This is a genomic window from Aliivibrio sp. 1S128 (assembly GCF_001691065.1).
Taxonomy (GTDB): Bacteria; Pseudomonadota; Gammaproteobacteria; order Enterobacterales; family Vibrionaceae; genus Aliivibrio.
On record NZ_MAJV01000101.1, the window covers coordinates 57,672 to 115,342 of the forward strand.

56 protein-coding genes (1 of these 56 only partly in view) are annotated in these 57,671 nt (G+C 38.7%); 29 read left to right on the forward strand and 27 right to left on the reverse strand.

Annotation, left to right across the window (positions count from 1 at the left end; genetic code table 11):
• From ribBA to A6E03_RS11580, 7 genes are all read left to right on the forward strand, one after another.
• Positions 1 to 863, forward strand: partial view of a bifunctional 3,4-dihydroxy-2-butanone-4-phosphate synthase/GTP cyclohydrolase II gene (ribBA, locus tag A6E03_RS11550; RefSeq protein ID WP_065592103.1) — the 3' portion only. 247 nt of this gene lie to the left of the window's left edge; only the last 863 of its 1,110 coding nucleotides appear in the window; the start codon falls outside the window, past its left edge; the stop codon is at positions 861 to 863.
• 149 nt (positions 864 to 1,012) lie between these two features.
• Entirely contained in the window at positions 1,013 to 1,483 is a 471-nt protein-coding gene (gene ribE / locus A6E03_RS11555) for a 6,7-dimethyl-8-ribityllumazine synthase (protein WP_065592104.1), read from the forward strand.
• Positions 1,483 to 1,950, forward strand: a complete 468-nt coding sequence (gene nusB / locus A6E03_RS11560) for a transcription antitermination factor NusB (RefSeq protein WP_012549698.1) — start codon at positions 1,483 to 1,485, stop codon at positions 1,948 to 1,950. The genes ribE and nusB overlap by 1 nt, the downstream gene beginning before the upstream one ends.
• Positions 1,951 to 2,033: 83 nt before the next feature.
• Positions 2,034 to 3,032 carry a thiamine-phosphate kinase gene (gene thiL, locus A6E03_RS11565; protein ID WP_065592105.1) on the forward strand — a complete coding sequence of 333 codons (999 nt, stop codon included), beginning with the start codon at positions 2,034 to 2,036 and terminating at the stop codon, positions 3,030 to 3,032.
• Positions 3,029 to 3,532, forward strand: coding sequence for a phosphatidylglycerophosphatase A (pgpA, locus tag A6E03_RS11570; RefSeq protein WP_065600911.1), 504 nt, complete (start codon positions 3,029 to 3,031; stop codon positions 3,530 to 3,532). The genes thiL and pgpA overlap by 4 nt, the downstream gene beginning before the upstream one ends.
• Positions 3,533 to 3,536: 4 nt before the next feature.
• On the forward strand, positions 3,537 to 4,664 hold the full coding sequence (locus A6E03_RS11575) for a substrate-binding domain-containing protein (protein ID WP_065600912.1): 1,128 nt from the start codon (positions 3,537 to 3,539) through the stop codon (positions 4,662 to 4,664).
• Positions 4,657 to 6,915, forward strand: a complete 2,259-nt coding sequence (locus A6E03_RS11580) for a LuxQ periplasmic sensor domain-containing protein (protein WP_065600913.1) — start codon at positions 4,657 to 4,659, stop codon at positions 6,913 to 6,915. The genes A6E03_RS11575 and A6E03_RS11580 overlap by 8 nt, the downstream gene beginning before the upstream one ends.
• 7 nt (positions 6,916 to 6,922) lie before the next feature.
• Here the strand turns inward: A6E03_RS11580 and A6E03_RS11585 are convergent, their stop codons facing one another.
• Complete coding sequence (locus A6E03_RS11585; protein WP_065600914.1) at positions 6,923 to 7,198, reverse strand: hypothetical protein; 276 nt, start codon at positions 7,196 to 7,198, stop codon at positions 6,923 to 6,925.
• An 83-nt stretch (positions 7,199 to 7,281) separates the two neighbouring features.
• Here A6E03_RS11585 and A6E03_RS11590 point away from each other — a divergent pair, with 83 nt between their 5' ends.
• Complete coding sequence (locus tag A6E03_RS11590; protein ID WP_065592110.1) at positions 7,282 to 7,632, forward strand: putative quinol monooxygenase; 351 nt, start codon at positions 7,282 to 7,284, stop codon at positions 7,630 to 7,632.
• Between the two features lie 64 nt (positions 7,633 to 7,696).
• Here A6E03_RS11590 and dxs read toward each other — a convergent pair whose 3' ends face one another.
• From dxs to xseB, 3 genes are read right to left on the reverse strand one after another with little or no spacing between them, the layout of a single operon-like run.
• Positions 7,697 to 9,580 carry a 1-deoxy-D-xylulose-5-phosphate synthase gene (gene dxs / locus A6E03_RS11595; RefSeq protein ID WP_065592111.1) on the reverse strand — a complete coding sequence of 628 codons (1,884 nt, stop codon included), beginning with the start codon at positions 9,578 to 9,580 and terminating at the stop codon, positions 7,697 to 7,699.
• A 20-nt stretch (positions 9,581 to 9,600) separates the two neighbouring features.
• Positions 9,601 to 10,497: a (2E,6E)-farnesyl diphosphate synthase gene (gene ispA, locus A6E03_RS11600; protein WP_065600915.1), complete on the reverse strand. Its 897-nt coding sequence runs from the start codon at positions 10,495 to 10,497 to the stop codon at positions 9,601 to 9,603.
• Entirely contained in the window at positions 10,490 to 10,732 is a 243-nt protein-coding gene (xseB, locus tag A6E03_RS11605; protein ID WP_060993561.1) for an exodeoxyribonuclease VII small subunit, read from the reverse strand. Before xseB ends, ispA begins: the two co-directional genes overlap by 8 nt.
• Positions 10,733 to 11,009: 277 nt before the next feature.
• On the opposite strand from xseB, the gene pomA reads away from it, so the two are divergent.
• The 3 genes from pomA (at position 11,010) to thiI (ending at position 14,316) form a co-directional block, all read left to right on the forward strand.
• Positions 11,010 to 11,774, forward strand: coding sequence for a flagellar motor protein PomA (gene pomA / locus A6E03_RS11610; RefSeq protein ID WP_065592113.1), 765 nt, complete (start codon positions 11,010 to 11,012; stop codon positions 11,772 to 11,774).
• 14 nt (positions 11,775 to 11,788) lie between these two features.
• The gene (locus A6E03_RS11615; RefSeq protein WP_065600916.1) at positions 11,789 to 12,715 is read left to right on the forward strand and encodes a flagellar motor protein MotB; all 927 of its coding nucleotides are present in this window, start codon (positions 11,789 to 11,791) and stop codon (positions 12,713 to 12,715) included.
• Positions 12,716 to 12,867: 152 nt separating this feature from the next.
• Entirely contained in the window at positions 12,868 to 14,316 is a 1,449-nt protein-coding gene (gene thiI / locus A6E03_RS11620) for a tRNA uracil 4-sulfurtransferase ThiI (protein ID WP_065600917.1), read from the forward strand.
• Positions 14,317 to 14,360: 44 nt separating this feature from the next.
• Here thiI and A6E03_RS11625 read toward each other — a convergent pair whose 3' ends face one another.
• Positions 14,361 to 15,302: a LysR family transcriptional regulator gene (locus A6E03_RS11625; RefSeq protein ID WP_065600918.1), complete on the reverse strand. Its 942-nt coding sequence runs from the start codon at positions 15,300 to 15,302 to the stop codon at positions 14,361 to 14,363.
• A 112-nt stretch (positions 15,303 to 15,414) separates the two neighbouring features.
• On the opposite strand from A6E03_RS11625, the gene A6E03_RS11630 reads away from it, so the two are divergent.
• Positions 15,415 to 16,314 (forward strand): DMT family transporter, encoded by a 900-nt coding sequence (locus A6E03_RS11630; protein ID WP_065600919.1) that lies wholly within the window; start codon positions 15,415 to 15,417, stop codon positions 16,312 to 16,314.
• Positions 16,315 to 16,354: 40 nt separating this feature from the next.
• Here A6E03_RS11630 and A6E03_RS11635 read toward each other — a convergent pair whose 3' ends face one another.
• The 7 genes from A6E03_RS11635 to A6E03_RS11665 all read right to left on the reverse strand — a co-directional run bounded on the left by A6E03_RS11635 (position 16,355) and on the right by A6E03_RS11665 (position 22,764).
• Positions 16,355 to 16,945, reverse strand: a complete 591-nt coding sequence (locus tag A6E03_RS11635; protein WP_065592118.1) for a DJ-1 family glyoxalase III — start codon at positions 16,943 to 16,945, stop codon at positions 16,355 to 16,357.
• Positions 16,942 to 17,835 (reverse strand): 2-dehydropantoate 2-reductase, encoded by an 894-nt coding sequence (panE, locus tag A6E03_RS11640; protein ID WP_065592119.1) that lies wholly within the window; start codon positions 17,833 to 17,835, stop codon positions 16,942 to 16,944. Before panE ends, A6E03_RS11635 begins: the two co-directional genes overlap by 4 nt.
• Positions 17,836 to 17,942: 107 nt before the next feature.
• The gene (locus A6E03_RS11645; RefSeq protein WP_065592120.1) at positions 17,943 to 18,767 is read right to left on the reverse strand and encodes an outer membrane protein OmpK; all 825 of its coding nucleotides are present in this window, start codon (positions 18,765 to 18,767) and stop codon (positions 17,943 to 17,945) included.
• Between the two features lie 283 nt (positions 18,768 to 19,050).
• Positions 19,051 to 20,394, reverse strand: coding sequence for an MFS transporter (locus A6E03_RS11650; RefSeq protein WP_065600920.1), 1,344 nt, complete (start codon positions 20,392 to 20,394; stop codon positions 19,051 to 19,053).
• Positions 20,395 to 20,475: 81 nt separating this feature from the next.
• Positions 20,476 to 21,036, reverse strand: coding sequence for a peptidylprolyl isomerase (locus tag A6E03_RS11655; protein WP_083190316.1), 561 nt, complete (start codon positions 21,034 to 21,036; stop codon positions 20,476 to 20,478).
• Positions 21,036 to 21,605 carry a YajG family lipoprotein gene (locus tag A6E03_RS11660; RefSeq protein ID WP_065592123.1) on the reverse strand — a complete coding sequence of 190 codons (570 nt, stop codon included), beginning with the start codon at positions 21,603 to 21,605 and terminating at the stop codon, positions 21,036 to 21,038. The genes A6E03_RS11655 and A6E03_RS11660 overlap by 1 nt, the downstream gene beginning before the upstream one ends.
• A 13-nt stretch (positions 21,606 to 21,618) precedes the next feature.
• Entirely contained in the window at positions 21,619 to 22,764 is a 1,146-nt protein-coding gene (locus A6E03_RS11665; RefSeq protein ID WP_065600921.1) for a methyltransferase, read from the reverse strand.
• Positions 22,765 to 22,856: 92 nt separating this feature from the next.
• Here A6E03_RS11665 and bolA point away from each other — a divergent pair, with 92 nt between their 5' ends.
• The 11 genes from bolA to alr all read left to right on the forward strand — a co-directional run bounded on the left by bolA (position 22,857) and on the right by alr (position 33,510).
• The gene (gene bolA, locus A6E03_RS11670) at positions 22,857 to 23,171 is read left to right on the forward strand and encodes a transcriptional regulator BolA (RefSeq protein ID WP_065600922.1); all 315 of its coding nucleotides are present in this window, start codon (positions 22,857 to 22,859) and stop codon (positions 23,169 to 23,171) included.
• Positions 23,172 to 23,566: 395 nt separating this feature from the next.
• Complete coding sequence (locus tag A6E03_RS11675; RefSeq protein ID WP_065600923.1) at positions 23,567 to 24,907, forward strand: Na(+)-translocating NADH-quinone reductase subunit A; 1,341 nt, start codon at positions 23,567 to 23,569, stop codon at positions 24,905 to 24,907.
• 3 nt (positions 24,908 to 24,910) lie between these two features.
• The gene (locus A6E03_RS11680; protein ID WP_065592127.1) at positions 24,911 to 26,155 is read left to right on the forward strand and encodes an NADH:ubiquinone reductase (Na(+)-transporting) subunit B; all 1,245 of its coding nucleotides are present in this window, start codon (positions 24,911 to 24,913) and stop codon (positions 26,153 to 26,155) included.
• Complete coding sequence (locus A6E03_RS11685; protein ID WP_065592128.1) at positions 26,145 to 26,927, forward strand: Na(+)-translocating NADH-quinone reductase subunit C; 783 nt, start codon at positions 26,145 to 26,147, stop codon at positions 26,925 to 26,927. Before A6E03_RS11680 ends, A6E03_RS11685 begins: the two co-directional genes overlap by 11 nt.
• Positions 26,927 to 27,559 (forward strand): NADH:ubiquinone reductase (Na(+)-transporting) subunit D, encoded by a 633-nt coding sequence (locus tag A6E03_RS11690; RefSeq protein ID WP_065592129.1) that lies wholly within the window; start codon positions 26,927 to 26,929, stop codon positions 27,557 to 27,559. The genes A6E03_RS11685 and A6E03_RS11690 overlap by 1 nt, the downstream gene beginning before the upstream one ends.
• 7 nt (positions 27,560 to 27,566) lie before the next feature.
• Positions 27,567 to 28,163 carry an NADH:ubiquinone reductase (Na(+)-transporting) subunit E gene (gene nqrE / locus A6E03_RS11695; protein ID WP_060993545.1) on the forward strand — a complete coding sequence of 199 codons (597 nt, stop codon included), beginning with the start codon at positions 27,567 to 27,569 and terminating at the stop codon, positions 28,161 to 28,163.
• 29 nt (positions 28,164 to 28,192) lie between these two features.
• Positions 28,193 to 29,419 carry an NADH:ubiquinone reductase (Na(+)-transporting) subunit F gene (gene nqrF, locus A6E03_RS11700; protein ID WP_065592130.1) on the forward strand — a complete coding sequence of 409 codons (1,227 nt, stop codon included), beginning with the start codon at positions 28,193 to 28,195 and terminating at the stop codon, positions 29,417 to 29,419.
• Positions 29,420 to 29,583: 164 nt separating this feature from the next.
• Positions 29,584 to 30,618, forward strand: a complete 1,035-nt coding sequence (locus tag A6E03_RS11705; protein WP_065592131.1) for an FAD:protein FMN transferase — start codon at positions 29,584 to 29,586, stop codon at positions 30,616 to 30,618.
• 11 nt (positions 30,619 to 30,629) lie between these two features.
• Complete coding sequence (gene nqrM, locus A6E03_RS11710) at positions 30,630 to 30,863, forward strand: (Na+)-NQR maturation NqrM (RefSeq protein ID WP_060993542.1); 234 nt, start codon at positions 30,630 to 30,632, stop codon at positions 30,861 to 30,863.
• Positions 30,864 to 30,987: 124 nt separating this feature from the next.
• A complete protein-coding gene (gene dinB, locus A6E03_RS11715) occupies positions 30,988 to 32,085 on the forward strand; it encodes a DNA polymerase IV (protein ID WP_065600924.1) in 1,098 nt (365 codons plus the stop codon).
• A gap of 213 nt (positions 32,086 to 32,298) precedes the next feature.
• Positions 32,299 to 33,510: an alanine racemase gene (gene alr, locus A6E03_RS11720; protein WP_065600925.1), complete on the forward strand. Its 1,212-nt coding sequence runs from the start codon at positions 32,299 to 32,301 to the stop codon at positions 33,508 to 33,510.
• Between the two features lie 66 nt (positions 33,511 to 33,576).
• Here alr and A6E03_RS11725 read toward each other — a convergent pair whose 3' ends face one another.
• Positions 33,577 to 35,031 carry an aminoacyl-histidine dipeptidase gene (locus A6E03_RS11725; RefSeq protein WP_065600926.1) on the reverse strand — a complete coding sequence of 485 codons (1,455 nt, stop codon included), beginning with the start codon at positions 35,029 to 35,031 and terminating at the stop codon, positions 33,577 to 33,579.
• A gap of 830 nt (positions 35,032 to 35,861) precedes the next feature.
• Between A6E03_RS11725 and A6E03_RS11730 the strand changes: the two genes are divergently transcribed.
• The 5 genes from A6E03_RS11730 (at position 35,862) to A6E03_RS11750 (ending at position 41,581) form a co-directional block, all read left to right on the forward strand.
• A complete protein-coding gene (locus tag A6E03_RS11730) occupies positions 35,862 to 37,154 on the forward strand; it encodes an NCS2 family permease (protein WP_065592135.1) in 1,293 nt (430 codons plus the stop codon).
• Between the two features lie 37 nt (positions 37,155 to 37,191).
• On the forward strand, positions 37,192 to 37,650 hold the full coding sequence (gene gpt / locus A6E03_RS11735) for a xanthine phosphoribosyltransferase (RefSeq protein WP_065592136.1): 459 nt from the start codon (positions 37,192 to 37,194) through the stop codon (positions 37,648 to 37,650).
• A gap of 143 nt (positions 37,651 to 37,793) precedes the next feature.
• Positions 37,794 to 39,035, forward strand: a complete 1,242-nt coding sequence (gene frsA / locus A6E03_RS11740) for an esterase FrsA (protein ID WP_065592137.1) — start codon at positions 37,794 to 37,796, stop codon at positions 39,033 to 39,035.
• 164 nt (positions 39,036 to 39,199) lie between these two features.
• Positions 39,200 to 40,309, forward strand: a complete 1,110-nt coding sequence (proB, locus tag A6E03_RS11745) for a glutamate 5-kinase (protein ID WP_083190317.1) — start codon at positions 39,200 to 39,202, stop codon at positions 40,307 to 40,309.
• 15 nt (positions 40,310 to 40,324) lie between these two features.
• Complete coding sequence (locus A6E03_RS11750) at positions 40,325 to 41,581, forward strand: glutamate-5-semialdehyde dehydrogenase (protein ID WP_065592139.1); 1,257 nt, start codon at positions 40,325 to 40,327, stop codon at positions 41,579 to 41,581.
• Between the two features lie 82 nt (positions 41,582 to 41,663).
• Here A6E03_RS11750 and lipA read toward each other — a convergent pair whose 3' ends face one another.
• The 12 genes from lipA to leuS form a co-directional block, all read right to left on the reverse strand.
• Positions 41,664 to 42,629 carry a lipoyl synthase gene (gene lipA / locus A6E03_RS11755; protein WP_065592140.1) on the reverse strand — a complete coding sequence of 322 codons (966 nt, stop codon included), beginning with the start codon at positions 42,627 to 42,629 and terminating at the stop codon, positions 41,664 to 41,666.
• Positions 42,622 to 43,299, reverse strand: a complete 678-nt coding sequence (gene lipB, locus A6E03_RS11760; RefSeq protein WP_141676948.1) for a lipoyl(octanoyl) transferase LipB — start codon at positions 43,297 to 43,299, stop codon at positions 42,622 to 42,624. Before lipB ends, lipA begins: the two co-directional genes overlap by 8 nt.
• 198 nt (positions 43,300 to 43,497) lie before the next feature.
• Positions 43,498 to 43,767, reverse strand: coding sequence for a DUF493 family protein YbeD (gene ybeD / locus A6E03_RS11765; protein WP_065592142.1), 270 nt, complete (start codon positions 43,765 to 43,767; stop codon positions 43,498 to 43,500).
• Between the two features lie 160 nt (positions 43,768 to 43,927).
• Positions 43,928 to 45,103 (reverse strand): serine hydrolase, encoded by a 1,176-nt coding sequence (locus A6E03_RS11770; protein ID WP_065600927.1) that lies wholly within the window; start codon positions 45,101 to 45,103, stop codon positions 43,928 to 43,930.
• Between the two features lie 261 nt (positions 45,104 to 45,364).
• A complete protein-coding gene (locus tag A6E03_RS11775; protein WP_065600928.1) occupies positions 45,365 to 46,171 on the reverse strand; it encodes a septal ring lytic transglycosylase RlpA family protein in 807 nt (268 codons plus the stop codon).
• The gene (gene rodA / locus A6E03_RS11780) at positions 46,171 to 47,292 is read right to left on the reverse strand and encodes a rod shape-determining protein RodA (protein WP_065592145.1); all 1,122 of its coding nucleotides are present in this window, start codon (positions 47,290 to 47,292) and stop codon (positions 46,171 to 46,173) included. The genes A6E03_RS11775 and rodA overlap by 1 nt, the downstream gene beginning before the upstream one ends.
• Entirely contained in the window at positions 47,292 to 49,166 is a 1,875-nt protein-coding gene (mrdA, locus tag A6E03_RS11785; protein WP_176703476.1) for a penicillin-binding protein 2, read from the reverse strand. The genes rodA and mrdA overlap by 1 nt, the downstream gene beginning before the upstream one ends.
• Before the next feature lie 6 nt (positions 49,167 to 49,172).
• The gene (gene rlmH / locus A6E03_RS11790) at positions 49,173 to 49,643 is read right to left on the reverse strand and encodes a 23S rRNA (pseudouridine(1915)-N(3))-methyltransferase RlmH (RefSeq protein WP_016959674.1); all 471 of its coding nucleotides are present in this window, start codon (positions 49,641 to 49,643) and stop codon (positions 49,173 to 49,175) included.
• Between the two features lie 4 nt (positions 49,644 to 49,647).
• Entirely contained in the window at positions 49,648 to 49,965 is a 318-nt protein-coding gene (gene rsfS, locus A6E03_RS11795) for a ribosome silencing factor (RefSeq protein WP_065600930.1), read from the reverse strand.
• Between the two features lie 62 nt (positions 49,966 to 50,027).
• Complete coding sequence (holA, locus tag A6E03_RS11800; RefSeq protein WP_065592148.1) at positions 50,028 to 51,053, reverse strand: DNA polymerase III subunit delta; 1,026 nt, start codon at positions 51,051 to 51,053, stop codon at positions 50,028 to 50,030.
• Between the two features lie 2 nt (positions 51,054 to 51,055).
• A complete protein-coding gene (gene lptE / locus A6E03_RS11805) occupies positions 51,056 to 51,616 on the reverse strand; it encodes an LPS assembly lipoprotein LptE (protein WP_176703477.1) in 561 nt (186 codons plus the stop codon).
• 247 nt (positions 51,617 to 51,863) lie between these two features.
• Positions 51,864 to 54,440 (reverse strand): leucine--tRNA ligase, encoded by a 2,577-nt coding sequence (leuS, locus tag A6E03_RS11810; protein WP_065592150.1) that lies wholly within the window; start codon positions 54,438 to 54,440, stop codon positions 51,864 to 51,866.
• 166 nt (positions 54,441 to 54,606) lie between these two features.
• Between leuS and A6E03_RS11815 the strand changes: the two genes are divergently transcribed.
• A complete protein-coding gene (locus A6E03_RS11815; protein WP_065592151.1) occupies positions 54,607 to 55,089 on the forward strand; it encodes a zinc ribbon-containing protein in 483 nt (160 codons plus the stop codon).
• Positions 55,090 to 55,163: 74 nt separating this feature from the next.
• Here A6E03_RS11815 and lnt read toward each other — a convergent pair whose 3' ends face one another.
• A complete protein-coding gene (gene lnt, locus A6E03_RS11820) occupies positions 55,164 to 56,669 on the reverse strand; it encodes an apolipoprotein N-acyltransferase (RefSeq protein WP_065600931.1) in 1,506 nt (501 codons plus the stop codon).
• A 110-nt stretch (positions 56,670 to 56,779) separates the two neighbouring features.
• Entirely contained in the window at positions 56,780 to 57,655 is an 876-nt protein-coding gene (gene corC / locus A6E03_RS11825; RefSeq protein ID WP_060993520.1) for a CNNM family magnesium/cobalt transport protein CorC, read from the reverse strand.
• Positions 57,656 to 57,671: the final 16 nt, after the last annotated feature.

A 57,671-nucleotide genomic window follows, 5' to 3' on the forward strand; every position in this document is an offset into this window, starting at 1 on the left:
CTAACTTTACGGTTTCTATTGAAGCCGCTGAAGGGGTTACTACAGGTATTTCTGCAGCAGACCGTTCTCGCACTGTTGAAGCTGCCGTTGCTAAAAATGCCGTTGCTGCTGATCTTGTTCAGCCTGGCCACATCTTCCCTCTTGCAGCACAAGAAGGCGGAGTGTTAACTCGTGCAGGACACACTGAAGCGGGTTGTGATCTAGCTCGTTTAGCCGGTTTTGAACCAGCAGGTGTTATCGTTGAAATCCTAAATGATGATGGTTCAATGGCTCGTCGTCCTGATTTGGAAATTTTTGCTGAAAAACACGATGTTAAATTAGGCACGATTGCTGACTTAATTGAATACCGTAATAACAACGAAACAACGATTGAGCGTGTTGCTGAGTGCAAATTACCGACAGAGTTTGGTGATTTTGATTTAGTAACTTACCGTGACACGATCGATAATCAACTTCATTATGCAATGAAAAAAGAAAATACATCAGGTATTGCGCCATTAGTAAGAGTTCACCTTCAAGACACTTTCACTGATATTCTTCATTCAGATCGTTGTGCAGAACGCAGCTGGACATTACCAACAGCAATGCAACGTATTGCAGCCGAAGGTGGTGTACTTATTATTCTTGGCAATGAAGAGTCAACGGACAGTATTGTTCATAAAATCAAAGTATTAGAGCGTCAAGATAACGGAGAATCGCCTACAATGGCGAAGAAACAAGGGACGTCGCGTCGCGTTGGTGTTGGTTCTCAAATCTTAGCTGATATGGGTATTTCTGATATGCGCCTGTTATCATCGTCTTCAAAGCGTTATCATTCATTATCAGGCTTTGGTCTGAATGTAGTTGAATACGTTTCAAAATAAGCGTATTGATGGGCTCTATTGTGTAAATAGAGCCCAAATAATTAGATATTTGTCACAAAGCTGTGATAGAATTCGCCGATTCTCACTATGATATGTAGTTGAAAATAGTTACCCAGTTTAATTGGAATAATATAGATACAGGAAGGCTTATGAACGTAATTGAAGGCGGCGTTGCTGCTCCTAATGCGAAAATTGCAATTGTCATTTCTCGCTTTAATAGCTTTATTAATGAAAGTTTACTTTCAGGCGCTATCGACACTTTAAAGCGTTTTGGTCAAGTATCTGAAGAAAACATCACTGTTGTTCGCTGCCCTGGCGCCGTAGAATTACCATTAGTTGCTCAACGAGTAGCTAAAACAGCAAAATATGATGCAATTGTTTCATTGGGTTCTGTTATCCGTGGTGGTACACCACATTTTGAATACGTATGTAGTGAATGCAATAAGGGTCTAGCACAAGTATCTTTGGAATTCAGTATTCCAGTGGCATTTGGTGTTTTGACTGTTGATACAATCGATCAAGCAATCGAGCGCGCCGGTACCAAGGCTGGTAATAAAGGGGCGGAGGCTGCACTAAGCGCACTCGAAATGATTAATGTTCTGTCTCAAATAGAATCCTAATGGGAGTTAGTGTGAAACCAGCCGCACGTCGTAATGCACGTCAATTTGCGCTTCAAGCAATTTATTCATGGCAAATAAGCAAAGAAAATGTTGCTGCTATTGAAGAACAGTTTTTAACTGCAGATAAGTATGATGAAGAAGAGCATCATGCAAAAGAGCCTAAACTACAAGCTCCAGAGACTGATGTAGCGTACTTCCGCGATCTTTTCTCAGGTGTTGCTCTTAACCACATTAAGTTAGACGGTAAAATGCGTCCATACTTATCTCGTCCACTTCAGGATCTTGATCAGATGGAACTTGCGTTATTACGCATGTCTATCTATGAAATGATGAATCGTGACGATGTACCTTACAAAGTTGTTATCAATGAAGCGATTGAACTTGCAAAAGTGTTCGCAGCAGAAGATAGCCACAAATTTGTAAATGGTGTATTAGATAAAGCGGCTCCAACATTACGTAAAAAGTAAGTTGGATTTAGCATACTAATTAATAGTAAAGGTCAGCCTAATCGCTGGCCTTTTTTATAACTAAAAAACGGTGTTACAGTACAATGAGTAGTGAGTTTAATTTAATTGACCGATTTTTTGTGCAAGGAAATCTATCTAGAAGCGATGTCGATTTAGGGATAGGTGATGATTGTGCACTGGTGAGTGTCCCTGTGGATCACCAAATTGCAGTGACGACAGATAGTTTGGTCGCTGGAACGCATTTTCTGGCTGATGCCGACCCAATCAAAGTAGGTTATAAAGCGTTGGCGTCTAACTTAAGTGATTTGGCTGCAATGGGAGCAAAACCAACATGGGTATCTTTAGCATTAACATTGCCTAAACCTGATGAGGTATGGCTAAAAGGTTTTTGTGAAGGTTTTTTTGGTTTAGCAAAACAGCACAATGTGCAACTTATTGGTGGAGATACAACAAAAGGCCCGTTGAGTATAACGATAACTGTGCAAGGAATAGTACCAAAAGGTGAAGCTATGACCCGTAAAGGGGCTCATGCTGGCGATGATATTTACGTAACTGGTTCATTAGGAGATAGTGCGGCAGGACTTGAAATATTATTAAATAAGCCACACGGGTTACAATCGGAATTAGAAAAAGAGTTAGAAAGTAAACATTATTACTCATCACCAAGAGTAGAATTAGCTCAGAAAATTCGTCATTTATGTCATTCAGCGTTAGATATATCAGATGGACTTATTTCTGATTTAGGCCATATACTCAAACAATCAGATGTTAGCGCTAAGATTGATGTTGAAAGTTTACCGATTTCGAATGAAGTAATTCAATATTATTTGAAAGATAGTGAACGATGCCAAAAGTTAGCATTAACCAGTGGCGAAGAATATGAACTTTGTTTCACAGCTTCGAAGGATAATAGAGTAGCGATCAAGCAAATAGCTACTGCCTTAAATCAAAACGTTAGTATAATTGGTGAAGTTTCAAATGAATCGTTTACTAACTTACAGTCTAGCGTACAATTATATAAGAATAAGACCTTACTAGATTGGCAGTTATCTGGTTATGATCATTTCAGGAGTGAAGTATGACAAACCCCCTCGCATTAATTAATTTAAAAAATCCTTGGCATTTATTAGCAACAGGATTTGGTAGCGGTTTGGCTCCAATTATTCCAGGAACAATGGGGACATTGGCTGCAATTCCATTGTATTTATTGATAGCTCAATTACCTTTTTATTTATTTGTGATTGTTGTTGTCGCCTCAGCTCTTATAGGCATCAAAATTTGTGATATCACTTCATCTGATATGAAAGTGCATGATCATGGCTCAATTGTTTGGGATGAGTTTGTTGGCTTATGGATAACAATGAGCATTGTTCCATTTTTAGATTTACCAGTAACCGATTGGAAATGGTTACTTACAGGGTTTGTTCTATTTCGATTTTTCGATATGGTTAAACCTTGGCCAATTGGATGGCTAGATAAAAAAGTTCATGGCGGCTTTGGCATTATGCTTGATGATATTGTCGCTGGATTTATGGCCCTAATTAGTCTCTGGTTAATTGGACAATATTCTGGTTGGTTATAAAAAAATGGTTAACATCAGAGCGAAAGCACGCTCTTTATTTCTGGTCGTAATTACATGCTTTAGTTATTCAAAAGCGGCTTGTGCTGATTCTGTTTTAGTCGGTTATTGGGGCTATAATGAATTTTTAGCTAAATACCCCGAAGAAAAAAAGTTAACCTCTTCATTCAAAGACATGGTTGAAATGGATCCTATTCCACTTGCTATTAAGCAAGATAAACCAGTTAAAATTTCATTTATATATCCTGGCGAACAAGCTTCTGATTATTGGAAGCGAAACTTAATTACTTTAGAATCTCGCTTAAAATCTCTAAATATTAAATATGAATTAACTCCCGTATCAACTCGCTTAAATGTTGATTTTAAAGAACAAAGCAGCTCTTTATATGATGCTATTGAGAAAAAGTACGATTACTTGATCTTTACTCTTAATACGACACGTCACCGTAAATTTATTGAGCATGTAATTCAAAGTCCTGATACTAAAATTATTGTTCAAAATATAACCACTCCAGTTAAGGCATGGCATGATAACCAGCCATTACTTTATGTTGGATTTGATCATGTGATAGGAACTAAGTTATTAGCTGATTATTATCAAGAAAAATTTCCAAATGGTGCTAAATATGGAATGCTTTACTTTTCTTATGGTTATTTAAGTACTGCTAGAGGTGATGTTTTTGTTCAATCTATGGATAATAATAAATACACATTAAGGTCTTCTTTTTATACTGAAGCAACAAAAGGCAGCGCTTACACGGCCACTAAAAATATTTTACAGCACAATTGCAATGTCGATTTTATTTATGCATCTTCAACAGATATTGCCTTAGGGGCACTTGATGCGATTAATCAAAATGCAAAGCATCGTCCTGTAATTAATGGTTGGGGCGGTGGTACGTTAGAATTAAATGCAATAAAAAATGGCACGTTGGATGTCACCGTCATGAGAATGAATGATGATACTGGCATTGCTATGGCAGAAGCGATTAAATTAGATCTTGAAGGTGAAAAAGTACCAACAGTATTTTCAGGAGACTTTGAGGTAATAACATCAGATACTCCCATTGATAAAATTGAAAAACTGGAGAAAAGAGCTTTTCGTTATTCAGGTGTGGATTTAGAACATGAGTAAAGGGAATATTTTAAAAAAAGCATCGTTAGCTGATCTTATCTTTCGTGCAATTTTTGTTATATTTTCTATATTGACGGTAGGTATTACTATTCATACTTATCAACTTAGCATTAATACTATAAATGAAGAAGTAAAAAGGAATTTACAACAAACATCTTCATTAATAACTAATTATTTTAATCATCGCTTAGCCATACTACAAATAAGACAAGATACAGATGCCGGAAGCTTAGGCCTTACCGAAAGTAATAATAAAGATCTTATTACTGGCCTTGAACATTATTTTTCAGGTATAGAAGCAAAATCTCCTGATAACTCGCCTGATTTTCGATTTATTGAAGTTGAAAATAAATTATATTGGGAGGATGGTAATAATTTATTTTTAGGCATGACAGATGACTGCCTTCAAGGAGTGATAGAAAAAAACATTCATATAAATACCTGGTATTATATGTCAATTGATAATTCTGAACCTCAAGCTCATCTTCTTATTCGGAAAACGCCAGTCGTATCTTCTTTTACGGGTAAGGTTAGAGGGTATTTATATAATGCTGAAATGTTAAATAATAACATTTCTTTTGCTCATGATATAAAGGCAGTTAGTAATAGCCAAGACGTATTTATTTTAAGTAATAAGAACATAATAGCATCTAGCATTAAAAAAGACTCTGAAGAATATAGGAATGTTGAACAGCTAATTTCTGAATCTAAAGTAAACTTACCTAATTCAAAATTAAGAGCCCCGAATAAAATATTGAATTTTACCTATGTTGACATTAAATCATTGAATGGTTCTTTATCAATACTATCATTGAATAATAAGAATAATATTGAACAGCTAGAACAGCGATTTATTTATAGTGTAGTCCTCTCTTTCTTTGCTCTTATTGCGATGGCAATTTTAATTCGAGGGTTATTTGAACATAAAATACTTTTAGCATTAAATACATTATTAAATTATACCAACAATGCATCTAAGAAAGATGTGAATATTCATTATTTAGGTAGTGGAATTTTAGAGTTTGACCATATAGGAAAACAGTTAGAGAGAACCTTTGCCGAATTAATTCAAGCTAAAGATGAGAGCTATAGGGCTCAAGCCGCTGCTGAAAAATTAACACAGGTTAAATCAGACTTTTTAGCAAGAATGAGTCATGAAATACGAACGCCACTTAATGGTATTTTAGGTATCTCTAGTTTATTAAAACAAACTACTTTAACGAATGAACAAAAGAAACAAATAACAATATTACATCAGGGTGGAGAACATCTCCTTGCTGTATTAAATGATGTATTAGATTTTTCTCAAATAGAGCAAGATAAACTCAATATTAACTATGAACCTTTTATATTAAATGAAGTGTTAGAAACGATTAAAGCAATGTATAGCCCTCTTTGTAAAGAAAAAGGAATTACCTTTATCATTGATAACCAAATTTGCCATGAAAAATGGATTAATTCAGATCAGGTTAGGATAACTCAAATTCTTTTTAATTTATTAAGTAATGCAGTTAAGTTTACACAAGTTGGCTATGTGAAGTTAAGTTTAAGTTTAAGTGAGAAAGGTGATGAATCAATATTATGTTTTAATATTGAGGATACAGGGTTAGGTATTTATGTTGATGAACAAGCCCGTATGTTTGAACCTTTTATACAAGCTGAATCTACTGAGATAAGGAGCGTCGGCGGCAGTGGATTAGGTTTAGCTATTGTAAAACAATTATTAGAGTTACTTCATGGAAATATCCATGTTGAAAGTGAGTTGGGCGTCGGTTCTTTATTTAAGGTTGAAATTCCAATATTATCTATTAAAGATAATGTAATTGTTGAGAATGATAAAATTAATATTGAATCTCAATTGCCAATTAACTTAAATGTATTGCTGATTGAAGATAACAAGTCTAACGCGTATATTGCGAAAGCTTACTGCCAAAAATATAATTTAAAGGTTGAATGGGAAGAATCAGCGAAAGCAGGAATAAGAAAACTACAAGAGCAATCGTTTGATCTCATTTTAATGGATAACCAAATGCCTGAAATGAGTGGTATTGAAGCAACTAAGTACATTAGAAAAGAATTAAAGTTGATGATCCCAATATATGCCTATACTGCTGATGTATTAAAAGAAGCAAGTGATGAGTTTTTATTAGCAGGGGCAGATTACATTATTACAAAACCAATTAAAGAGAAATCAATTTTAGATGCGTTAGTGTACTATAAATCAAATAACCATTCTAAAATTTTATTTTAGCGTAGGGTTAACTGCGCTTAATTCGAACTACTTTCATTACTTCTATATCAAATCCAGCGATTTTTTCTATAACTGGGTAATACGTTATATTCACTTTTGTATTCTTCAGTGTTTTATAAGATGAAGTTCTATTAAATTTGAATGGAGCATTACAGTTTTCAATCATAATGGTATGCTGTATCCAATCACCAGTATCTCGTTGCGTATGAGACGTTACTTTTACCTCGGCGCTATGAGTGAGTTGTTGATGTTTATTCAGCATTTTATCTACGTCTGATTTCATTACTATTACCATGTAAAGGGTGCATTACTGTGTGCCATAGTGAGAGATAAAAGGATGTTAGTCAATCAAACAAGGAGTTTATCATGTCTAAGAAAGTGTATTGCATTGCCCAGTTTTTACCAAAAGAAGGCAAATTGGATGCATTGTTTTCTGTATTACAGAGCTTAGAGCCTAATACCATGCGTGAAGATGGTTGCTTACAATATACAGTAACTCGCCAGTTACAAAGTCCATTTGCTGAAGGCCAGAGCTTTCCTATTGCATTCAATGAGATTTGGTCTGATAACGTAGCGTTTGAAGCACATTGTCAGCGTGAAGAAATTAAGCAATTTTTCGAGCAGCAATGTATGGCAGAAGATGGGTTAGTGGATAAATGGAATGTGTGTATTTATACCGATGAACCGAGTAATTTTGATGCGCCGAAATTAGGTTAAATTTTACAATCATTGCATACAAAAAATGCCACAGAGTTGTGGCATTTTTATAAGGTGCGATTAATTATAAGTCTAAATAATCTCTGATTTGTTTTTCGATACCTTTTGCATCTAAGCCTAATTCTGCATGCATTTCTTCTTGCGTACCTTGGTCAATGAACTCATCTGGTAACCCAAGTTGTAATACCGGTTTAATGAGGCGATGTTTCATTAAGAATTCAATGACACCAGAACCCGCGCCTCCAGAAATTGCATTTTCTTCAATGGTAACGAGAACATCATGGCTGGTTACTAATTCACAAAGCAATGCTTCATCTAGTGGTTTAGCAAAGCGCATGTCTGCAACGGTAGCATCTAATTTTTCAGCTGCTTCTAAACTATTGTTTAAGAAGGTACCAAAGTTTAGAATAGCAACACGCTCGCCTTTTTCCGTTATTTTCGTTTCACGAACTAGACGTCCTTTACCTATTTCCAATGCTTGCATGTCATTATTTACATCAACACCCGTTGCACTGCCTCTTGGGTAGCGAACAGCACTTGGACCTGTATGTTTGTGGCCGGTATAAAGCATTTGACGACATTCATTTTCGTCACTTGGTGTCATGATAACCATATTAGGAATGCAGCGCATAAAGCTGATATCAAATGCGCCTTGATGGGTTTGACCATCAGCACCAACTAGACCAGCACGGTCAATAGCAAACATGACGGGCAAATTCATAATAGCAACGTCATGGATAAGTTGATCATACCCTCGTTGTAAGAAAGTAGAGTAAATAGCAACGATTGGATTGTAGCCAGCAATCGCCATCCCACTAGCTAAGGTTACAGCGTGCTGCTCTGCAATCGCGGCATCAAAATATTGGCTTGGAAATTCTTTAGAAAAACGAACCATACCAGAACCTTCACGCATAGCTGGTGTGATTGCCATTAATTTGTCATCGACTTTTGCCATATCGCAAAGGAAATCCCCAAAGATATTAGAGAATGTTGGCTTTCCTCCTGATGATTTTGGTAAAGAATTATTACTTGGGTCGAATTTTGGCACACCATGGTAGCTGATAGGATCTTTTTCAGCGGGCTCGTAGCCTTTCCCTTTTTTAGTCATGATATGTAAAAACTGCGGTCCCTTAAGATTACGCATGTTTTTCAGTGTACGAACTAATTCATTCACATCATGGCCATCGACAGGGCCAATATAATTAAAGCCTAGCTCTTCAAACATCGTTCCAGGAATAACCATTCCTTTGATATGTTCTTCAGTACGCTTAAGTAATTCTTTAATCGTAGGGGTACCAGAGAGTACTTTTTTACCACCTTCACGAATCGAAGTGTAGAAGCTTCCAGATAATACGCGAGCTAATTGATTATTAAGCGCCCCAACGTTTTCTGAAATAGACATCTCATTGTCATTTAAGACGACTAACATATCTGGGTGAATATCACCGGCATGGTTCAACGCTTCAAAAGCCATTCCTGCCGTGATTGCCCCATCACCGATAACACTAACAACTTTACGGTTTGCTTGTTCTTTTTCAGCACAGATAGCCAAACCTAAAGCAGCACTGATAGACGTTGATGAATGACCTACCGATAATACGTCATATTCACTTTCATCACGCCATGGGAATGGGTGTAATCCACCTTTTTGTCGAATGGTTGCTAATTGCTCACGTCGACCAGTTAGGATCTTATGAGGGTAAGCTTGATGACCCACATCCCAGATCAATTGATCAAATGGCGTGTTATAGACGTAATGTAAGGCTACCGTTAATTCAACGACACCAAGACCAGAAGCTAAGTGACCGCTAGATTTACTCACCGAATTTAAAAGATAAGTACGTAACTCATCACATAAAGTAGGTAGGCTCTCTTTTGGTAAAGATCGTAATTCATCAGGCGTATTTGCCAAAGCCAGAATCGGGTATTTTGAAATATCTAGAGACATAGTATTAGCGCTTATCTGTTTTAGTTTTTACGCTCAATGACGTATTGGGCGAACGCTTGCATTGCATCCGTATTATAAGGGATATCATTCAACGCATTAATAGCTGTTTGGTATAACTGCTCTGCTTTATGTTTTGCACCGTCAAGGCCAAGTAAAGCTGGGTAGGTACTCTTCTCTAATTCTAGATCAGAACCTTGTGGTTTTCCGAGTGTTTCTGTATCGCTAATGATATCTAAAATATCATCTTGAACTTGAAAGGCTAAGCCAATTGCATCGGCGTATTTTTCAAGTTGAGGAAGAATTGCTTTGCCTTTTTCACCTGCGCATAATGCACCCAGCTGAATGGCACTTTTCATTAATGCCCCTGTTTTATGAGCATGTATTTGTTCTAAAGCGGCAAGGTTTACTAATTTACCTTCCGCTTGTAGGTCAAGAGATTGCCCCATGCACATTCCAGATGCACCGGATGCTTTTGATAACACTCTGATCATATCTATTCGTGATGATTCAGCCTCTGCCGAAAAAAAGCCGTTTGCCAAAATTTCAAAGGCTAAGGTTTGCAATGCATCACCCGCAAGAATAGCGGTCGCTTCGTCAAATTTAATATGACAAGTCGCATGGCCACGGCGTAAATTATCATTATCCATAGCGGGTAAATCATCATGGATTAAGGAATAAGAATGAATACATTCTACGGCCGCTGCTGCATCATCAGAGTGCTCTGCGCTAACGCCTAGCATATTTGCTGTAATGTAGACAAGATAAGGTCGTGCGCGCTTACCCCCTAATAACAATGCGTATTTCATTGCTTCAGTAAGAGGCTGTTGCTGTATTTCTATTTTTTCAAGCCATTGATGCAAGTGCTCAATATTACGTTGCTGAAAAATAGGTAATTGGTGTTTAAGTGAATCAGTCATTATCAGTATCAAAAGGCGTTAATTCAGCATTATCATCAGCTTGTAAAAGTATATCGACACGTTGTTCAGCATCGGTTAGTTTTTCTTGCCCAGCTCTTGCTAATGCGATGCCACGCTCAAATTTCTTTAATGCATCTTCAAGAGGCAAGTCGCCACTTTCTAATTGATTTACGACAGAATCTAATTCTTCTATTGCCGCTTCAAATGATAAATTTTCCGGTTTTTTTACAGCCATAATGATTCACTCTTAAAATGATCCAAGAAAGGTAACTCAGAGAGCTTAAAGGGTCAATTGAACTGGTGATAAAGTGATACATAAAAGTAAAATTTAACGAATAGGGGTTATTTTTCAAACAATATAGCAATGAAGTAATCTTTTTTGATAAAAAAATTAAACCATTCATTTCTTTGGTCGATAAGAAAGAAGCGGCAAAAAAATGATGATATTTATGGCTTAATTTTTGCTTAGCTAATTATAGATAAACACAAGTAGCAAGATAGGGGAACGCTCTGTGGATTTAGCAACGTTAATAGGCTTAGTTGGTAGTTTTGCATTTATTATTATGGCAATGGTACTGGCAGGTGGTTTAGCCATTTTTATGGACACAACATCGGTTCTTATCGTATTTGGCGGTTCTATCTTTGTGGTACTAATGAAATTTACGGTGGGCCAATTTTTTGGCGCAGGTAAGATCGCCGTTAAAGCATTTATATTTAAAACAGATGAACCTGTTGATTTAATAGTCACTATTGTTGAAATGGCAGATGCTGCGCGTAAAGGCGGTTTTCTGGCATTGGAAGAAAAAGAGATCAGCAATTCATTTATGCAAAAAGGCATCGATTTATTAGTTGATGGTCATGACGCAGAAGTGGTTAAGGCCACATTACAAAAAGACATTGCATTAACTAATGAGCGTCACGAAAAAGGGGTTGGTGTATTTACCGCTTTTGGTGATGTAGCTCCTGCAATGGGTATGATTGGTACCCTTATCGGTCTAGTGGGGATGTTGTCTAACATGGATGACCCTAAATCGATTGGTCCAGCAATGGCGGTTGCACTACTAACTACATTATATGGTTCTGTTATCTCAAATATGATTGCATTCCCTATTGCACATAAATTGGAATTACGTAAAGAACAAGAAAAATTAAATCGCCGTTTGATTCTTGATGGTATTTTAGCTATTCAAGATGGTCAGAATCCACGAGTTATTGATAGTTATTTACGTAACTACTTAAACGAGAAAAAACGCGTTGTTGATACTGGCGAAGAATAGACTAGGAGCTCATGATGGAAGATGAAGATAAGTGTAAATGTCCTCCTGGTTCCCCTATATGGATGGCAACATTTGCTGACTTAGCAACACTATTAATGTGTTTCTTCGTATTATTACTTTCTTTCTCTGAAATGGACGTATTGAAATTTAAGCAAATTGCGGGTTCGATGAAATTTGCGTTTGGTGTTCAGAATGTTCTTGAAGTAAAGGATATTCCAAAAGGAACGAGTGTTATTGCACAAGAGTTTCGCCCGGGTCGCCCTGAGCCAACACCAATTGAAGTGATTATGCAGCAAACGATAGATATTCCTCAGAAAACATTAGATTTTCATGATGGAGAGTCAGATCGTGCTGGAGGTACTAAGCGTGAATCAGGAAAGCAAACCGGGGGAGAATCATCTTCTACGTCTACGCAAACTAACTCACAAAGCGAATCTGAATCGCAAAGCCAGAGTCAGTCACAGCAAGAATTAGAAGAAATCATTAAGAAAGCGCTAGAGCGTGAGATTGATGATGGAGCGCTAGAAGTTGAAAACTTAGGGCAACAATTAGTGATTCGAATTCGTGAAAAAGGCGCTTTCCCTGCGGGGTCGGCTTTCTTGCAACCTAAATTTCGACCATTAATACGTCAAATCGGAGAGTTAGTAAAAGATGTTCCTGGGATTATTCGAGTTTCAGGACATACTGATAATCAGCCAATAGAATCAGAGTTATATCGCTCTAATTGGGATTTGTCCGCTCAACGAGCAGTCTCTGTTGCCCATGAAATGATCCGAGTAAAAGGGTTTGATAGTGAGCGTTTAAGAGTACGAGGAATGGCATCAACAGAGCCATTAGTACCGAATAAATCGGCAGCGCAGCGTGCACGTAACCGTCGTGTTGAAATCAGTATTATGCAAGGTAAGCCTCATGAAAGTGATGAAGTACCAAGCGGCCAGTAATTACGTGCTTATAAATAGATAATGCAGAAAGGCGAGTTGAATTAGCAACTCGCCTTTTTTTTCGGTATAATCTTGCGCCTTAGATTAGGGCTCAGCCAATCTAATCTTATTATATTTATTTGATCGTTACTCCACATCAGTGAAGCCTATATATGAAGTTTATCGTTAAGCCACACCCAGAAGTTTTTGTTAAAAGTGATTCAGTACGTAAGCGTTTTATTCGTATTCTTGAAACGAATTTACGCAGTATCATTAAACGCGATACAAAAGGCGTTGAAGTGATTAACCGTCGTGATTACATTGAAGTTTCAGGTCTTGACGGCACATACCGTAATGAAGTGCTTACGGCAGTAACTCATACTCCAGGTATTCACCATGTATTAGAAGTTAAGCAAACTGAATTTACAGATATGCATAACATCTATGAACAATGTTTAGAAATGAACCGTGAGATCATTGAAGGAAAAACCTTCTGTGTTCGTGTGAAGCGTCGCGGTACTCATCCATTTACCTCAATTGAGTTAGAGCGTTACGTGGGTGGCGGCTTAAACCAAGCGGTTGAGTCTGCAAAAGTTCGATTAAAAAATCCTGACGTCACTGTTAAGTTTGAAGTCGAAAACGAAAAGCTAAACTTAGTGATTGCTCGTCATAAAGGTCTTGGTGGTTTCCCTCTTGGTACTCAAGAAGATGTATTAAGCCTTATCTCTGGCGGCTTTGATTCAGGCGTATCAAGTTACCTACATATCAAACGTGGTTCAAAAGTACATTACTTGTTCTTCAACCTAGGTGGCCCAGCTCACGAAATTGGTGTTAAACAAGTTTCTCATTTCTTATGGAAGAAATACGGTTCATCTGCAAAAGTAAAATTCATCGCAGTTGATTTTGAACCTGTGGTTGCTGAGATCCTTGAAAAAGTAGACGACGGCCAGATGGGTGTTGTCCTGAAACGTATGTTTATGCGAGCAGGAGGCATGGTTGCAGAGAAATTAGGTATCCAAGGTTTGGCTACTGGTGAGGCGCTAGGTCAAGTATCAAGCCAAACACTAACGAATTTACGCCATATTGATAATGTAACCGATACATTGATCCTTCGTCCGCTAATTAACTGGGATAAAGAAGATATCATTAATGTTGCTCGTGAAATTGGAACAGAGGATTTTGCTAAAACAATGCCTGAGTATTGTGGTGTGATTTCTAAAAAACCAACGATCAAAGCTGAAAAATTAAAATTAGAGAAAGAAGAAGCTAAATTTGATTTCTCTATTCTTGACCAAGTAATCTACGATGCTCGTGTAATGGATATTCGAGCGATTGAAACAGAAAGCCAAGAGCAAGCACCAGAAGTTGAAATGGTTTCTGAGTTAGGCTCTGATGTTGTCGTTCTTGATATTCGTAGCTCTGAAGAAGAAGATGCGAACCCATTAGAGATTGAGGGTGTAGAAGTTAAGCATTTGCCTTTCTTTAAGATAGCGACTCAATTTGGTGATTTAGACCAATCAAAAGAATATTTATTATACTGTGAACGCGGTGTAATGAGCCGTCTTCAAGCATTATTGCTAATCGACAATGGCTATAAGAATGTAAAAGTATACCGTCCATAGATTACGGTCTCTTTATTCATTAAGTGATTCCTAAAGGGAGCTGATTATTCAGTTCCCTTTTTTATTGTTGTATTTTTTATTTTGAATTGCTGGGTAATGAAATCAATAAAAACTCTTAAACGATTGGGCATGTGTTTACTTTTTATAAACTGGATCATGACATCGCCATGATAGCTTCCCTTAAGCTTCCACTCTGGCAATACTTCGATTAATTCCCCTTTTTTGATTTTGTTATCTACAACAAAATTAGGAAAAACCCCAATGCCAAAATGATGCATAACGGCATCAAGTCGCATTTCTGTGTGGTTGACAATAAATCGGCCATTTACATTGATAGTAAATGACTCGGAGCCCTGCTGTAGTGTCCATTCATTATCATGAAGGTTTTCTCCAAGATACAAGCATTCATGATTGGCTAGTTGTTTCGGATGAGTTAGCTTTCCTTTTTTTGTTATGTACTCTGGAGTGGCGCAAAGAGTGAGATCTACCGTGTCGATTACTTTTGCGACGAGATGTTCTTGTGGTTGGTTGGTTAACTTGAAAATCAAATCAAGGTTGTCATGGAGAGGATCGCAAGATTGATCCGTTACTTTTATTTGAAGCTTTATATTTGGATAACGGTCGACAAAATCAATCAATATTGGCTGTAAAACCTGCTTACCAAAGGCCTTCGGGGTTGCAATTCTTAGTATGCCTTCAATTTTAGTATTGTTGCTATCTGAAGCATGAATCGCCTCTTGTGCGTTCTCAATGATGTTTTTGCAATAATTGTATGTTTCTTTTCCCGCAATTGTCAGAGTTTGTTTCCGTGTGGTTCTTTCTAACAACTTAATATTTAACGCATTCTCAAGTCGAGAGATCTGACGGCTTACCCCTGATGGAGTCATATCAAGAGTGACTGCGGCTTTAGTGAAGCTTTCGGATTCGACAACTGTCACAAAGGCAGCCATATCAGGTAATAACGCTATAAGTTTATTTATGTCCATCAGTCACAAAAGATTTGATTTAAGAGGGGATTATTTAACCTATCAGTTTCCAGTATGTTAGTGCAAATAAGGATGTGGGTTATGTTATCTCGCAAGAAAAAAGAGAGTGTCTATGGAAGGCAATGTAATAAGAGAATCATGGATGAACGTGAATCGATATTTACCAACGGCGATGTTATTACTTGTCGCTATTTTTTGGGGAACAAGTTATGGCATTGGAAAAGAAGCATTGTTGTTCACTACTGTCGTTGTCTTTTTAGTCATTCGATTTTTAATGACAACGCTAGTGTTATTGCCCATTGTTATTTATCAAAGAAATTATAGGAATTGGACATCTGTACTCCCTACAGGTGTTGTTTTGTTTTTGATTTTTGTATGTGAGACTTACGGTATTAAAAATACAACGGCGTCTAATGCGGCATTTCTTATCAGTTTGTTTGTTGTCTTTACGCCGGTTATAGAGTGGGTGGTAAATAAAAAAAAGCCGAGTAACCAGCTATTTTTATTGTCTTTTATTTCTATTGCTGGGGTTTTTCTATTAACGAACAATAATATAAATCAACTAAAAATGAACATTGGTGATGCTCTTATGTTGATGGCTGCTTTGTTAAGAGGGGCTATGGTTGTTTATACTAAAAAGATAATGGTTGATAAGGAGGTGGATCCAATATTAATTACTATGGTTCAAGCGAGTGTTGTGTCTGTTCTCTCTATCATTTTACTTTTTTCGATTAATGGTACTGAATTTATTCAGTTGATACCGGTAGAGCCGTCTTTTTGGTTTCTGATAATGTATCTTGTTTTATTTTGTACTGTGTTTGCATTTTATGCTCAAAATTACAGTGTTCAGAAAATGTCACCGACTAGAGTCTCTATCTTAATGGGAAGTGAGCCTATATTTGGTGCTCTGTTTGCTTTTTTATGGTTGAGTGAAAGCTTTTCCATGCTTCAAATGGCAGGGGCGACTCTTATTCTTATCGTTACGTTTATGGTGACCAAAAATAAAACATAGCGCCTGATTATTATCCGCGCTATGTTCTTTTCTTTAACGTCTAAATTTTATGATAATTTAATGTAGGGAGAGTCCCCAGCTCTGTTGCTAATTGAGCGGTCAGTTCTTTTCCACCAAATTGTGTCACTATTTCCATAGCAAATTCGAGAGCAGAGCCTGGGCCTTGACTTGTAATTAGGTTATTTAGCACATCGGTAAATACCCGTTTAACTCGGCGATTTTGTTCTGGAATATGGTGCATTAGTGCAGGGTAACAGGTCATTAAAGCGGCAGGGTAGATGTTATGATGTTGGAGTACAATAGCAGGTGCCGCGCAAATTGCTGCAACCCATTTACCATCGTCTTTTTGTTGCTTTAGTAGCTCAATTAATAATGTGCTATCGCGGAAGTTTTCAGAACCTTTTAACCCACCAGGAAGCACGATACAGTTAAATTCCTCATCCGCCACATCGACTAATTTTACGTCAGCAGTTAGCATAACTCGCTGTGCAGCTTTCATTGTTAAAGAGCCATCAAATGCGGTGCTAGCAATCGTAACATCAAATTTAGCGCGCTCTAGGATATCTATCACGGTAATCGCTTCTAGCTCTTCTGTTCCAGGAGCTAGGCAAACTAGAATTTTAGTAGTCATAGTGTGTTCTCTTCTAATTGTTTTATTTGATTATATAACGTTTGGTTAAGTGGTGTTGATATACCGTGCAGTTTCGCTTTTTGTAATAGATAACCAGTAATATAATCTATTTCAGTTTTTCGCTGATAAAAGCAATCACGGTTCATTGAAGAGTAGTTTTTAGAGGTCGCTGATATTACTTGGTTCACTGTTGAAACTAGTTCTGTTTCCGCCCACTCGACATTTTCTTGTTGTAAAACTTGTTGTACTTCACTGCAAATACGAATGACTTCTTGATGAATGTCAGAGTGAGTTAAGTGTCCATTTTGACATTGATGAATTGCAGTTAGAGGGTTAATCGCACAATTAATGGCAAGTTTTTTCCATAGTGCTATTTTAATCTCAGGGTTCCATTCTATGCTTGGTAGGCTATGAGTAAGTACCTCTTGGATAAATTGGCATTGATTACCCAATGAGTTAAATGGACCAATGACAGTATGACCAAAGCCTGTATGTTTTACGGTGTGAGTGTTCTCTTTTAATGCACCATGTGTGGTAGTGGCTTGTAATACTGGATGGTGATTAATGTGCTCTTTTATTGCATCAATCGCCCCCATGCCATTATGCATAAAGAGCAATATAGTTTCTTGTGATAATAATGGAAGTAAAGGGAGTAGTGCGTTTTCTACTTGCCATGCTTTAACGGTAATAAAAAGCAGATCACAATGAGAGAGTGATTCTTTGTCGTTACAGGAAAAAGAGTGCGATGAGTTTTCTTCTGCATTTAAAGAAAGAGAAAGTTCAGAAGGCGTTGAGTTTCTTGTCCATAACGAGACACTGTGTCCTGCCTTTTGAAGATAGCATGCCCATAAGGAGCCTACTGCGCCAGGACCAAGAATAGTGATATTCACAGGTAAATCCAGAAAGAAGAAATAATGAGAGAAGTGTAATAGGTTTGCTAGAAAAAACAAAGGCGCTCATGATGAGCGCCTTAGTAAAATTGAGATTCTAAATTAGATTAGAATTTGTAAGTAACACTTAGGTAGTGACTCACGCCTGATGATTCCCAATCGCCACCAAAGCCAGTAGCTGCACCATCTTCTAAGCCGTAGATGTCTTGGTAAGCTTTTAGACCGTAACCAACAGCAAACTGGTTTGAATGCCAGTAGATACCATTAAACATAGCGCCACCATTGCTCTTTGTACCAGCTTCACTATCATCCATACCTAATTGGTAATCAATGTAACCTTGGTAAGAAATGAATGAACCATTATCGAAGAAGTAGAATGGTTTGAACCAGTTAGCCGATACTTGGTAGCCGTTCCAATCTTTAGAGTTTAAATCATAAAGACCGTAGAAGTTAAGACCAACTTTGCCTAACCAAGGAACCATGATATCAGAGCCTAAACCCCAGAAAGAGTTGTTCACGCCGCCGTTGTTGCCGCCCCAGTTAAATAGCGTAGCAACATACAGTTCTTGAATTGGTCCCATTGATAAATCTTTACCAGTCAGTCCATCTAAAGACATACGTGGTGCAAATTTCATGAACATTTTATCATCTGCTGTAGATTTATCTGTGTCATCTTGGTTTGCTAGGTTAAATACATCAACGTAGCCATAAAGATCAAAAATGCCAGAGCGACCGCCAAATTCCATTTCTAAATAGTCATGTGTATTTTCTGCAGCAGTGCTTGAAGCTGGTTTCTCATCGATTGAATACATGTAGTTAAACTGCATGAATTTGAAATCATTCTTATGAGTATCGCCATCTGTGTAATCAGCCGCGAAAGTAGGAGCAGAAAGAGTAGCAAGAACAGATAGAGCTAAAAGGGATTTGCGCATAATGACATCTCTATAGTTATGTATTACTAAAATAAGTAGCGAGTAGTTTAGTACTGCCTTTAAGTTGTGCTCATATTATAGATAAAGTTCACTTTTTTAAATGCAACTTATGTAATCATGTTGTTATATATAGATCTTGATCCTGTTTATAAAATAATTTTTGAAAATTAAGTGATCTGTATCACCTAATTTGCAAGCCCATGACAAAAAAGTGTGAGCGAAAACGATAACGCCCTCAAAGTGTGAGGGCGTTGATTGTAGAATTGTTATGGATTTTGAAAGCTTAAGAACCTTGAGACTTAGCCAACAGTGCTTTGAAATGCCCTTTAAGCATAAGTAACATGATCAAACTTGGGATCACCATCACTGCAGTCAATATAAAGAATAATGGCCAGCTATTTAAATAGTCAACTAATTCTCCACTGAAGGAAGCCAAGGTGGTTCGTCCTAAATTACCTAATGAAGCAAGTAATGCATATTGGGTGGCTGAGAACGCTTCACCTGTTAATATCGTCAAGAAAGAGACAAAGGCAACAGTAGAGAATGCCGTTGTAAAATTATCGACAAAAATAGTGGCTAAGAATAAATGTTCATTAGGGCCAACATTAGCGATTAAAGCAAACATTAGATTACTTGCTGCCATCGCTATACCACCGATCATTAGACCCTTGATAATACCAAAACGAACATTGATTAAACTGCCTAAGAGAGTAAAGAAGACCGTTGCTCCCCAACCGATGAGTTTTGAGTAATAACCAATTTGTTCATTACTAAAACCAATTTCTTTATAGAACGTGATAGACATTCTGCCCAAGAAGGCTTCACCAATTTTAAATAAGAAAACAAACAACAATAGAGTACAGGCTGTTTTCACGCCATTGCGATTAAAGAAATCATAAAAAGGTTCAATAATCGTTACGGTAAACCAAGCAGCGGTTTTTGAGCCTACAACTTTATTGTGTCTAGCTTCTGCTTCATGTTGGAGTTCATCTCGTTTCGTTTTGGGTTCCCCAACCAATAAAGTGAAAACCATAAGTAAGGCAACAATCCCCGCCATACCATAATAAACACTATTCCAACCAATACTGTCAGCATTCACAAATGCTAGGTATCCGGGAAGAGAATAGCCAGTCCACCAACCTATAACGGCCATGGCTGATGCTTGTGGCATTTTACTTGATTCTGATTTAGGAAAAGTATCAATTCGAAATGCATCGATAGCGATGTCTTGTGTTGATGATGCGGTCGCAATTGCAAGAGCGAACATAGACGTTAAGGCTAGATTATTTGCTGGGTCTAAGCCTGCAATTTGTAAGGTACAAACGAAAACAATAGCCTGACATAGAAAAATCCAACTACGTCGCTGACCCAATTTATTTCCTAAAAAGGGTAATTTGACACGGTCAACAAGTGGAGCCCACATGAAGTTGATAGCGTAAACAGCAAAAACAGAGCCAAAGTAACCAATAGCAGCACGAGTTAACCCTGCATCTTTAAGCCAACCAGACATGTTTGATCCGATCAAAACCCATGGAAAACCACTCGAACAGCCAAGCATGAAAACCCAAAGCAGACGTTTATCCATGTAGCTTTTAATGGCTGTTTTCCATTGCATGGAATGAGACATGAAACGCTCCTTGTTATGAAAAGAGATAGAAAAAGCAAAGCAGCCCGAAAGCTGCTCTGTAATTTGTTTATTTTACCGTGATTATTTAATCAATGTTGCTTTAGTTATGATTATCGGCTCAATAGGTATATCACGCATCCCATTCGGGAGTGCTTTTGTTTTCTTGGTTGCCATGTTTTGAATAACATCAAAACCTTGAGTCACTTTCCCAAAAACAGCATAACCAGGTGGACGTTGGCTTGCATTTAAGAAACCGTTGTCATTAAGATTGATGTAAAACTGGCGAGTTGCTGAATCAGGATTATTGGTACGAGCCATAGCAATCGTTGCTACATCATTACCTAAACCATTATTGCCTTCGTTTTTTATTGGGCCATAATTTGATTTTTTCAGCATATCTTTATCAAAACCACCACCTTGAGCCATAAAGCCTGGGATAACACGGTGGAATTGAGTGCCAACATAGCTGCCATCTTCAACATAACGAATAAAGTTTGCGACTGAGATAGGGGCTTTTTCTGAATTAAGTTCAACCGTGAAATTACCTAATGTAGTTTCAAATTTTACCGATTCAGCAAGAGTTGCTTGTGTAAATCCAAGTGCAGCAACGAGTAAAGCTGTTTTAGACATCCATTTCATGATTAGAAGTTACCTTTAATGTAAGTTTGTAGTTCTTCATCTACAGCAATTTTATCTAATACGGCATTTAAAAGGTCGTTAAGTACAGTTTCGACATCTTGATTGTCTACACTCATTGAGCCTGTTTTGTCTGAAACGCCACTGTAGGTTTTTACAAATTTCCCTTTTGGTGTCTCTGCGGTGATTTGCAGCTTAACTTGTGTTTTTATTTCATTGCTCATTAGTGAATGTTGAACGCTAGCCAATGCTTCAATAACATCCAAACGTAGCGTGTTATCACTATCTACAGTAATGACAAAACCTTGCGTTTTTAACTGGGTTGCCAATGCGTCTTCAAGTGTTACGCGTAAATTTTGTTTTGCATGAATAGGTTGTACATTTTGACGTCCGTTATCGATAACAGCAACGTATTGTGCAGTGCGTAAATCACTGCTGTCTAATGTTAACTTTATACCATCTACAATTTGGTGAGCATTGGTAGATGCAACAGGTCGAATATCCAATTGAGGATCGGAAGGGGCACTACATGCAGCTAAAAATAGAGCAGAAAGGGCGATAATGGCCTTTTTCATTGGGATATCCTTTTTATTTTGATTTCTCAGCTTTAACAGCTTCTAAAATAACGAATTTTGAATTACTAGCAATCGTGGTGACGTTTTCTTCACCAAATAAGCGACCTAATTTAGCATCATAATCAAGATGACGGTTTCCAATAACTAATAATTTCCCTTCTTTACATAAGATGTGCTTAGCATCACAGAACATTTGCCATGCAATATGATCGGTAATCGCTTGGCCTTGATGGAAAGGAGGGTTACATAGTACCAAGTAACTACTGTGCTTTTTAAAACCATCTAAGCAGTTATTTGCAATAAATTGAAATTGACGTTCTTTTCCTAAATTCACTTCTAAATTGCGTCGAGCAGATTCTACTGCCATGAAGCTTTCATCAACACAAGTTATACGTGCTTCAGGGTTTAACTGAGCTGCTTTTACACTTAATACCCCGTTTCCACAGCCTAAATCAATAATATGACGAAGCTCGGCATCTACCGGGATATGTTCTAGAAGAAAACGAGCGCCTTGGTCTAAACGTTCGCCAGAATAGACATTTGGGTAATTTAATAGGTCAATGTCTTCATTATCTACACTCCAACATACTGCTTCAGCAATAGTGTCAGGGTTACTTGCATTCGCATTTGAGAAAACTAAACGATGTTTTTTCCAAGCTAAAGAGGTTTTTGTTTCACCCAAGAAATCTTCAAATAATTCAAGAGTAGAACTGTGAATTTCTTTTGCTTTATTAACCGCAATAATCGGACACTCAGCTGTCATGGCTTGACGAAGTTGTTGAAGTTGCCATGCTAACATACGGTTGTTTTTTGGGATTTGCATCAATACCAGATCGAAACCTTGTGGCATCTCATCTGTTGATGTGATCAGTTGTACGCGATTACATTGGTTACGTTGTAGGTTTTTTAAAGTACCACGTTGAGAGACGAAAGAATCAGTCATCATTGTTACGTTGTGCTTTTCAGAGAACCAACAAGATAAAGCACCAAAATTATCATTTAAGATAAGAATGTTTTTTCCATCCTCTAGATTTAACTCTTCTATGTGGTTAATGATAAATTCATCACCAGCATCCCAAGCTTGTAATAATTCTTGAGCACGTTTTGGGTAACGTTGTAAATTTAAGCTTCGGTCAAACAAACATAATTCGGTTTTCATAATTTAGATCTTCAGTAGGGTACGCTTCTGGCTATTGTCGCAAATGGCGTATAAAGTGGAAACAGAAGAATTCAAATAAAGAAAGGAATTATATGATTCAGCATCAAATTGAGCATAAATTGCGCACTGAGCTATCACCATCGTACTTAAAAGTACTGAATGAGAGTTATATGCATAATGTGCCAGAAGGTTCAGAGAGCCACTTTAAAGTTATTGCGGTTAGTGATGGATTTGAAGGGAAGCGTTTATTAGCTCGTCATCGTACGATTAATAGTATCTTAGCTGATGAGTTAGCCAACCACATTCATGCGCTTGCTATCCATACTTATACGGAATCAGAGTGGCAGGCATTAGATACAGAGCTGGTTCCTCAATCACCAGATTGTATGGGAGGGTCGAAAAGTTAACAATGAAACGAGCATGTTTTATTTTTTAACATAAAATAAATATTTGTTACTTTCGATTGTTAAAATATAATCAATCATGGATTTCATTGCTACTAAAGGGGTATTTTTTAATTTTGAACAATAATTGTGCACTCGGTCTAAAATCCTTAAAGAATTTCAATGATTTTCAGCAGTAAAGAACAAAAAATTGTGGGAATCTGGCTATTGAACGTGGCATCTACACCATAAAAAATGCTAGAATCCTTCGCCTTAAAATAGCTTTTTCCGTCTTTATGTAAAAAGCATATTGCTAAAATGTTACCTCTCTGGTGGTTTGCCATCATAGAGTTGATCACATTAGTAATGTCGTGTCTTATATAGAATCCTTTTTCCCAATTAAATTAGTGCAAGTGCGTATGATTACAATAAAAAAGGGTTTGGATCTTCCTATTGCAGGAGTTCCAACTCAGGTGATTAATGATGGTAAAGCCATCAGCAAAGTCGCCTTGCTTGGCGAAGAGTACGTTGGTATGCGTCCTACGATGTATGTCCGCGTTGAAGATGTAGTAAAAAAAGGTCAAATTCTTTTTGCTGATAAAAAGAATCCTGGCGTTATTTTTACTGCTCCAGTAAGTGGTAAAGTTGTTGAAATTAACCGTGGTGCAAAGCGTGTACTTCAATCTGTAGTTATTGCAGTTGAAGGCGAAGAGCAGGTTACTTTTAATAGCTATGCAGCAAATCAGTTAGCTTCTCTTGACCGTGATACGGTTAAGCAACAGCTTATTGATTCTGGTGCATGGACTGCATTACGTACTCGTCCGTTCAGCAAGGTTCCAGCGATCGATTCTGAAACAAAGGCTATCTTTGTTACTGCTATGGATACTAATCCTTTAGCAGCTGATGCAGAAGTGATCATTAACCAACAAGAAGAAGCTTTTGTTGCAGGCTTAGATCTATTATCTGTTTTAACAGGTGAGAAGGTTTATGTATGTAAGAAAGGGGGTAGTTTACCTCGTTCTGCTCAAAAAAATGTTGAAGAACATGTATTTGATGGACCTCATCCAGCAGGATTAGCTGGTACACACATGCATTATTTGTATCCTGTGGATCTAAATAATGTGGCGTGGAGTATTGGCTACCAAGATGTAATTGCTTTTGGTCAACTTTTCTTAACGGGTGAAATTTACTCAGACAGAATCGTTTCTCTAGCTGGACCTGCTGTAAATAATCCTCGTTTAGTTCGTACTATTACTGGTGCTAGCTTACTTGAATTAACTGATAGCGAAGTTATGCCTGGTGAAGTACGAATCATTTCTGGTTCTGTATTAAATGGTACTCAAGCGTCTGGCCCACATGCCTACCTTGGTCGTTATCATCAGCAAGTAAGTGTACTTCGTGAAGGTCGTGAGAAAGAATTGTTTGGTTGGGCTGTCCCAGGTAAAAATAAATTCTCAGTTACTCGTTCTTTCTTGAGCCACCTATTCTCAGGTCAAGTGTTTAACATGACGACAACTACTAATGGTAGTGATCGTGCAATGGTGCCAATTGGTAGTTACGAACGTGTAATGCCATTAGATATGGAACCAACTATGTTATTACGTGACCTTTGTGCAGGTGATGTTGACAGTGCTGCTCGTTTAGGTGCGTTAGAGTTAGATGAAGATGATCTAGGTCTATGTACTTACGTATGCCCTGGTAAATATGAGTATGGTCCAATGCTTCGTGAGATCTTGGATACCATCGAGAAGGAAGGGTAATTGATGAGCCTTTTAAATTTATTTGAAAAAGTTGAACATCATTTTGAACCTGGCGGTAAATATGAGAAGTGGTTTGCTTTATATGAAGCAACTGCGACACTTTTTTATACGCCTGGTACGGTAACTAAAGGTGGTTCACATGTTCGCGATAGCGTTGATTTAAAACGTATCATGATCATGGTTTGGTTTGCAGTATTCCCAGCAATGTTCTGGGGGATGTACAACGCAGGTAACCAAGCAATTGTTGCTCTTGAGCACATGTATTCTGGCGCTGAACTAGCAGGTGTAATTTCTGGCAACTGGCATTACTGGTTGACTGAAATGCTTGGTGGTACGGTAAGTGCTGATGCAGGCTGGGGCAGTAGCATGCTACTGGGTGCTACTTACTTCTTACCTATCTACGCAACAGTGTTTCTTGTTGGTGGTTTCTGGGAAGTATTGTTCTGTATGGTGCGTAAGCATGAAGTAAACGAAGGTTTCTTTGTTACTTCTATTCTTTTCGCATTGATCGTTCCACCAACGCTTCCTTTATGGCAAGCAGCATTAGGTATTACCTTCGGTGTTGTTGTTGCTAAAGAGATCTTTGGCGGTACTGGTCGTAACTTCCTTAACCCAGCACTTGCGGGTCGTGCATTCTTATTCTTTGCATACCCAGCTCAAATTTCAGGTGATGCGGTTTGGACTGCTGCTGATGGCTTCTCTGGTGCAACAGCACTTAGCCAATGGGCACAAGGCGGTCAAGGTGGTCTAGTTAATACAGTAACTGGCAACACTATCTCTTGGATGGATGCATTCATTGGTAATATCCCAGGTTCAATTGGTGAGGTTTCGACTCTTGCTCTGATCCTTGGTGGCCTAATGATCGTTTATATGCGTATTGCATCTTGGCGTATTATTGCGGGTGTTATGATCGGTATGGTTGCAGCGTCAACGCTGTTTAATCTTATTGGTTCTGATACAAACGCAATGTTTAGCATGCCTTGGCATTGGCACCTAGTTCTTGGTGGTTTTGCGTTTGGTATGATCTTTATGGCGACAGACCCAGTATCGGCAACATTTACCAGTAAAGGTAAGTGGTGGTACGGTATTCTAATTGGTGCGATGGCTGTAATGATCCGTGTAGTTAACCCTGCATACCCAGAAGGTATGATGTTAGCTATTCTGTTTGCAAACTTATTTGCTCCACTGTTTGATAACCTTGTAGTTGAAGGTAACGTGAAACGGAGACTAAAACGCTATGGCAAGTAATAACGATAGCATTAAAAAGACTCTCGGTGTTGTTGTTGGTTTGAGCCTAGTATGTTCAATCATCGTATCAACTGCTGCAGTTGTTCTTAAACCTAAGCAACAAGCAAATGCTGTTCTAGATAAGCAAAGTAAAATTGTTGAAGTTGCTGGTGTGACTGGTACAGGAACTATTCCTGAGCTATTTGCCGCGAATATTGAACCTCGTCTTGTTGATTTTACAACGGGTGAATTCGTTGAAAAAAGCCTTACTGGTGATAGTGCTGCTACTTACGATCAACGTAAAGCAGCAAAAGATCCAAAACAATCTATCAAGCTAACTGCTGAACAAGATAAAGCGAAGATCATTCGTCGTGCTAACTTAGGTGTTGTTTACCTAGTTAAAAGCGGTGATACAGTATCTAAGGTTATCATTCCTGTTCATGGTACTGGCTTATGGTCAATGATGTATGCATTTGTTGCTGTTGAAACTGACGGTAACACTGTTGCGGGTATCACTTATTACGATCAAGCGGAAACTCCGGGACTTGGTGGTGAAGTTGAGAACCCAACGTGGCGTGCACAATTTGCAGGTAAGAAACTGTTTGATGCAGATCATAACCCTGCAATTAAGATTGTTAAAGGCGGTGCTCCAGCTGGTTCTGAGCACGGCGTAGATGGTCTTTCTGGTGCAACGCTAACTGCTAATGGTGTTCAACACACATTTGACTTCTGGTTAGGTAATGATGGCTTCGGTCCATTCCTTACTAAAGTTCGTAATGGAGAACTGAACTAATGGCTAATGCTAAAGAAATTAAAAAGAGCATTTTAGCGCCGGTGTTGGATAACAACCCAATCGCGCTTCAAGTTCTTGGTGTATGTTCAGCTCTAGCTGTAACTACTAAACTTGAAACGGCTTTTGTTATGACTTTAGCGGTAATGTTTGTTACTGCTTTATCTAACTTATTCGTTTCGCTAATTCGTAACCACATGCCAAACAGCGTTCGTATCATCGTACAGATGGCGATCATTGCTTCTTTGGTAATCGTTGTTGACCAAGTATTGAAAGCATATCTATATGATATTTCTAAACAGCTTTCAGTATTCGTTAGCTTGATCATTACAAACTGTATTGTAATGGGTCGTGCTGAAGCGTTCGCAATGAAGTCTGCTCCACTTCCATCTTTTATTGATGGTATTGGTAACGGTCTTGGTTACGGTTTTGTATTGATGACAGTTGCATTTTTCCGTGAGCTTTTAGGCTCAGGTAAACTGTTTGGTGTTGAAGTTCTTCCACTTGTTTCTAACGGTGGTTGGTACCAACCAAATGGTATGATGCTTCTAGCGCCATCTGCATTCTTCTTAATTGGTTTCATGATTTGGGCTATCCGTATCATTAAACCTGCACAAGTAGAAGCGAAGGAGTAAGGTCGAAATGGAACATTATATTAGTTTACTTGTTAAATCGATCTTCATCGAAAACATGGCGCTTTCATTCTTCCTAGGTATGTGTACTTTCTTAGCCGTGTCTAAGAAAGTAAAAACATCGTTTGGTCTGGGTGTTGCTGTAGTTGTTGTTCTAACAATTGCGGTACCTGTGAACAACCTTGTTTACACTTACCTATTGAAAGAAAATGCGATTGTTGCTGGTGTTGATTTAACATTCCTTAGCTTCATTACCTTTATTGGTGTTATCGCGGCACTTGTACAAATTTTAGAAATGATCTTAGACCGTTTCTTCCCACCTTTGTACAATGCGTTAGGTATCTTCCTTCCGTTAATCACAGTTAACTGTGCTATTTTCGGTGGTGTATCTTTCATGGTTCAACGTGACTATAACTTTGCTGAATCGGTAGTATACGGTTTCGGTTCTGGTGTTGGTTGGATGTTGGCTATCGTAGCGCTTGCTGGTATTCGTGAGAAAATGAAATATTCAGACGTACCTCCTGGTCTTCGTGGTCTAGGTATTACTTTCATTACAGTAGGTTTGATGGCGTTAGGCTTTATGTCTTTCTCTGGTGTTCAACTGTAGGGTAAGCACCCAATAATAAGGAATAACAAATGCAAAGCATTATTCTTGGTGTAGCGATGTTTACCATTATTGTACTGGCTTTAGTATTAGTGATCTTATTCGCTAAATCTAAACTAGTACCATCAGGTGACATTACTATCTCTGTAAACGGCGATCCAGAAAAAGCGATCGTTACACAGCCAGGCAGCAAGTTACTTAGTGCACTTGGTAGTGCCGGTATCTTTGTATCATCTGCATGTGGTGGCGGTGGCTCTTGTGGTCAGTGTCGTGTGAAAGTGAAATCTGGTGGTGGTGATATTCTACCTACAGAGCTTGATCACATCTCTAAAGGTGAGGCTCGCGAAGGTGAGCGTCTAGCATGTCAAGTTGCAATGAAAACTGACATGGAAATAGAACTTCCTGAAGAAATCTTTGGTGTTAAAAAGTGGGAATGTACCGTTACGTCGAATGACAACGAAGCCACTTTTATCAAAGAATTGGTTCTTGCTATCCCTGATGGCGAAGAAGTTCCATTCCGTGCTGGTGGTTACATTCAAATTGAAGCTGAACCACATCACATTAAATACGCAGACTTTGATGTTCCTGACGAATATCGTGGTGATTGGGATAAGTTCAACTTGTTCCGTTACGAGTCAATCGTTAAAGAACATTCGATCCGTGCTTACTCTATGGCTTCATACCCAGAAGAGAAAGGCATTATCAAGCTTAACGTACGTATTGCGACTCCGCCGCCAAATAATCCAGATGTAGCTCCTGGTGTTATGTCATCTTATATCTGGTCTTTAAAAGAAGGCGACAAATGTACTATTTCTGGTCCATTTGGTGAATTCTTTGCTAAAGATACTGATAATGAAATGGTATTCATCGGTGGTGGTGCTGGTATGGCGCCAATGCGTTCTCATATCTTTGACCAACTTTTACGTCTTAAATCAACGCGTAAAATGTCTTACTGGTATGGTGCTCGTTCTAAGCGTGAAATGTTCTACGTTGAAGACTTTGACGGCCTAGCTGCTAACAATGAAAACTTCGTATGGCATTGCGCTCTGTCTGACCCAATGCCAGAAGATAACTGGGATGGTTACACAGGCTTCATTCACAACGTTCTTTATGAAAACTACTTACGTGATCATGAAGCACCTGAAGATTGTGAGTACTACATGTGTGGTCCACCAATGATGAACGCAGCTGTAATTGGCATGCTTAAAGATCTTGGTGTTGAAGATGAAAACATCTTACTAGATGACTTCGGTGGTTAATCCATTGAGGTAAGAAATATTGGCTGACTCATTACTGAGTCAGCCTTTTTTCGTATTAATGAGCTATATTTAACCTGACAAAGTACAGGGTTATAGGTTTTGTAAATCTATATTCCTGTGTATTGTTTGCGTTATTTTAATGTATTTTAATTAAGGAGTTGGCAGTGATTGTCAGTGTTACTCATTTAGTGAATAAAACTAAAATTGTTTTATTATCTTGTTTAGCGTTAGTTTTGCTTTCAGGTTGTGGCGATCAACGTGAGCAAATATATATAAATGGTCCGACAATGGGGACTAGCTACAATATTAAATTCATTAATAAAGAAGGTTTACCTACAACAGAAGAAATCCATGCAGAGGTGGATAGAAAACTCGAACTTGTTAATGATCAAATGTCGACATATCGCCAAGATTCTGAATTAAGCCTATTTAATAAAAGTACAGATTTAACCCCGTTTACTGTTTCTAAAGATACTGCAACAGTAATCAACGAAGCGATTCGTTTAAACCAAATGACGGAAGGTGCATTAGATATTACGGTTGGTCCATTAGTTAATTTGTGGGGTTTTGGTCCAGAAGCTCGCCCTGAAGTTGTTCCTACTGAAGATGAATTGAATGCTCGCCGTGCTATTGTCGGTATTCAACATTTAAGTGCGACAGAAACAACTGTTACAAAAGATATTCCTAACCTTTATGTTGATTTATCAACAATAGCAAAAGGCTGGGGTGTTGATGTTGTAGCTAATTATCTAGAAGGATTAGGCATTACGGACTACATGGTCGAAGTCGGTGGTGAAATGCGAGTTAAAGGCAGCAATAAAGAGAATGTTGCTTGGCGTATCGCAATTGAAAAACCAACGGTTGATGAGCGCTCTATTCAAGAGATTATTGAACCTGGGCATCATGCTGTAGCTACATCTGGTGATTACCGTATTTATTTTGAAAAAGAGGGTGTTCGTTATTCTCATATCATTAACCCAATTACAGGTAAACCAATTGCTAATAAAGTTGTCTCAGTTACAGTACTTGATAAATCTTCAATGACCGCTGATGGCTTAGCAACAGGCCTAATGGTGTTAGGTGAAGAGAAGGGCATGGAAATTGCCAACAAAAACAATATTCCTGTTTTCATGATAGTGAAAACAAAAGATGGCTTTAAAGAGATAGCTTCTGAAGCCTTTAAGCCTTTTTTGAAATAAGTGAGTAGATAATGAGTACTTTTCTAATTACATTTGGTGTTTTCTTAGCGGTAATTGGCGCAATGGCTATTGGCTATATTGTGCAACGTAAAGTCGTTAAGGGGAGTTGTGGCGGTCTTGGTGCAGTTGGTATTGATAAGGTATGTAACTGCCCAGAACCGTGTGATGCGCGTAAAAAACGTGAAGCGAAAGAAGCAATTAGAGCTGAGAAATTAGCCGCTTGGGAAAAAGATCGCATCGCATAATCATCATTAAATAAAAGAAAACAGCACCTATTATAGGTGCTGTTTTTTTATTTAATGATTAATAGTTTGTATATTAAATAGTTCAACGCTATTATTTAACTGTGTATTTATACAGTTTGTGGATATGAGCGCTGAAAGCAAAAGCTTACCATTACAAGAGAAACCACGGGTGCAAAAGATAATTCATGTTGATATGGATTGTTTTTACGCAGCTGTAGAAATGCGAGATAACCCAGCATTGCGTAATGTCCCTTTAGCTGTTGGGGGGCATGAGAGACAACGTGGGGTTCTGAGTACTTGTAATTACGCCGCAAGAAAGTTTGGTATTCATTCAGCAATGCCGACAGGGAAAGCGCTAAAATTGTGTCCAAATCTCGTTGTTGTCCCGGGTAGGATGCAGGTATACAAAGAGGTATCCCACCATATTCACCGTATTTTCCGACGTTATACCGATAAAATCGAACCTCTCTCATTAGACGAAGCTTATTTAGATGTTAGTGACTGCTTACATCTTCATGGTTCAGCGACTCTTATTGCAGAGCAGATCCGTAAAGATATTTTTAATGAGTTGGCTTTAACTGCGTCAGCGGGAATCGCCCCGCTTAAATTTTTAGCAAAAATAGCCTCAGATCTGAATAAGCCAAATGGCCAATATGTGATCACACCTGATACGGTAATGGATGAAATTAATAAATTACCTTTAGAAAAAATTCCTGGTGTTGGAAAAGTGAGTTTAGAGCGTTTACATCAATGTGGACTGTATACGTGCAATGATGTTCAAAATAGTGACCAACGAGATCTGTTGTTGAGGTTTGGAAAAATGGGGGCTTCTTTATGGAAGCGCTCTCATGGCATTGACGAACGTGAAGTGATTACAGAGAGAAATAGAAGGTCAGTAGGAGTAGAAAGAACCTTTACTCATAATATTAGTTCGTTTGAAGAATGCTGGTCAGTAATTCAAGATCGACTGTATGCTGAATTAGAAAAACGAGTTTTAAAAGCAAATGGAACACTAGATATAGCCAAGCAGGGTATAAAGATTAAATTTGCAGATTTTCAACAAACGACAATAGAACACGTACATCATCACCTTACTTTACCTTTTTTCGAGGAATTGCTTGTTGAGGTTTTAGAAAGGAAAAAAGGGCGAGAAATTAGGTTAATAGGAGTAAGTGTGATGCTAAAAGATAAAGAGGTTTCTCAGCAATTAAGTTTAATTTGACTATGGTTTATTGAACGTAATGTAATGTTAATGATACTTATGTGTTTAATGTAAGACTCAAGTGTAAGTCGCTCGTTTTTACTTTGTTTCCTATCGTTAGCTATAATTTAAGTGTATGTAATATAAAGTGTTTTACCTGGAGGTTAGAAAGTAAGCACTATATAATCCTGTTTCAAAATTTATAAGATAATTATTAGATAGAAACGGTTGTTTATGAAGTTTACAAAATGTGCATTAGCGTTAAGTTTAGTTTTTCCAACAGTAGCGATGTCTGCGCCGCTACTTTCTTTAGATACTTTGACAAATCAAGAGAAAATTCAACAAACTAATGCATGGTTAGAAATTGATACTAAAGCATTTAAAAATAATATCACGACACTAAAACAAACGTTATCTGAAGGCACTAAGATATGTGCAATCATGAAAGCAGATGCCTACGGTAATGGCATAGAAGGCTTAATGGCTTCTGTGATTGATCGCGGCGTAGAATGCATTGGTATCACAAGTAACGAAGAAGCGCGTATCATTCGAGCCAAAGGCTTTGAAGGCGAAATTATGCGTGTTCGTGCTGCGACTCCAAATGAAATAGAATCAGGTCTAACCTATCAAATTGAAGAACTGATTGGTTCAAGCGAACAAGCAAATACGATTGCCAAATTAGCGAAAAAAAATCACACAATAATTCCAGTTCACTTAGCTATTAATGCGGGTGGCATGGGACGTAATGGTCTTGATTTATCTCAACCTCAAGGGAAAAAAGAGGCGTTAAATATTGCCTTTAATGGTCATATTAATATTGTTGGTATTATGACGCATTTTCCGAATGAATCAGTTGATGAGATCCGTATAAAGCTGGATTTATTTAAGCAAGAAAGCCAATGGTTGATCGATGAAGCTCAACTAAATCGTGAAAATATCACTCTTCATGTCGCGAATTCTTACACCACGATTAACCTACCAGAAGCCCATTTAGATATGGTTCGTCCTGGTGGTCTACTTTATGGTGATATGCCAAGCAACCCAGAATACAAACGTATCGTACGCTTTAAGACATCCGTAGCTTCTTTAAATTACCTACCAAAAGGCAGCACGATTGGTTACAGCAGCACCTATGTGTTAGGACGTGATTCAATTCTAGCCAATCTACCATTAGGTTATTCTGATGGCTATGTTCGTTCTATTGGTAATAATGGCTATGTATTAATTAATGGTCAAAAGGCGAATGTTGTTGGTGTTACATCAATGAATACAACAATGGTTGATGTCACAGATATTACTGATGTTCAACCGGGTGATGAAGTGGTTCTTTTTGGTTCTCAAAATGAAGAGACGATTGAAACGAAAGAGATGGAAGCATTCAGCAGCCGTAGTATGCCAGAGTTATATGTTATTTGGGGTGCAACTAACCCTAAAGTTTACTTCTAATTATTAATACAAATAAAAACGGCCAGCGTGCGCTGACCGTTTGTTTATTTAATTAAAGGTAATTAACTATTTCTTAGGGATGTTCTCTAAAATGGCGACCATTTGTTCCCAGTACAGAGCAACAGTATCAATCTTTACTTTCTCATCCGGAGAATGAGGGAACTTGATTGTTGGACCAAATGAGATCATGTCCATTTCTGGATAAGGTTCTTTAAATAGACCACATTCAAGACCTGCGTGAATAACCATGATGTTTGGTTTATTTCCGTAGATACCTTCATAAACATCACGGAAAACATGCATGATTTCAGAGTCAGCATCAGGCTTCCAACCAGGGTAAGTACCAGAGAAGGTGACTTGTGCGCCTGCTAATTCAGCAACAGAAGCAAGCATACCTTCAACCATACTACGACCCGAGTCCATTAGTGAACGGATAAGACAAAGAATAGTAATAGAATCTTCATCTGTCGTAATAACACCAACGTTTAAAGAGGTTTCTACCACGCCATCAATGTCATCGCTCATACGGATAACACCGTTTGGACATGCATTAAGAGTGGCAATAAAGCGCGCTTGGGTTTCTGATGTTAGTACATTTTCAGCTGATGTAGCTTCATTAATACTAAGAATATCCGTTTCTACTCGGCCTAATTCATCTTTCAATAAGTTTGTATAGAAAGTAAATAGTTCTGCCAGTTTGGCCTCATTTTCAGCAGGAACGGCAACAGTAGCAAAGGCTTCTCGAGGAATCGCATTACGTAAACTACCACCACGGAATTCAGCAAGGCGTAGACCTAACTCAATAGAATGACCCGCTAGGAAGCGACCTAATAGTTTATTCGCATTACCACGACCAGTATGAATGTCACAACCAGAGTGACCGCCTTTTAAACCTTTTAGGGTTATTTGACGAGTAATGTAGCCAGTAGGTAAAGCTTCACGTTCAATATCAAGTTTGATTGAACCGTCAGCTCCACCTGCACAACCCATATAGATCTCACCTTCTTGTTCAGAATCGGTATTTAAAAGGATATCACCTTCTAACCAACCCGCTTCTAAACCGAAAGCACCAGTCATGCCTGCTTCTTCATCGATAGTAAGTAACACTTCAAGAGGGCCATGTTTGATCTCAGTTGAAGCTAACACAGCAAGACAAGAAGCCATACCCATGCCGTTGTCAGCACCAAGAGTGGTTCCTTTAGCTGTTACCCATTCGCCATCAATATAAGGCTGAATAGGATCTTTTGTGAAGTCGTGAGCTGTGTCTTCATTTTTTTGTGGAACCATATCGATGTGAGCTTGAAGAACAACCCCTTTACGATCTTCCATACCAACGGTTGCTGGTTTTTTAATAAATACATTGCCAGTAGGATCACGACGAACCTCTAACCCTTCATTTGTTGCCCACTCAATAATATATTGAGCTAACGCTTCTTCATATTTAGAAGGGTGAGGGATAGAACAAATTTTGTCGAAAAACTGCCACAATGGTTGAGGGCTAAGTTGAGTGATCTCAGACACAAGGATCTCCTTTTAAAAACCATACTTATTTTAGAAATGCTCTATTAACGTGAGCAATTGATTATTAATTTAACTCAGTATACCCCTGAATTTAGCCAATTACTCTGTTTGATATCGTAAATACATTATCAAGTTTTGCGAAAGTATATCTGGTATATCTTTATTTTTTAAATAGCAAACGGTTACGTAATAAAATTACACTTTTGGTCTATTAATTGGGCTTATTCGTAATTTTATGTGAGCTGGATCATGTTTTTCTTGTAATTAATTTTCATGATGCTATAGTTATCTCATCTGCTGAACAGCAGAATGTAAATGCTCAAAGGATGAGTCCGATTTATCGCCTCCAAGGAACCGAGATCAATTTTATTGTTTTTAACTGTCAATTGATAAGGTGATGTTATGTCTTTTTTAAGTTCTTCAAGTTTCTGGAACCAACGCTCTGTTTACACAAGTCAATTTGTTTACCCAGCTTGCTTTGGTTACTAATAAAACCTCGGTTTTATGCGTAAAGTTATACCCCTATAATTGGAATTCTATTTTACCCAACTAGGGTGACTTATATTCTCCGCCATCCAAATAATTTGGGTGGCGTTTTTTTTGCCTTTAAATTATTTTCTTCCTATTCAATCTCATCTCTTTCCCATTTTATGTTATTGATTTAATTATTAAATATTTGTTTTTTGTAATTAGTGCATTCACTTTATTTATTATAAGCGTATTAAATGGGTAACTATCGCTAGAAATTCGTATAATTCCTCTTTATAATCCTCAGCCAATCGATTACGCAAACGTTTAGATTGCAGGAAAATACTCTAGGGATTGCTCAAATGCTTGAGAAACTATTTCAACTAAAAGAAAATGGTACTGATTTTCGTACTGAAGTTATTGCTGGTTTAACCACCTTTTTAACGATGGCTTATGTTATTTTCGTTAACCCAGCAATCTTGGCTGATGCGGGAATGGATAAAGGAGCAGTGTTTGTTGCAACTTGTATTGCTGCTGCAATTGGTTGTTTTATTATGGGATTTGTAGCTAACTTCCCAATAGCTCAAGCACCAGGAATGGGACTTAATGCTTTTTTTACTTATACCGTAGTATTAGGTATGGGGCATACATGGCAAGTCGCATTAGCCGCTGTATTTATGTCTGGCGTTTTATTTATACTTTTAAGCTTGTGTAAAATTAGAGAATTAATCATAAATTCAATCCCATTGTCTTTACGTACCGGCATTTCCGCTGGTATTGGTTTATTTCTGGCTTTCATTGCTTTAAAAAATTCAGGTATTGTTGTCGATAATCCGGCCACTTTATTGTCTATTGGGCATATTAATAGTTTCCCTGCTGCAATGGGGGCGTTAGCCTTATTTCTAACTATTGCTTTAGTTCATCGTGGCTATAAAGCGGCTGTTATGATCGCTATTTTAGCGGTAACGACACTTGCTCTGCTTTTTGGTGAAGTTCAATATGCCGGCATTATGTCTATGCCACCAAGCCTTGCACCTACATTTTTACAACTCGATTTTTCAGGTGCTTTTGATATTGGTATGTTAAGCGTTGTTTTTGCTTTTTTATTCGTTGATTTATTTGATACTGCAGGCACGTTAGTCGGAGTATCTCAAAAAGCAGGAATTATGGATAAAGATGGTAATATCCCTCGTTTAAATAAAGCTTTGCTTGCTGATTCAACGGCGACATCTGTTGGTGCCTTATTAGGTACATCAAATACAACATCATATATTGAAAGTGTTGCTGGTGTAGCTGCGGGTGGCCGTACTGGTTTAACCGCGGTTGTTGTTGGTATTTTGTTTCTTTTGGCTTTATTTTTTGCTCCTTTAGCAGGAATGGTTCCGGCTTACGCAACGGCTGGTGCTTTGTTCTATGTTGCTATTTTAATGATGTCTGGTCTTGTGAGCATAGATTGGCGAGATCTTACTGAAGCGGCCCCTGTTGTTGTGGTATGCTTGCTTATGCCTTTAACCTTCTCTATTGCTGATGGTATTTCTTTGGGCTTTATCTCTTATGCTGCAATTAAGCTGCTAAGTGGTAAAGGTCGTGATGTTCATATCAGTGTTTGGGTTCTTGCTGCACTATTCACGCTGAAATTTATTTTTACGGCATAGTCGCTGATGGCTGTGTCACTTAGAGGTTTTGTCACTTATGGCTAATAAATTTGTAATTACTTGGGATAATATGCAGATGTACACTCGTCAGCTTGCTGAACAGTTACTTCCTGCGGAACAATGGAAAGGTATTTTGGCGGTAAGCCGTGGCGGTTTAGTACCTGCTGCTATCTTGGCTCGTGAATTGAATATTCGTTACGTTGATACTGTTTGTATCTCAAGCTACGATCATGATCATCAGCGTGATATGACTGTTGTTAAAGCAATGGAAGGTGACGGCGAAGGTTTTATCATTATAGATGACCTTGTTGATAGCGGTGACACTGCTGTTGAGTTACGTAAAATGTACCCTAAAGGCAAATTAGTAACAGTATGTGCTAAACCTGCAGGTATTCATTTAGTTGATGCTTATGTTGTCGATATCCCACAAGATACGTGGATTGAGCAACCATGGGATATGGCGGTAACATACGTAGATCCTATTTGTAAAAAGTAATCAAAATTAAATTGATAAAAATGACTCTCTTGTAGGGTCATTTTTTTTATCTTGGTATTTGATTTTATTATGAATAGCGTGTTTCTATTAAGCCTTTCAGTATATAGTAAAGGTAATCAACCTTTGTATTATTGGTGTTTGCTATGTCTCAACCTGAAAGTGAAAATCTCTCCGTAACTTTATTTAAAAATCAGAAGCAAGCCTTAGAGACGTCAGGTCTCATTCCTTATCTTCCAAGTAGTCTAGAGCAAGTCTCTGCGAGTGGGGAGAGAAGTTGGTATCGTGAACTTCGCCGCCCGCAGTGGATTTGGCAGGGTGTCGCTCCAATAGAACTGGAATCTATTCTTTCTCGTATCGCAAGTAGTGATAAAAATAGAACTCGTGATGAATGGTTGGATACCGTGAGTGGTTATCACGCTGGTAATTGGGCTTATGAGTGGATTCATGCAGGAATGAAGCATCAGAAGAATGCGTCTGAATTGCAAGGTGATGCAGCGGCAGAAGCGTGTTTTAAAGCTAGTTTGTATTTTAGCATCGCAGGCTATCCACACATAAAAGGCGATAACTTAGCGACACAATCTCAGGTATTGGCAAATCAAGCTTATGATATGGCTGCAAAGCAAAGTTCCCATCGTATAGAGAAGATCCAAGTACCTTATAAAGGTAAAAAAATCACTTGTTATTTGCATTTACCAAGTACAGAAAAACCATTACCAGTCGTTATTGTCAGTGGTGGTTTGGATTCATTACAAACAGATATGTGGCGTTTATATCGTGATTTTCTTGCTCCTAATAATATCGCAATGTTAACACTTGATATGCCATCGGTTGGTCATAGTTCTTATTGGCCTTTGAGTGAGGATTCGAGTTGTTTACATCAGGCGGTATTGAATCATTTACCTAATATTCCGTGGGTTGATCGTTTTCATGCAGCAGTGATGGGATTTAGATTTGGTGGTAACGTAGCATTAAGGCTCTCTTTTTTAGAGCCAGATAGATTAAAAGCGTGCGTGGCTCTTGGTGCTCCAATTCATCATGTTTTATCGAACTCGGCGCAATTGAGGAAGATGCCAAAAATGTATTTAGATGTACTGGCTTCTCGGTTAGGAAAGCAAGTTGTTGATATAAATAGCTTAACTAGTCAAATGCAGGCATGGTCTTTGAAGAATCAAGGTTTTCTTTCTGGTGGGAGAAAAACATCAGTATCGGTTCTTTCGATTGGCTTACAGGGAGATCCCGTATCTCCTAAGTCAGATAATAAATTAGCCGCTTTATTTAGTCAGTACGGAAAAGGCGTTGAGCTGAAAAGTAAAACTTTGCATAGTGGCTATGAAGAAGCATTAAACCAGATGATTGAGTGGATAAAAGAAGAAATGAAGCAATAATCTGCCTATTTATCTCTCTCATTAAAGTGAAATATCATTAAATCGTATTTTTGGCTTGTACTGTTCTGATTTGCTTGCTAAAAATAGAGTGTTTTTTCCATTATTGTTACGATGAATATAGTTTCGTAACTTAAAACATTATTAGTTAAATAGGTAGTAGGGAATTGAATACACAATCTCAAACCATAGTCGTTAAACTTGGTACAAGTGTACTCACTGGTGGCACATTGAAACTAGACAGAGCACACATGGTTGAATTGGTTCGCCAATGTGTCCATCTGAAAAAGTTAGGCCATCAAATTATTGTTGTTACATCTGGTGCAATTGCTGCCGGTCGTGAGCACCTTAACTACCCCGAACTGCCCAAAACCATGGCCAACAAACAGCTATTAGCTGCTGTTGGTCAAAGTTGTTTAATTCAAGCTTGGCAGAGTCTATTTGCTATTTATGGCGTTAATGTTGGACAAATGCTGTTAACTCGAGCGGATTTAGATGATCGCGAACGTTATCTAAATGCTCGTGATATGCTGCAAGCGTTATTAAAAAATGGCATTGTTCCTATTGTTAATGAAAATGATGCAGTAGCAACGAATGAAATTAAAGTGGGCGATAATGACAATCTATCTGCTTTAGTGGGGATTCTTGCTGGTGCTGATAAATTACTGTTGTTAACAGACCAAGCGGGTTTATTTACAGCCGACCCACGTAAAGATCCTAAAGCCGAATTGATTAAAGAAGTTCATACCATCGATGAAACACTACGTAAGATTGCAGGTGGTAGTGGTACGACGTTAGGTACGGGCGGCATGGCAACTAAATTACAGGCTGCAGATATTGCACGCCGTGCAGGCATTGAAGTAGTTATTGCAGCAGGCAGCGCAGAGAATGTCATTAGCGATGTTGTGCATTCTAAACCGCAAGGTACAAAATTCTTACCGGTTGAATGTGCATTAGAGAGTCGTAAGCGTTGGATTCTTGCAGGTCCTGCATCTAATGGCGCGATAGTTATTGATGATGGCGCAGTGAATGCAGTACAGAAAAAAGGCAGCAGTCTACTGAGTAAAGGGATTACCTCTGTTTCGGGCTCTTTTGTCCGTGGTGGCGTTGCTAAGATTATAAATACTCAAGGTGAACTTATTGCTCGCGGTATTTCTCGCTATTCAAGCGATGATTTAAATAAGATTTTAGGTAAACACAGTCAGGATATTTACGCAGTATTAGGTTACGAGTATGGACCTGTAGCTATCCACCGTGATGATTTAGTACTGATTTAGTAAAGGATATTTATTGTGAATTTAACGAGTATGGGTCAGGCAGCAAAAGCAGCTGCATTTGACTTGGCTGTTGCTCCAACAGCCCAAAAGAACAGAGCGCTTGCTATTATTGCTGACGAGCTTGAAGCCAATAAAGAGGCGATTCTGGCTGCTAATGCAAGAGACATTAGTGCAGCGGTAGACGCGGGAATTTCAGATGCAATGCAAGACAGATTATTACTAACAGAAGAACGTTTAGTTGGTATTGCTAACGATGTTCGTAACGTGATCGGCTTGAATGATCCTGTTGGTAGCGAAATTGACAGTAAAATGCTTGAAAACGGCATGTCTCTTTCTCGACGTCGTGTACCTATTGGTGTTATTGGTGTGATTTACGAAGCCCGTCCAAACGTGACGATAGATATTGCTTCGTTATGCTTGAAAACTGGTAATGCAAGTATTCTACGTGGCGGTAAAGAAACGTTCTTTTCTAACATGGAGTTAGTTAAGGTTATTCAAGTTGCTCTTGAAAAAGCCGATTTACCAGCAGCGTCAGTACAGTACATAGAAAAACCAGATCGCGAATTAGTTTCTGAATTACTGCGTTTAGATGATTATGTAGATATGATCATTCCGCGTGGTGGTGCTGGTCTTCACAAGATGTGTAAAGAAAACAGCTCAATTCCAGTGATCATTGGTGGTTTTGGTATTAGCCATGCGTTTGTTGATGACAGTGCTGATTTAGAAAGAGCATTAGCGGTTGTAGATAACTCAAAAGCACAACGTCCATCAGCATGTAATGCATTAGATACGTTATTGGTTCATGAAGCCGTCGCTCCACAATTCTTAGCATTACTTGCGGATAACATGGCCGGCCGTGTTGAATTAGTTGCTGAGCCTAAAGCTTACGCACTATTAAAAGAGTTTAAAGGTGTATCGTTACGTGAAGCTCAAGAGGGCGATTTTGACACTGAATGGCTAAGTTACACATTAGGAGTAAAAGTCGTTGCCGATGTCAACGAAGCCGCTGCTCATATGCAAAAACATAACGCGAGCCACTCTGATACGATCTTAACAAATAATATTGAATCGGCAGAGAAGTTCATTAATACAGCAGGTTCTGCCGCTGTCTATGTGAATGCATCAACTCGCTTTACTGATGGCGCTCAGTTTGGTTTAGGCGCAGAAGTCGCTGTGTCTACTCAAAAGCTTCATGCTCGTGGTCCAATGGGCTTAGAAGAGTTAACAAGTTATAAATGGGTAGGTAAAGCAGATTATCTAATCCGTAGTTAATCACTCTTTCATTAGCTTCTAGCAAATAAATAAAAAGGTTGACGCAAAAACGTCAACCTTTTTTCATTTCTTGAATCCTGAACTATTTAACTTCTTCGCCTTTCGCTTGAAGATCGGCATGGTAAGAAGAACGAACAAATGGTCCACAAGCGGCATGAGTAAATCCAAGCTCAAGTGCGATCTCTTTTAGTTCATCAAACTCTGCTGGTGGAACGTAACGTTCAACAGGTAAGTGGTGGCGACTTGGTGCTAAGTATTGACCTAGCGTTAACATCGTTACACCATGATCTCGCAAGTCTTTTAGTACTTGAACAATCTCTTCTTTTGTCTCACCTAGCCCCATCATAACACCAGACTTTGTTGGCACTGTTGGATGTTGTTCTTTGAATTTCTTCAATAGATCAAGTGACCATTGGTAATTGGCACCAGGTCGTACTTTACGATATAAACGCGGTGCAGTCTCTAAGTTGTGGTTAAATACATCTGGTGGGTTGCCATGCATTGCGTCTAATGCGCGATCCATACGGCCACGGAAATCAGGTACTAGTGTTTCAATACGGATCTCAGGGTTTAATTCACGAATTTCACGGTTACAATCAGAAAAATGCTGTGCACCACCATCACGTAAATCATCACGGTCTACTGAAGTGATTACCACATATTTCAGTTTCATATCTTGAATCGTTTTTGCCAATTTCTTTGGCTCTTCCGCTTCAGGAGTCACTGGGCGACCATGAGCAACATCACAGAAAGGACAACGACGCGTACAAATAGCACCTAAGATCATAAAGGTAGCGGTACCGTGGTTAAAACATTCTGCGAGGTTAGGGCAAGAAGCTTCTTCACACACAGAGTGAAGGTTATTTTTACGCATTGCTGATTTGATTTCATCAATACGTTTACTGCTTGATGGAAGTTTAATTTTCATCCATTCAGGCTTGCGTAATACTTCTTTTTTCTCGGTTGGCATATTTTTAACTGGAATTAGTGCCATTTTATCGGCATCGCGGTATTTCACGCCTTTTTCCATTTGAATTGGCTTACTCATGATGGCTGCTTTCCGTTATGTACTCAATATCAGTGTAATCAAGTAATGTTGTTAATTCTTTAATCAAAAGAGAGTGAACATCTTCGACGTGTTCTGCTTTATTCTCTATTGTATCGTTTTCTTTTAGTAAATCGTGAAGCTGTATCATTTCCATTCCTGCATAGCCACAAGGGTTAATACGAAGAAAAGGAGATAGATCCATATTTACATTCAGTGCCAATCCATGAAAGGAGCAGCCTTTACGAATGCGAAGACCAAGCGAGCATATTTTTTTATTATCGACATACACGCCCGGAGCATCAGGTCGAGCAGTTGAGATAATGCCAAATTGGCCCAAAGTATGAATTACCGTATTTTCAATATGGGTGACGAGTTCACGTACGCCAATATGTTTACGGCGTAAATTGATCAATACGTAAGCGACTAGTTGACCAGGACCGTGGTAGGTCACTTGCCCGCCTCGATCACTTTTGACAACAGGAATATTACCAGCAGCAAGAACGTGCTCTTCTTTACCTGCCTGCCCTTGTGTAAATACAGGATTATGCTCAACTAACCAAACTTCATCACACGTATTTTCATCGCGCTCATCAGTAAAAGTATGCATTGCTTCCCACACCGGCTCATAATCTTGTCGGCCAAGGTTTTTAACTACTAGACGCTTGTTCAATAGGGTCACACTTGATTTGTAAATTTAGACCAATGATAGCAAGGATAGAAAGGAAGGAATAGATAAGAAATGTAGGGGTATATCAAAAGTTAAAAATGGTAGGCAATATTTATTGCTAAATTAGCGGAATATCACCTACCAAATATATTACATCAGCTTAAGTAAGTAGGTGTTTATCTACTTATCTTAGAGGTGATATTAAAGAACCATACGAACGATTTCGATATCCGCTAATTCTTTGTATAAAATTTCAACTTGCTCAATCGAGGTTGCTGTAATACCAATAGATACAGAATGATAAGTACCTTTTCCGCTTGGTTTTACAATTGGAGTGTAATCGCCAGGAGCGTGACGTTGGATTACTTCAAGTACCATTTCAGGCAGCTGTTCATGAGCAAGGCCAACGACTTTATAAGTAAATTTACATGGGAATTCTAGAAGATCTTTTAGTTTTGGTTGCTCTTGCATAACCGTCTCCAATCGAGAGTGGATAAATAGTAGGGGAGAATTTTACTGTGACCTAAGTCAGATAACAAGAGTTATAAATTATAGAGCGAATGCCAAGGTATTTTAAGTACAAAAAAGGCGACCGAAGCCGCCTATAATCTATTGATTGCTTAGCTATTTATTAGCTTAACCAACCTTTAAACATTAATACGATGTAATCGATAAGGCGGCTAAAGATCCCACCTTCTTCTACATCATTTAGAGCAAGTAATGGATACTCGGCAATGTCTTCACCATCAACTTGATAGAAAAGCTTACCTACTACATCACCTTTAGAAATAGGCGCTTCTAGTGTTTTTTCTAACACAAAGCTTGCCGTCATTTTTTTCGCTTGGCCACGAGGTAAGGTTACATAAGTGTCTTCTGCTACGCCTAGTGCAACTTCATCAGAGCTACCCATCCATACTTTCTCAGTAACGAATGTTTCGTTTGCTTTGTGTGGAGATACTGTTTCAAAGAAGCGGAAACCGTAGTTTAGAAGTTTCTTACTCTCAGCTTTACGAGCGTTGCCTGATTTTGTACCCATTACAACTGCAACAAGGCGCATTTTGCCTTCAGTCGCTGAACTAACTAGGTTATAACCCGCACCATCAGTGTGACCTGTTTTGATGCCATCAACATTCATGCTTTTATCCCACAATAAACCATTACGGTTATATTGCGTGATGCCATTGTATGTGTATGATTTTTGTGAATAAACTCTGTATTCTTCTGGTACGTCACGGATCAAGGCTTGACCAATTAATGCCATGTCATACGGTGTTGAATATAAGTCATCACTGTCTAAGCCATGAACATTACCAAAATGTGTGTTTTCTAGGTTTAATGTTTTGCCCCAAGCATTCATCAAGTCAACAAATGCATCTTCTGAACCTGCGACATGTTCAGCCATCGCAACACAAGCATCGTTACCAGATTGCACAATAATGCCTTGGTTTAGGTCGCGTACTTTAATCGTACTGCCAACTTCAATAAACATTTTTGAAGAGCCTGGGAAATTTTTTGCCCATGCATTTTTACTGATAACAACATCGTCATCCATTGAGATATTACCACTCTCAATTTCTTGACCGATAACATAACTTGTCATCATCTTAGTTAAACTTGCTGGATTCATTCGCTCATTCATGTTCTCTTCCGCAAGAACTTTGCCTGAATGATAATCCATTAATACGTAACCCTTTGCGGCAATTTGAGGTGCATTAGGGATAACGGCTGGTGCTGCAACGGCAACGGTTGAGCCAAGAATTAAGCTCGATAAAATGATTCGCTTTAACTGTTTTGCTGAATTTTTCATAATAATAACTTTGCACTGTGAGGTAGTGAAAACTGAATACATAATAGCAGATTTGAATATCATGACCAGATGTGTAATTAAATAACTGATTTTCTACGAAAAGAAAGCTAATAAGAATTCATAGGAGTACTTTTTACTTAAAGGATATCTTATTGTTATATAAAGACAATGCTAATTTGAACTAGTTCAATTAATGCTGCCTTTCTAAATTTAGCCTGATATCCAGTTACAATATTTACTTAACGTTGACATTCAAGAGGGTTACTTTTTAAGTTCTTGAATTATAAATGCTGAGATGTAGCTATTATTCTTTACTTCTAATAGCGTAGCGTCTGCGACATCACGATCTAAAAATGGCCCCAAACGTACTCGATAAACAGAGGTTGATTTGACAATGTTTGTCGGGCTATTGAATTGCTTTTGTAGTTTTTCTGCTGCCTTTTTTGCCCCATCGTCACTTTTTAATGCAACCATTTGAATGTAATACTGGTTTGGGTCTATTGCATGCCATTCATGGGCATTTTTAGGTTTATCAACAGCAATATATTCAATCTTTACGTTAGCGGTGCCTGTTTTTATTACATCCAGTTTTGTTGCTGCTGCAAAACTTAAATCAATAATTCGACCTTCATGGAAAGGCCCACGGTCATTAACACGAACAATCGCAGTTTTACCATTGTCTTTGTTGATTACCTTTACGTAACTTGGAATAGGGAGTGTTTTGTGTGCCGCACTCATTGAGTACATGTCATACACTTCACCATTTGATGTTTTATGCCCATGGAATTTTGTGCCATACCAAGAGCTTTTTCCTTCTTGAGTAAAGCCTTTAGGTTCTTTAACGATAGGATAGTCATTACCTAATAAGGTGTAATCTTTATTGCCGTATAAGCTTTTTGGCTCATAACGAGGGTGAGCATCTTCAACATGCTCAACAGAAATGGGTACATGAGGTGCAATATCACTGTCTATTTGATAGCGACCTGCATTAGGTTCGTCTTTATTTACAGGTGGCTCGGAAGCACAGCCTACTAATACAAGAGTAAGTGCGAGTGAAAAAATGCGCATTAATTAGCCTTTGAGTGAACTTTTCTGTGTGTATGTATCGACATTAGGATCCCAAAACCAGCCATCAATGTAACCATAGATGTACCACCATAACTGACTAATGGCAGCGGGACGCCAACAACAGGAAGAATACCACTTACCATTCCCATATTTACGAAAATATAAACAAAGAAACTTAATACAATGCTGCCTGACATCATTCGGCCAAAAGCCGTTTGTGCTTGGCTTGCTAAAAATAAACCACGCCCAATGATAAATAAGTAAATCGATAGAAGTGTAATTACTCCAATTAATCCCCATTCTTCGGCAATAACAGCAAATATAAAATCAGTGTGACGCTCAGGAATAAACTCTAATTGAGATTGTGTACCGTGTAACCACCCTTTACCAAGCAGACCTCCAGAGCCAATTGCGATTTTTGATTGGATAATATGGTACCCAGCACCAAGTGGATCTGATTCGGGATTAAATAATGTTTGTACCCTTACTTTTTGATAGGGGCGCATTAAGAAAAACCATAAAATAGGGATGAATCCACCAACAGCGATAGCAGCTGCACATAGTATTTTCCAACTGATACCCGCTAAGAAAATCACAAAAACACCAGAAGCGGCAATCAATATTGAGGTACCAAGGTCTGGCTGCTTAGCAATCATAATGGTTGGAACAAATACCATTAACAGGGCGAAAAATAGAGTTTTAATGCTCGGTGGTAACGATTTATTACCAATATATCGAGCCACCATTAAAGGTACAGCAAGTTTTATTAATTCGGACGGTTGAAAACGAACAAAACCAAGATTAAGCCATCGTTGAGCGCCTTTAGATGCTTCTCCAAAAAAGAGAACGCCTAATAATAAAGCGATACCAATAGTAAATAAGTAAGGAGCAGCACCTTCATATGCTCTAGGAGATATTTGGGCTAATACAAACATAACACCTAATGAAAGAAGCATACGCATCGCTTGTTTATCCATCATCAATAAACTCTGACCACTGGCACTGTACATAATGACAAGAGCGCAAGCCATTAATAACAAGATACCTAATAGTAGTGGTAAATCGATATGGATACGGTGGAAAAAATCTCTATTCTTTCCTGATGCGATATCTACTCTCATTATTGTTTAGTTACCTCTTCTAGATTCGGGAGCAGTACATGGTCAAATACACTACGTGCAACAGGTCCACCTTGAGTTGAACCACCACCTGCATTTTCAAGAACTAATGAAATAATGACTTTTGGATCTTTTGCTGGAGCAAAGCCAGTAAATAAAGCGTGATCACGTAAACGTTCTGCAATCTCATCTGCGTTATATTCTTGGCCGTTTAAGCCGAAAACTTGAGATGATCCTGATTTACCAGCACTCACATAAGGAGTACCTGCAAAAATACGTCTTGCGGTGCCTTTTGGTCCATTGTTCACTAAAATCATGCCATCTATCGCTAATTGCCAATAGCTATCTTTAATCCCTGTAATTGGTGGATATGGTTCCGGTTCAAAAGGTATTTCAGCGTTATCATCAATAATTGCTTTTAGTAGGTGAGGCGCTTGTACTTTGCCTCGGTTAACTAATACTGATGTCGCTTTCGCTATTTGCATGGGTGTTGCTGTCCAATAACCTTGCCCAATACCTACGGGTATTGTATCGCCTTGATACCAAGGGGTACGGAAACGAGCGACCTTCCAATCTCGGGTTGGCATATTAGCTTTACTTTCTTCATGGATATCAATACCGGTATAATCACCGAAGCCGAATTTCATCATCCATGTTGATAAGCGATCAATCCCCATATCAAAAGAGATTTGGTAGAAGAAAGTATCAACAGATTCTTCGATGGCTTGTTTTAAATTAACAGTGCCATGGCCCCAACGTTTCCAATCACGGAATGGTCGGGTTTTTGAATTAGGAATACGCCAATAGCCAGGATCATTACGAGTAGTGGACGACGTGACTATTTTCTCTTCTAGTGCAGAAACTGCAATAAAGGGCTTTACCGTTGATGCTGGTGGATAAATTCCTAAGGTTGCACGGTTAACGAGTGGACGGTCAGGGTCATTTAATAACGCGTTATAATTTTTACTTGAAATACCATGCACAAATAGATTTGGATCGTAACTTGGGCTAGAAACCATTGCTAATACAGCGCTTGTATTTGGTTCTAAGACAATGGCTGCACCACGTCGACCATCAAGTTGTTTTTCAACAAATTGCTGTAATTCGATATCAAGATTTAATACGATGTCTTTGCCTGGAATTGGCGGTACATACTTAAGTGTTCGGACTACACGACCACGACTATTGACTTCTACTTCTTGATAACCTGCGGTTCCGTGAAGCATATCTTCGTAATAACGTTCAATTCCTAGTTTACCTATATCTCGTGTTGCTTGATAATTTGCATCTTTTTCTTCACGAGCTAAACGCGCAAGATCTCGGTCATTAATTTTCGCTACATAGCCAAGAACATGCGTAAAGGTTTTTCCGTAAGGATAAAAACGCTTTAGGTAAGCTTTAACTTCAACACCTGTGAATTTATGTTGGTTAACTGCAAAAACAGCGACTTGTTCTTGAGTAAGTTGCGACAGAATAGGGACAGATTTAAAGCGACGAGTACGACGACGTTCTTTTTGAAAATCATCAATGCTATCTTGCGTGATAGGTAAGATGTCTTGGAGTTTATTTAATAATAGAGGTAAGTCTTTTACTTTATCTGGTGATATTTCTAAATTAAAAACAGGGCGGTTTTCCGCTAAAGGAACGTGATTTCGGTCAAAAATAAGACCTCGATTCGGTGCGATAGGGACAACCTTGATTCGGTTATCGTTTGAGCGTGTTTTATAATCTTGAAATTCATTTATTTGAATATTGTACAAATTGGTCAATAGAAGACCAATAAGCGCAATGATCCCCGCAAACGAGACTATTGCGCGGGAAGCAAATAACCTCGTTTCGGCGTGATAATCACGAATTTGTGTGCGTTTGCGCTTAATCAACTCTTATTCTCTGTGGTAAGGATGATTGGCTGTAATGCTCCATGCTCGGTATAAACTTTCAGCCATAACAACACGAACAAGAGGGTGAGGAAGCGTTAAAGGTGATAGAGACCAACTTTGTTCTGCAGCTGCTTTACATGCTGGAGATAATCCTTCTGGGCCACCAATCAGTATAGATACATCACGAGCATCCAATTTCCATGATTCTAATTGTTCTGCGAGTTGTTCTGTATCCCAACGTTTTCCTGGAATATCTAGAGTGACAATACGGTTACCTTTTGGGACCGCAGCAAGCATGGCTTCTCCTTCTTTTTGAAGAATTCGTGCGATATCGGCATTTTTTCCACGCTTACCTGCGGTGATCTCGATAAGTTCAAGAGGCATATCTTTTGGGAAGCGACGGCTATATTCTTTATAACCTTCTTCAACCCATTTTGGCATTTTTGTACCAACAGCAATTAATTGAAGTTTCAAACGATTAGCTCCATAATTTTTCTAGTTGGTATAGCTCACGATGTTCTTGTTGTAAGATATGAATCATTACATCACCCATATCAACAACAACCCATTCACCTTCCGCTTCACCATCAACACCATAAGGGATTAGCCCTGCTTCTCTTGCTTTATCTGAAATATTAGAAGCAATTGAGCTTACATGACGCTTTGATGTACCCGTACATACGATCATAAAATCCGTGATGCTTGATTTGTCACGAACATCAAGTGTAATCATGTTTTCGGCTTTCATATCATCGATGCTGTTGAATAGAAAATCATGCAGTTCTTTATCTTGCAAAGTAATCACCTAGAAATGGGTTATTTATAAAGGAGTATACCAGTGAAACTCAATGAATGAGATTAGTTGGGTGTCACTGAAATGTGAATATTGCACATATCTAACGTCAACTGACTAAGTTGTGGCCAACAATTAGTGTCGAAGTCTGTTTTGGTCGCTATTTCCATTCTTGCTAGAGAGCGGATTAAGTGCTGAATTTGTACCATTGATAAGCGTTGTAATGCTGATTGGTATAAAGAACGGCGATTCTGCCATACTTTGTGGCGATCAAAAACCGTAAACATAGCCTCACCTTGAGTGATGGCTTGTTGAAAGTTTTGTAGTAAAAATAGCTCTTTTTGTAGCGTTCTTAAAAGAATGACCATTTCAGTACCTTCGCTCTCTAATTGGCGAAGAATTCGTTGTGCTCGCTTTGCTTGGCCTGATAATAAGGTATCAATCAATTGAAAAGGAGTGAAATGATTATTTCTATTTAGTGCTTCTTCAATACGGATTAAAGTAAGTAACCCATCAGGATATAAAAGCGCTAATTTATCTAAACTTTGGGCTAAGGCAAGTAAATTACCTTCGTGCCATTGAGCTAGCATTTGTATCGCTTCTGCATCTGGTTTTAATTTTAACTTTTTACAACGTTGTTGAATAAAGCGAGGAAGCTGTTGGTTGTCTGGCGTATTGCATGGGACAAATAAACCAAGTTGCAATAATGCTTTAAACCATTGGCTGTTTTCTTGAGCTTTATTGACTCTTGGTCCTTGAAATACCAATAAAATATCGTCATGCAGTGCAGGGACAAGTTCTTTTATTTTACTGGTATGTGCCGTCGTTAATCCTGTATCCGGAATGGTTAATTCTAAGACTTGTCGAGACGAAAATAAGCTTAATGCTTGAGTACAATCAAATATTAAGTTCCAGTCAAGTTGCTTATCTAATACGAATTGATGCTTTTCTTCAAAACCCTGTTTGTGGCTACTCTGACGAATGAGATCAAGGCATTCTTGTTTTAGGAGTGGCTCGTTACCAAATAAAAGGTAGCATTGACGTAAGCCACGTTCTAGGTTTTGCACTAATTGTTCTGGGAATACTCTCATCGTTATTGCGCGTTATCTGCTGATGAGTTCATTGTTTTAATGACTTCTTTTGTTGCTACTGTTGTTTCGGATTTATCAGCGTTCGTAATGGTATCATCTAGCACTGTTTCATCACTATCGTCAGCTTTCAGGCGAGCCATTTGACGTAAGATTTGCTCTGCAGCTTGAGTGCGCATTTCATCTTCAATCATGTCTCGTTCAACTGATTTTGCTAATGCAGTTAATGGGTTATCAAGGTAGTTACGGTTCACTGTAGTGGTATACACTTTCAGATCATGATTAGGGATTAATACACTGTATTGGACGGTGTAAGTAAGTTCTTTTTCTGCCGCACGACTATTTTGGTAAAGAGATAGCGTTCTTTCCCCGATAGATTCACTGATTAAATCTAAACTCGGCGTTACAGTAGTAGGGGCGACTTGACTGATCCCATTCATTCTAAGTTGTTTTTGTACGTCGCGGGTTAAGTCGCTATATTGGTCAAAAGTGGTTAATGATATTTCATGTAACTCTTCAGGAAGAAGATAATTTCCACGCAGTTGAAAACCACACGCAGAAACCATTAAAGAAAGAGTTAATACGATTGTTGTACGAAGAGATAATAGAGATAAAAGTCGTTTCACCGAGTAACTCCTTCAAATGGTGATAAAAATGCTTATTTAACCATTTTATTGGCAATCTTATTTATGGCATAAAATAAAACAGTTAAATAAGCATAAGCAGACAAGCTGCTTATGCTTTAAATAGAAAAGTAATAAGAAAAAAGGTTCAAATTACTTTTTAGCTAATAACGTGGCTTTAATTCGTAAATTAGTTAGCTACGATGTTTAAAAGCTTGCCAGGTACATAGATAACTTTACGGATAGTTAGGCCATCTAGGAATTTAACTGCGTTTTCATCGTTTAGACCAAGCTCTTTCACTTGTTCTTCTGTTGCATCAGCAGCAACAATCAGTTTCGCTCGCAATTTACCGTTGATCATAACAACGATAGTTTTTTCATCTTCAACAAGTGCTTTTTCATCAAATGTTGGCCATGCCGTGGTATCGATGTTTGATTCACCTAATGCATCCCACATTGCAAAACTTGCGTGTGGAGTCATTGGGTAAAGCATAACAACAACCGCTTTTAATGCTTCATCAAGAAGAGCGCGATCTTGTGCTGATCCTTGAGGTGCTTTATTAAGCTTGTTCATCAATTCCATTATAGCGGCAATAGCGGTGTTGAAGGTTTGGCGACGGCCAATATCATCACTTACTTTTGCAATTGTTTTGTGAACATCACGGCGTAATGCTTTTTGGTCACCAGAAAGAGCGGCAACATCTAATGCTTCTGTTTCGCCTTTTGATGTGTGGTCGTGAACTAATTTCCACACACGTTTAAGGAAGCGACTTGCTCCTTCAACACCGGATTCTTGCCATTCTAGAGTCATGTCAGCAGGCGCTGCAAACATCATGAATAGACGAACCGTATCGGCGCCAAACTTATCAACCATTTCTTGAGGGTCAATACCGTTATTTTTTGATTTAGACATTTTGATCATGCCTGAATGTTGAACTTCACGGCCTTGATCATCAACGGCTTTTTCGATTCGACCTTTAGCGTCACGTTCAATCGTTACGTCTGTTGGTGCGATCCACTCTTTTGTGCCTTTTTCATTGGTGTGGTGGAATGCATCAGAAAGCACCATACCTTGACATAAAAGTTGCTTGAATGGTTCGTTTGACGTTACATAACCCGCATCACGTAGAAGCTTATGGAAGAAACGTGAGTAAAGAAGGTGCATACATGCATGTTCAATACCACCAACGTATTGGTCTACTGGTAACCAGTAGTTTGCTTTTTCTGGGTCTAGAATATCGTCAGCTTGTGGTGAACAGTAACGTGCGTAGTACCAAGATGATTCCATGAAGGTATCAAAGGTATCTGTTTCACGCAGTGCAGGTTCGCCATTGAATGTGGTTTTAGCCCATTCTTTGTCTGCTTTAATTGGGCTAGTTACGCCATCCATTACCACATCTTCAGGAAGAATTACGGGTAATTGATCTGCTGGTACTGGATGAACTTGACCATCTTCAGTCGTTACCATTGGGATTGGAGCACCCCAGTAACGTTGACGAGAAACGCCCCAATCACGTAGACGGAAGTTGACTGTTTTTTTGCCTTTACCTTCAGATTCTAATTTCGCCGCGATAGCATCAAATGCGTCTTGGAAAGCAAGGCCGTCGAATTCACCAGAATCAAACAGAACGCCTTTTTCTGTGTACGCAGCTTCAGATACGTCAACATCAGAACCATCTTCAGGTTTGATTACAGGAATAATATCAATGCTGTATTTGGTCGCAAATTCATAATCACGTTGATCATGAGCAGGAACTGCCATTACTGCACCCGTGCCGTAATCCATTAGAACAAAGTTTGCAACAAAAACAGGAACAACACGACCGTTAAGAGGGTGAATAGCGGTTAAACCCGTATCCATACCTTTCTTTTCCATTGTTGCTAATTCAGCTTCTGCCACTTTCGTGTTGCGACATTCTTCTGTGAAAGCAAATAACTCAGGGTTTGTTGCTGCTGCTTTTTCTGCAAGAGGGTGACCCGCTGCGATAGCAACGTAAGTAACACCCATTAGCGTATCTGGACGTGTGGTATATACTTCTAAAGGTGCTTCTTCGCCGTTAACGACAAAAGATAACTCAACACCTTCAGAGCGACCAATCCAGTTACGTTGCATGGTTTTAACCATTTCTGGCCAGCCATCAAGCGTATCTAGATCGTCAAGAAGCTCTTGTGCGTATTCGGTAATTTTAATGAACCACTGTGGAATTTTCTTTTGTTCTACAGGGGTATCACAACGCCAACAACAACCATCTTCAACTTGTTCGTTTGCAAGAACAGTTTGGTCATTTGGACACCAGTTTACAGAAGACGTTTTCTTGTAAACTAGGCCTTTGTTGTACAGCTTTGTGAAGAACTCTTGTTCCCAACGGTAATACTCAGGCGTACAGGTTGCGAATTCACGATTCCAATCGTAACCAAAGCCTAATAGTTTAAGCTGGTTTTTCATGTATTCGATGTTTTCGTAAGTCCAAGGTGCTGGTGCTGTTTTATTTTTAACAGCCGCATTCTCAGCTGGAAGACCAAACGCATCCCAACCGATAGGTTGCATTACGTTTTTGCCTTGCAGGCGCTGATAGCGAGAAACCACATCACCAATGGTGTAGTTACGAACGTGACCCATGTGTAGACGACCACTTGGGTATGGGAACATTGAGAGGCAATAGAATTTTTCTTTGCTTGCGTCTTCAGTTACAACAAATGTTTTATTGTCGTCCCAATGTTTCTGGATCTTTTGTTCAAGATCCTGTGGATTATATTGTTCTTGCATCGATTTACCCAGTTATGTCAGTGGATCACAAAATTTGTGAGATCGGTTTGATCAGATAATACTTGATCAGCATAGAATAACTAATGGAGCGCTTATACTCAAGCGACCTGATAACCTTTAACTCACTCTTCGCTATATAAATCTAGCGAATTCTTGGAGGTGACTTATGTCTAAGCAAAAAACAGGTTATAACGCTGTCTTTGAGCGTGTGATGAATGTATTGGAAAGAAGCCCTGAAGAATTTCAGCATTGGGCTAAATCATCAGAAGAGGTGGTAGATGCCGCTTCTGATATGACCAAAGATGAATTGGAATTGATCTCCAGTTATGTCAGAAGAGATATCAAGGAATTTGCACAGAGTTATGAGGAGAGTAAAACCACCTTTCCTGATTCCCCTTTTTATCGATTAATAGCCGATTCTATTTGGCATGGTTTACTTGAGATTACAGATAAGACACAAGTTGAATGGAAAGAAGTCTTCGATGATTTAGAGCATCAAGGTGTTTATCAAGCCGGTGAAGTGGTTGGTTTGGGTATTCTAGTTTGTGAGAAGTGTGGTCATCGAGAACAATTTAACCATGCTCAAATCATTCAACCCTGTACTCATTGTGACAATGAAGAATTTACACGACAGTCATTAAAGCCATAATGTTAATATGAGATGATTGAATAGATAGCAGAAAGGTCTGAATATCGTAATGATATACAGACCATTTAGTGTCGTTATCGACGTTTACGCCAAGCAATAACTAACGATAGCATGGCAAGGAAGTATAATGGCCACGTTCCCCAATAACGATAAGGCGTTGTTCCTGTCGTAGGGATAACTTCACCGCGTAATACCGCTGTTGTAAATTGTGGTATTTGCTCGGTAATATTACCTCTATAATCAGTAATCGCTGTTACACCATTGTTTGTTGAGCGAATAACAGGTTTACCCGTTTCTAAGGCTCTCATTTGAGCCATTTCCATATGCTGTAGTGGCCCAATCGAAGTGCCAAACCAAGCATCATTAGAAAGCGTTAAAATGTAATCCGTTTGTTCGGTAATATTTGCTCTAACTTGTTCGCCATAGACTATTTCATAGCATAGTGCTGGAGCTAAGTGTGTACCACTGGCCTCGATATTAGGCTGGATGTAATCCCCACGACTAAATGATGACATTGGTAGATTAAAGATAGGGGCTATCGGGCGTAATATATTTTCAAAAGGTACAAATTCCCCAAATGGGAGTAGGTGATGTTTACTGTATCTCGGTTGATCTTGATAGTCGTAACCTTTGGTTCCATTTACACCAAGTGAAATAATATTGTTATAGAAGTTCCCGGTTGGACTTTGGCCAACAACACCAGTAATAACTGTGCTGTTATTCATTGTGGCGGCGCTATCAAGGTTGCGTAAAAAGCTTGGGATCTCAATCTCTAACGCAGGGATTGCCGCTTCTGGCCATACAATTAAATCCGCATCCCAATTTTTACGTGTTAAATCCATGTATTTCATGATGGTTGGCCAACGTTCTCTTGGCAGCCATTTAATTGCTTGATTAACATTTCCTTGGATTAGAGCGACTTTGGTTGCTTTGTCTGGTTGCGGTGTAACCCAATCAAATGGCTTGATAGCAAAAGAAGTGGCAATAATGACCGCTGGGATCAGAAGTAAACTCCATTTTTTCTCCAGAAGGCTGTATATCATTGCTCCCACAGAAATCAGGATCATTAGCGTAATGCCTTCTACGCCGAATATGGCTCCCCAAGGAGAAAGAGGGCTATCAATTTGACTGTATCCTAGCCATAACCATGGAAACCCGGTAAATACCCAGCCACGTAGCCAATCAGTGACAAGCCAAAGGGCCGGCGCTGCTAATAAGTATTTCGTAAGTTTATGCTTGCTAAAAAATCGCTGTAAAAGAAATGAAAATAGCATCGGATATAACGCAAGATAACTGATTAGTCCGATCATTAAAAAGAGACTAGCAGCGACTGGCATACCACCAAAGTTGTCGATACTGACATGAACCCAACTTACACCTGCGCCAAAATAGCCTAAGCCCCAAGAGAAGCCTAACCAAGTTGCTCGTTTTGTTGTTTGTTGGTGCAATAATAAAAATAAGCAAACTGGAGAGATAAAAGCAAAAGGCCATAAAGAATAGGGAGCAAAAGCCAATGTGGCAGCTGCACCAGAGATAATGGCAATAAGAAGGCGAATAAGGTAATGATTCAAAAATGGCATGGAAGGTCTCAAACAAATAATGAAAGAACAGTTATGTGATATCAGTCGTTGTAATTAGTCTTCAAAAGTCTGATAAAGTTCAGCCGCTTATTGCTAAGCGGCTGAGAATATTACTCTTCTTCGTGTTTCTTTTCTGATTCTTTTTCAGGAATCGTCACTTGAAGTTGTATGATGCGACGGTTATCGGCAGCGGTGACTTTAAAAGTAAAGCCTGATATTTCGATAGTTTCGCCACTTTCAGGTAAATGCCCAAAACTGGTTAATACTAAACCGCCAACGGTATCAATCTCTTCGTCACTGAAGTGTGTTGAAAAAGCATCATTAAAGTCATCGATTTCAGTTAAGGCTTTCACAGCAAAAGTGTGTTTGCTTAACTGACGGATGTCTTTTTCTTCTTCGTCATCAAACTCATCTTCAATATCCCCAACAATTTCTTCAAGGATATCTTCAATGGTAACTAAACCAGAAACCCCACCAAACTCATCGACTACGATGGCCATGTGATAACGCTCTTCTCTAAACTCTTTTAAAAGTTTATCAACACGTTTGCTTTCTGGTACTACAACAGCAGGTCGAATAACTTGTTCGATCTCAAAGGCTTCACAATCTGAGCCTAAGTATCTTAGTAAGTCCTTCGCAAGGAGTATTCCTTCAACATGGTCTTTATCCTCACTGATCACAGGGTAGCGTGAGTGTGACGCTTCTATGATTGTTGCTATCAGTGATTCTAGATCTTGTGTTTTCTCTACAGTGACCATCTGAGAGCGCGGTAACATGATGTCTCGAACTCTCATTTCAGATATTTCCATTACACCTTCGAGCATGTCTCGGGTGTCGTGGTCAATAACTTCATTCTCCTCAGAGTCTCTAAATACATCTACCAATTCTTGGCGATCTTTAGGTTCCCCTTGGAATAGTTGGGAAAGGCGTCCTAAGAAGGACTTTCTACTCGGACCTTCTGTATTCTGTGAATTTTCGTCGTTCATGGCTTCTTTAAAAGTA

Excerpts from the sequence above, each read along its gene's own strand:
- ribE (WP_065592104.1), top strand. The coding sequence starts at position 1,013 with ATGAACGTAATTGAAGGCGGCGTTGCTGCTCCTAATGCGAAAATTGCA.
- nusB (WP_012549698.1), top strand. The coding sequence starts at position 1,483 with ATGGGAGTTAGTGTGAAACCAGCCGCACGTCGTAATGCACGTCAATTT.
- thiL (WP_065592105.1), top strand. The coding sequence starts at position 2,034 with ATGAGTAGTGAGTTTAATTTAATTGACCGATTTTTTGTGCAAGGAAAT.
- pgpA (WP_065600911.1), top strand. The coding sequence starts at position 3,029 with ATGACAAACCCCCTCGCATTAATTAATTTAAAAAATCCTTGGCATTTA.
- A6E03_RS11575 (WP_065600912.1), top strand. The coding sequence starts at position 3,537 with ATGGTTAACATCAGAGCGAAAGCACGCTCTTTATTTCTGGTCGTAATT.
- A6E03_RS11580 (WP_065600913.1), top strand. The coding sequence starts at position 4,657 with ATGAGTAAAGGGAATATTTTAAAAAAAGCATCGTTAGCTGATCTTATC.
- A6E03_RS11585 (WP_065600914.1), bottom strand. The coding sequence starts at position 7,198 with ATGAAATCAGACGTAGATAAAATGCTGAATAAACATCAACAACTCACT.
- A6E03_RS11590 (WP_065592110.1), top strand. The coding sequence starts at position 7,282 with ATGTCTAAGAAAGTGTATTGCATTGCCCAGTTTTTACCAAAAGAAGGC.
- dxs (WP_065592111.1), bottom strand. The coding sequence starts at position 9,580 with ATGTCTCTAGATATTTCAAAATACCCGATTCTGGCTTTGGCAAATACG.
- ispA (WP_065600915.1), bottom strand. The coding sequence starts at position 10,497 with ATGACTGATTCACTTAAACACCAATTACCTATTTTTCAGCAACGTAAT.
- xseB (WP_060993561.1), bottom strand. The coding sequence starts at position 10,732 with ATGGCTGTAAAAAAACCGGAAAATTTATCATTTGAAGCGGCAATAGAA.
- A6E03_RS11615 (WP_065600916.1), top strand. The coding sequence starts at position 11,789 with ATGGAAGATGAAGATAAGTGTAAATGTCCTCCTGGTTCCCCTATATGG.
- thiI (WP_065600917.1), top strand. The coding sequence starts at position 12,868 with ATGAAGTTTATCGTTAAGCCACACCCAGAAGTTTTTGTTAAAAGTGAT.
- A6E03_RS11625 (WP_065600918.1), bottom strand. The coding sequence starts at position 15,302 with ATGGACATAAATAAACTTATAGCGTTATTACCTGATATGGCTGCCTTT.
- A6E03_RS11630 (WP_065600919.1), top strand. The coding sequence starts at position 15,415 with ATGGAAGGCAATGTAATAAGAGAATCATGGATGAACGTGAATCGATAT.
- A6E03_RS11635 (WP_065592118.1), bottom strand. The coding sequence starts at position 16,945 with ATGACTACTAAAATTCTAGTTTGCCTAGCTCCTGGAACAGAAGAGCTA.
- A6E03_RS11645 (WP_065592120.1), bottom strand. The coding sequence starts at position 18,767 with ATGCGCAAATCCCTTTTAGCTCTATCTGTTCTTGCTACTCTTTCTGCT.
- A6E03_RS11650 (WP_065600920.1), bottom strand. The coding sequence starts at position 20,394 with ATGTCTCATTCCATGCAATGGAAAACAGCCATTAAAAGCTACATGGAT.
- A6E03_RS11660 (WP_065592123.1), bottom strand. The coding sequence starts at position 21,605 with ATGAAAAAGGCCATTATCGCCCTTTCTGCTCTATTTTTAGCTGCATGT.
- A6E03_RS11665 (WP_065600921.1), bottom strand. The coding sequence starts at position 22,764 with ATGAAAACCGAATTATGTTTGTTTGACCGAAGCTTAAATTTACAACGT.
- bolA (WP_065600922.1), top strand. The coding sequence starts at position 22,857 with ATGATTCAGCATCAAATTGAGCATAAATTGCGCACTGAGCTATCACCA.
- A6E03_RS11675 (WP_065600923.1), top strand. The coding sequence starts at position 23,567 with ATGATTACAATAAAAAAGGGTTTGGATCTTCCTATTGCAGGAGTTCCA.
- A6E03_RS11680 (WP_065592127.1), top strand. The coding sequence starts at position 24,911 with ATGAGCCTTTTAAATTTATTTGAAAAAGTTGAACATCATTTTGAACCT.
- A6E03_RS11685 (WP_065592128.1), top strand. The coding sequence starts at position 26,145 with ATGGCAAGTAATAACGATAGCATTAAAAAGACTCTCGGTGTTGTTGTT.
- A6E03_RS11690 (WP_065592129.1), top strand. The coding sequence starts at position 26,927 with ATGGCTAATGCTAAAGAAATTAAAAAGAGCATTTTAGCGCCGGTGTTG.
- nqrE (WP_060993545.1), top strand. The coding sequence starts at position 27,567 with ATGGAACATTATATTAGTTTACTTGTTAAATCGATCTTCATCGAAAAC.
- nqrF (WP_065592130.1), top strand. The coding sequence starts at position 28,193 with ATGCAAAGCATTATTCTTGGTGTAGCGATGTTTACCATTATTGTACTG.
- nqrM (WP_060993542.1), top strand. The coding sequence starts at position 30,630 with ATGAGTACTTTTCTAATTACATTTGGTGTTTTCTTAGCGGTAATTGGC.
- dinB (WP_065600924.1), top strand. The coding sequence starts at position 30,988 with ATGAGCGCTGAAAGCAAAAGCTTACCATTACAAGAGAAACCACGGGTG.
- alr (WP_065600925.1), top strand. The coding sequence starts at position 32,299 with ATGAAGTTTACAAAATGTGCATTAGCGTTAAGTTTAGTTTTTCCAACA.
- A6E03_RS11730 (WP_065592135.1), top strand. The coding sequence starts at position 35,862 with ATGCTTGAGAAACTATTTCAACTAAAAGAAAATGGTACTGATTTTCGT.
- gpt (WP_065592136.1), top strand. The coding sequence starts at position 37,192 with ATGGCTAATAAATTTGTAATTACTTGGGATAATATGCAGATGTACACT.
- frsA (WP_065592137.1), top strand. The coding sequence starts at position 37,794 with ATGTCTCAACCTGAAAGTGAAAATCTCTCCGTAACTTTATTTAAAAAT.
- lipA (WP_065592140.1), bottom strand. The coding sequence starts at position 42,629 with ATGAGTAAGCCAATTCAAATGGAAAAAGGCGTGAAATACCGCGATGCC.
- ybeD (WP_065592142.1), bottom strand. The coding sequence starts at position 43,767 with ATGCAAGAGCAACCAAAACTAAAAGATCTTCTAGAATTCCCATGTAAA.
- A6E03_RS11770 (WP_065600927.1), bottom strand. The coding sequence starts at position 45,103 with ATGAAAAATTCAGCAAAACAGTTAAAGCGAATCATTTTATCGAGCTTA.
- A6E03_RS11775 (WP_065600928.1), bottom strand. The coding sequence starts at position 46,171 with ATGCGCATTTTTTCACTCGCACTTACTCTTGTATTAGTAGGCTGTGCT.
- rodA (WP_065592145.1), bottom strand. The coding sequence starts at position 47,292 with ATGAGAGTAGATATCGCATCAGGAAAGAATAGAGATTTTTTCCACCGT.
- holA (WP_065592148.1), bottom strand. The coding sequence starts at position 51,053 with ATGAGAGTATTCCCAGAACAATTAGTGCAAAACCTAGAACGTGGCTTA.
- lptE (WP_176703477.1), bottom strand. The coding sequence starts at position 51,616 with ATGGTTTCTGCGTGTGGTTTTCAACTGCGTGGAAATTATCTTCTTCCT.
- leuS (WP_065592150.1), bottom strand. The coding sequence starts at position 54,440 with ATGCAAGAACAATATAATCCACAGGATCTTGAACAAAAGATCCAGAAA.
- A6E03_RS11815 (WP_065592151.1), top strand. The coding sequence starts at position 54,607 with ATGTCTAAGCAAAAAACAGGTTATAACGCTGTCTTTGAGCGTGTGATG.
- lnt (WP_065600931.1), bottom strand. The coding sequence starts at position 56,669 with ATGCCATTTTTGAATCATTACCTTATTCGCCTTCTTATTGCCATTATC.
- corC (WP_060993520.1), bottom strand. The coding sequence starts at position 57,655 with ATGAACGACGAAAATTCACAGAATACAGAAGGTCCGAGTAGAAAGTCC.